Origin of the sequence: Carboxylicivirga caseinilyticus (genome assembly GCF_050589785.1) — a bacterium.
In the GTDB taxonomy this organism is placed as follows: domain Bacteria; phylum Bacteroidota; class Bacteroidia; order Bacteroidales; family Marinilabiliaceae; genus Carboxylicivirga; species Carboxylicivirga caseinilyticus.
On record NZ_JBNGOX010000009.1, the window covers coordinates 57672 to 115342 of the forward strand.

A 57671-nucleotide genomic window follows, 5' to 3' on the forward strand; every position below is an offset into this window, starting at 1 on the left:
TCTGCTGAAAGTGAGGCATGGGTTTCATCTGCCGGTGTATTGATCGGATACGGCAACTTCTCCGGTTCTTGCCATTCTCCGTTAACCATACGACTGACGTAAATACTCTTTCCTTCATCATCGTTACGATAGATAAATAATTCATTGCCATCAGCCGATAAAGACAGGGCTGATTCATGTTCAGGATTCTTGAAGAAATGTTTTAACGATGAAGCAGTGTCCCATTCTCCATCAAATTGAGCCGTATAAATTTTTTCAGGGTATTGTCCATCCTCATGTTTGGATAGCTTTAAATCTTCTCTTCTCGATGTAAAAATGACTAAATCTTCAAATACTGATACCAATGGACTATGATCATCGTATTTACTATTTATTTTCTTCCCAAGGTTAGTAATGGTTATATCGATTGGATTCTGCAAAAATATCTTAGCATTTTCACACATATTCATTTCCTTCTCGATCATTTCGAATAAATCAGTATTTGAACTATCAACATTCTTCCGGATATATTCATATACATCCAAAGCCTTATCGGTTTGCATAATAACCTGATAACTCTTGGCGAGTGTTAGTTGCAAATCTATTCCTAAATCTGAGAAAGAATCTTCAGGCCCTAATTGTGCAAAACCTTTTTCGAGATATACAACGGCTGTATCCGCACTGTTATTTAAGTTCAGATAGCAAATTCCAAGATGAAGATAACCCTCAACAAAACCAGGAGATTCATTGATTATTTCTTTAAAAGCATCGATTGCCTTGTGATAATCACCCGCATCTTCGTATTGAATTGCTTTATTTACATCCCTGGTTTTAACATTGTTAACAGGGTCGATTTGTCCGGAGGCAAAAATCTGTATTGCCCCCAATAAGATGATACTTATAGAATATCTTAACCCCTTATACATAAAGAACTCCACTCTTTATCATACATACAAATAAAGTCAATTTTTTGTAATCATCTCTATCTCAGACCAAAATTAACCAATAAAGTATCTAACAAGTTTTTAACAATTTTTCATTAACATTTGTTTGTATCTGATTTACTGTACCTTACGTACGTCTAAATATTTTCGACTCATTTTTTAGATATGCTACACAGGAACTACAAAGGATTGTCGTCTAACTTTTAAACCATTAAATTAAAAAAACATGAAAAAATTAATATTAGGTGCATTTCTAACAATTTTTATAGCCAGTGCAAGCCAGGCTCAAAATCGCCCTAGTCCTGAGGAGCGTGTAAAGCAACAAACTGAGCAAATGGCTAAAGACCTGAATCTAACTGAAAAACAAAAAGAACAGGTAACTGAACTTAATAAAAAGTTTGGTGAGAAAATGAAAAAAATGCGTGACGAGAATCAGGGGAACAGAGAGAAGATGCGTGAAGCCATGGGTGAGTTGCGAACAGAACGTAATACAGAACTTAAAAAGATATTAACTGACGAACAATATAAAAAGTACCTTGAGCTGGAAGAAAAAAGAATGAAAGAAAGAGGTAACAGAGGTCCGGGAGGAGATCGTCCAAACCGTTAAAATCAGAATTCTATTATAAGATTTGGGTTTAAATACATTCAACCTGCAGCTAAAGATGTTGCAGGTTTTTTTTTATACAATGCATAATCCATCTAAAAAGCTTAATTTCGCAGCTGAAAATACATTATAATGGATTCAACAAGACAAAAGAAAATATCACGTTTATTACAAAAAGAAATTAGCGAGCTATTTCAGAAAGAAATGCGTGAACTGGCGATGGGAGTTATGGTTACTGTAACAGTTGTTCGAATCTCACCCGATTTAGGTCAGGCTAAAGTTTATTTAAGCATATTCCCGGCCAATAATATTGATGAAGTGTTTAACCATATAGTTGAAAACGGTCACCTGGTTCGATTTGCCCTTGGCAAAAGAGTGGGTAAACAAATGCGTATCATTCCCGAACTAAAATTCTTTAAGGATGATAGCCTCGATTATCTTGATAACATTGATCGCCTGTTAAAACAATAAAGCCCATGCAGTACGATCCAATAAAACGCTCTTTAGGAAAGGTATTCAATCAGACTCCTGCTCTCCGCATCCTGTTTTATCGACTTCTTGACCTACTATTGCTACGGTCGTGGTACATTCGTCGGGAATTAAAGAAGAAAGCTTCACAATCAAATACTGATTTAACGGTATTAGATGCAGGAAGTGGATTTGGGCAATACGATTATTTTATGTCATCACTGGGTAAGAAATGGAAAATTACCGGAGTTGATGTTAAAGAAGAACAGATTGCTGACTGTAATCAATTCTTTAATAAGATTGGCAGAGGCAACAGAGTTCAATTTGAGATTGGAGATCTTACAAAATATGTAAAGCCCGACACTTACGATCTAATACTTTCGGTTGATGTAATGGAACACATCCTTGAAGACGAACTTGTATTTGAAAATTTTCATAAATCAATGAAAAAAGGTGGAACATTACTTATTTCAACTCCTTCTGACCAGGGTGGGTCTGACACCCATCATCATCACGAAGAAGATGGCATTCATGGATTTATCGATGAACACGTGCGTGACGGTTACAACGCCAATGATATCAGACAAAAGTTGGGAAAAGCCGGTTTTTCAGAAATTGAAACACATTATACCTACGGAAAATCCGGCAGTTTATCCTGGAAATTATCAATGAAGTTTCCAATTCTGATGCTCAATGCCAGTAAGTTGTTTTTTATCATTTTACCGTTTTATTATATACTTACATATCCAATTGCTTTTATTCTGAATATTGCAGACACTGCATCAGAACAAAAAACAGGTACCGGCTTAATGGTGGTTGCCCATAAAAATAATAAATGAATATTGCCTATAACATAGCCCGCCGATATTTATTTGCTAAGAAATCACAAAATGTCATTAATATCATTTCTCTGATATCAATGGTTGGAGTTCTTACTGCAAGCATGGCATTATTGGTTGTGTTATCGGTATTTAATGGTTTACACGATTTTGTAGGTAATCTTTATGGAAACTTTGATCCGGATTTAAAGGTGGTACCTGTTGAAGGTAAAGTCTTATCACTGGATTCAATAGATCTGGATGCCATAAAACAAATTGAGGGAGTTGAGTTTATATCTCAGACAATAGAAAATCAAGCCTTACTAAAATTTGATAAACGAAGGGCTCCTGCTGTTGTGATTGGTGTTGACAGTATCTTTAATAAAATCAGTCGAATTGACTCCATTATAGTAGATGGAGAATTCAAACTACAGCATAATCAAAATAATCTGGGGGTTATTGGTGGAATTCTTGCCGATCAATTGGCCTTGCGATTAAATTTTGTCACTCCATTGGTAATATATGTTCCTAAACGTACTGGCAATGTAAACATGATGGCGCCACAGAATGCGTTTCTACAGGAATACATTAATCCGAGTGGAATTTTTATGGTTCAGCAGGTCGAATACGACAGCCAGTACTTAATTATTGGAATTGATCAGGCCCGTCGTTTATTTGAATATAATTCAGATATTGTTTCCGCCTTATACATTAAAGTAAAAGATCCGGACAAAGCAAATTTGGTTAAACTACAGATTGAAAAGATCTCAGGAAACCATTTGAAAGCTCTTAACCGCGAAGAGCAACACCAGTCATTTTACAAAGTAATGAAGGTTGAAAAGCTGATGGCTTACCTGATATTATCCTTCATACTGGCCATTGCTGCATTTAATGTAATTGGCACCATGTCGATGCTGATATTTGAAAAGAAAGAGAGCATATTCACTCTGAAAAGCATGGGAGGCGACAGGAAACTTATCACCCGCATCTTCCTTACTGAAGGATTACTTATTTCTCTTTTAGGTGTAATTATCGGACTACTGCTGGGAATTGTTCTTGTACTTGCACAGCAATATTTTGGAATAATTAAGTTCTCTGGTTCCGGTTCATTTATAGTTGATGCATACCCGGTTCAACTTGTTTGGAGTGATGTACTACTGGTGCTTGTTACGGTTTGTATAATAGCGTATCTGGCAGCATGGTACCCAGTAAAAGTAATCGTTAAAAGGTATTATTCCGAAACAGGAATGCCCTAACTTGAATAACGATCAGCTATTAGGTCCAATGTATCTAATACTCCCTGAATGCTTTTTTCAGTTAAGAGCTTAATTCTTAATTCACGAATATCTGGTAATTCGGTAAAGACTTTGGCCAGATGACGTCGGGCATGCAATATACCAGCCTTCTCATCAATATAATTAACAGATCGTCCGACCAGATCCTTTAGTATTTCAACCTCTTGCCGAATTGTCATTGGAGGTAACAATTCTCCGGTCTTCATATAATGCTTTATTTCTTTAAAAATCCATGGCCTTCCAATAGATGGTCGTCCAACCATTAAGGCATCCACACCATAACGGTCAATTAGCATTCGTGCCTTTTCAGGACCAGTAATATCACCGTTGCCAATAATAGGGATATTCATTCGTGGGTTGTTTTTAACCTTACCTATCAGGGTCCAGTCAGCCTTACCTGAATACATTTGTTCGCGTGTTCGTCCATGAATGGAAAGAGCCGCTATACCTAGATCCTGTAACTGCTCAGCCAGAGTCTCAATCACCAGACTATTCTCATCCCAACCTAATCTTGTTTTCACAGTAACCGGCACTTTAACAGCTTCAACAACTGTTTTAGTAATCTCAAGCAATGTTGGAATATCGCGTAACAAACCAGAACCGCTTCCTTTAGTAGCAATTTTTTTTACCGGACAACCAAAGTTTAAATCTATAACCTCAGGATTTGCTTCTTCAGCCAATATTGCAGCTTCTTTCATCAGGTCTACATCACCACCATACAACTGTATACCTACAGGTCGCTCATTCTCTGTAATTTCCAATTTACGAACCGTTCTGTTTACACTGCGCACCAGTGCCCTTGCCGAAACAAACTCGGTGAACATCATATCCGCTCCCATATCCTTACACAACGATCTGAAAGAGGGATCCGTTACACTCTCCATAGGTGCCAACAACAACGGATGCTCTCCTAAATCAAGACTTCCAATTTTCACTCTACACAAATTTTGGGCAAATATACAATATTCTCACAAGGGTAAATCGCTGTTAATTACTCGCATAAAAATGTGAATAACTTATTTTTTTTTAACTTTCCTTCAGTCAGTTTTTTATTTACCTTGTTTACCCGATATGCAGTGTGTAAAAATAACCATCGCCCTCTCATTTTTCATTTTTGTGCTATACTCTTGTTCGATAGATAACATGAACGAAGAGACTGCCATAAATGAAACAATTGTTGCTGCTCCTGATTCTATGGTTGTTGCACAGCTTATTCAAAAATCACTCGAGACCTACAACTCAAAACAAAATACCGATGAGGCATACGACAGTTTCTTAAAAGAAGCTGAAGAACTTGCTATCAACAATCACCTCAAATATCAGCTGTTCGATATTTATAACCTGGTTGGCAAACGACTGAGAAACAAATCGTATTATGCCAAGGCAATGAGTTTTCATCAAAATGCACTTGAAATTGCTGAAGAACTGGAAGATCCCTCTCTACTTGCTGAGATATACAACCAGATGGGAACTGTTTACAGACGTGTTGATGAAAACAGTAAGGCGCTGGATATGCATATGAAATCGCTAACCATCGCTGAAAACAATAAAGATTCATTTCATATAAGCACTGCCATTAATGGAATTGGTAATGTGAGTTTCAATCTAAACCGTAACCTGGCAGCTATTGAATACTTCCAGCGATCACTTGATCTTTCAAGAAAAATGAATAATGTTTTAGGTATGGCTATTAACACCAATAATATTGGCGATGCTTACCAAAGATTAAATAATCAGGACTCTGCACTTTTTTATCACTTCGAGTCATTGGATTACAACTCTAAGATAAATAGTAAAGTTGGTCAGGCAATTTGTTACAACAGTATCGGCAGGGTTTATACTGCGAAGAAACAATACCGACTGGCATTGGAATATTTATTTAAAGCCTTAGAAGCTAACACCGAGTCGGGCGATGTTATGAATGTAGCGATTAGTTACTCTAATATAGGTAGAACCTACCTTGATGACAACTACCCCGATGCAGCCATTTTATATTTGAATAAAGCCTTAAAAAATGCCCAGGCAATCGGATCGAAATATACTGCCGAAGAGGCTTCCAATTACCTTTCTCAGGCCTACGAGAAAAAAGGTATGATCAACAAAGCTTTGGAATATCACAAAATCAGTTCAGCATACCGCGATAGTACAATCAATGAAAAAAATATTTTTCACATGGCTATGGCGGAAGATAATTACCTGGAAAACACTCGTAAGCTTAAGGTGGAAGAATTAAGCAAACAGACTTTGTTGCAAAAAAATAAAATCGACAGGCAAAAATTCCACATCATAACAGTGATAATTGTTGCTGTAGTTATCTTTATTATCACTCTGTTATTTGCTTTTCAAATTCGTTTACGTAATCGATATAAAACACTAAAATTTCAGCAGCGCTTATTGAGAAGTCAAATGAATCCTCATTTTATATTTAACGCTTTAAGTGCTATACAAGTGTTTATCCTGGAGAATGACATGAATAAATCAAGTCATTTCCTTTCTGATTTCTCTAAACTGATGAGACAGGTTTTGCGAAGCAGTAACTTCGAATACATTTCTATTAATGAAGAAATTGAAATACTACAATACTATTTAAACCTTCAACAATTACGTTTTTCGCCACCTTTTGAATACGACTTATTTGTAGATGAAGAGCTCAAAAAATCAAATGCCATGGTTCCTCCTATGCTAATTCAGCCATTTATTGAAAATGCTATCGAACATGGAATCAGACCCATTGGCAATGGAGGTGAGATCAAAATCCGTTTTAAACGAGGTGGCTATGGCATTATTATTGAAGTAGAAGATAACGGTATTGGTATCGATTACGCTAAAAACATCAATAAAACAGGTAAGAACCATGATTCCATGGCGATTAAAATTACCCAGGAACGTCTGGATATTATGAGGAAAGATACAAGGAAAAAAACTGTTTTAGTGATTTATGATAAACGTAGCAAAGGTATAGAATCACAAGGAACCGTTGCTCATATAGAAATACCTGTAATAACCAATAAATCATAAAAGTGGGGAAGGATATGTCACAGATAAAATTGTTAATAGTTGAAGATGATTTATACAACCAAAGGGCTGTCGAAAAAACTATTGAAAACCATTTTCAGGAAATTGAAATAGTGGCAAAAGCAACAAGCGTGAAAGAAGGCCTGGAAGCGATTGAACAACATCATCCCGACTTATTAATTCTTGACATTCACTTAACCGACGGAACCTCATTTGATATATTACGCCAAAGCGATTACAATTCATACAAAGTAGTTTTCATGTCTGCCTATCACGAATATGCATTGGAAGCACTTAAATTTTCATCTGTCGATTTTGTATTTAAACCATTTGATATCAATGAACTTATCATCGCAATTGACAAGGCAATTGATGAAATAATGGATGAATCATATGACATTAAGATAAAAGCATTGTTCGATAATATCGATTTCCAGAATAAAAACAAAAAAGTAGTTCTTCAGGGAAAACACAATGTAAAAGTTTGCCAGGTAGAAGAAATTGTATGGGCCAAAGCAATTGTTGGCGGCGCTAATTTTTATTTTGAAGATGGAAGCTACTTTTTCACAAGTAAACCTTTAAGACGATACGAATCCATTTTGTCAACACACGCTTTTTTCAGATGTCACCCCCATTATTTAATTAATCTTCTGAAAGTAAAAGAAGTAAAATACGACATGAAGCGAATTCATATGACAAACGATGATGAAGTTGCTTTTGAAACACGACGCTACAACCAACTAATCAACGCCTTGCATCCAAATATTCATAATTAATCCTTTTTAACATTTGGATCTTCAATAAAAAGAAATATTTTTAAAACCTTTTTAATCAACATACAGTACTATAATCTGATGTTGAATTTTTCTTTGGGGACAAAAATTATTAGGGTTAAATGTTAAGGTGGAGCTTTCTTTTGGGGATTATTTTTTCTTGTTTATTATCATCTGTAGCACAGGTTGACCAAATCTGGAGATACAGCTACCCTGAGTTTGGGGCAGGAATGAATAACAATCTTTATTTCAGAATTGAAAATAACAACTTTGTTAAGAACAATGAGTATTTCGGTGATTTCACTGAAGGTTATACTTTAATGGGCTATGCTTTACAACCCTCATTGATGTACTATGCCGGGTCTCAATTGAGGATAAAGGCTGGTTTGCATCTTGTGAAGTATAGTGGCATGGAAGAATTTACAGAAGTTGTACCAACTTTTTCAATTCATACTAAGTTAAGCGATAACCTTGACCTTATAATGGGAGGTTTACGAGGTGATGTACACCACCGTCTTTTGGAACCATTATTTAATCCGGAGAATCAATACACAAGACCCATTGAGAATGGCTTTCAGTTTATATATGACAACGACCGTTTATGGCTGGATTGGTGGATTGACTGGGAGCAGTTTATTGTTATTGGTGACACGAAACCAGAAAAATTTACAGCCGGTATCAGTACAGAATATAACATCAGAAAAGATGCCACCGATTGGCAGGTTAGTATACCCGGGCAGTTAATTGCCACTCATTTGGGAGGACAAATAAGCAATTTTGAAGAACCAATGCAATCACTGGCAAATATGGCCACTGGTGTAAAAATTCGTAAAGAAATTGGCACTGGCTTTATTCAACGGATTAGTCTATCTACCTATGGCGCATGGTACATGGATTTAACTGAAAAATCTGGCTTGCCTTTCTCCAAAGGACAGGCGTTGTACCCGGTGGCTGAAATAGGTTATAAATATGGATTATTAATGTTAGGATATTGGCATGCTAATAACTTTGTTGCCCCTAAAGGAAGCCATTTATTTCAATCTGTTTCAGACTATAAAGTGGTTAATGAAACAAGTTATTTTTATGAGCCAAAAAGAGATTTATTAAATGCTAAACTTTCTTTTTCAAAAGACTTTCTTCAGAAAATTAAATTTAGCGTGATGGTTGAAACTTATTATGATATTCCAAATGCACAGTTTGAGTATGCTTACGGAATGAATCTGGTTTTTAACCCCAACTTCTTTTTAAAGAAAGTACACTTCGATTAATACAGGTTAAAATTTCACATCCATTCCAATGTGAGGAATCCCATCTTCTAGATAGGTATCAGTAACTGTCTCATATCCTAAGCTGGCATAAAAAGCCTTCAGATATTTCTGGGCACTAATATGTATTTCATCCACTCCCCATCGTAATCTCATCCATTGCGATGCCTCTATCATAATGCGACGTGCCAAACCATTAAAACGTACTTCTTTTTTCACAACCAACCTACCTATTGATGCCTGGCTGAATCTTGTACCTTTATCCAACATACGAACATAGGCAACGATCTCATCTTCATCATCTTTTACCATCAAATGAAAAGCAACCTGATCATTATCATCCAGATCATTATAAACGCAATCCTGCTCAACTACAAAAATCTCCGCCCGCAGTTTTAACAATTCATACAATTCCTCAACACTTAATTCTTTGAATGATTTTATTACAGTCCTCATGAATAAATAGATTTCTGATTGTAAAACTAATCAAAACCTTAAACTCATACCACCATAAACATTAAAAGGTAGCCCGGGATAATAATAACGTGGGTTATTGTTACCAAAAGAAGGAGCATTTATCAGTACCATTGAGGCATAATTCGTATCGAATAGATTGTCGGCACCCAAATAAAGGTTTGTTTTAACATTACGTATGATTATATCTATGGCCAATTTAGCCCCGGTTTTGTTATAACCATGATATGATTTCGTATTGGCATCATTGAGATACTGCTGTCCAAACGATTTAAAGTTAGCATACAAATGAAAGGGCTTAAGATAGAAATGCCCGTCCATCGACAAAGAATAATCAGGTATACCCGGTAATTTATTACCGCGAAAATCTGTACCATCATCATTAAACTCCCTAAACTCATTTAACGAAGTAAAATAACCAACAGAAATATCAAATTGTCTGTAATTCTCAATCTCGAAGAGTATCTGATTAAAAGAAAACTCCAGACCCTTGTGATCTGTTGAACCTGCATTGAAACCATAAAAAACAGCATCACTCTCCCGTTTAGTAACAAGAAGATTTTTTAAGCTCATCCAATAAAGTGTCAGATCCAGTCGGGTTTGATTATCTGATGATACAAAACGATACCCAAAATCAATATTCATTCCTTCTTCCGCCTTGATATCAGCATTAAAAGATGCATCCGGCATTTGTGCTTCTTCCACCGAAGGAGCTGAAAAACCATGACCAATGGAACCATACAGATACATTTGCCTGTAGAAGTTATAATTTATCCCTAAGCGTGGAGACACTAACCATTTATATCGGTGAACATACTTCTCTCCTGAATTATTTTCTATGGTTGAATAAAATGTACGGTTTATATTTCCTGACCCTTGAAATGTCCACTTGTCATTTAACTGATATTCTACTAAAGCAAAAACATTTATATACGATCGGTTAATATTATTGGTGTTAAGCAATTCATCTTTACTTTCAGCATCCACACTGTAATATGCCAAATCGTTTTGTTCCCACATCAATTCAGTACCAATATCGGTTCTGAAACCTTTATTTTTATAGGTAAATTTATTTCTCAGACCTAATCCTGACCGTGTTTCATCCAATCTGTTAAAAGGCCTTAGTTCATTTAGGTCGGAGTAATTTAAAAAAAGGTTTAGTACATTGTTTGCCTTAGAAGATATTGGAGAACTGAATCCAAGATTAGCTAAATGCCTGTTTGATTCTTCGTACCCTTTTATCGATTTCCATGTATAAGCGGCTTTTTTAGGATCTTCAAAAAAATCAGTACTGTCGATTGAACTAGGGATTTGTCCATTCAGATACCTGAAATTATATAAGAAATGAAGATAACTTTTTCCTATTAATTGCCTCCCTTTAACGGTGAAATTGTAGCGATCATACTCACTGTTTTCACGCCAGCCATCAGTATGTAGCTGTCCTATAGAAACAGAATAAAATCCCGATTGATTTAATTTCAACTTTAAACTAAGTTGGTTTGATAGCGTTGAAAAACTTCCATATTCACTCTTGAACTGCACAGTATTATCCTTCAAGAGTGAACTCCACGGATCAATAAAAATAACACCGCCTAATCCTGCTCCATACAAAGCCGAAGAGGGTCCTTTCAAAACTTGTAGAGCACTAATATCACTTAATGATAAGTCTTCGATAGAAGTTACGCCATCTCCATTCGTTAATGGCATTTCGCCCCAATATGCTTTGATTCGGTTACTTTCGTAAGGAGTGCGCGATCCAACTCCACGGATGGTTATCCGGTTGGTACTCATGGTTCCCTGCTGCATAACAACACCCGGAACAGTATTGATCTGCTCTGACAGTTGGTATCTGTTCCCTGATAAAATCCGAAGAGAATCAATCATAGATACAGCTCCAGGCCAACGCTCCAGCTTTTGAATATAAACAGGAGCATTTATCTCTATTTCGTTAATATATTTTATTCGTAAGCTTGATAAAGTATCATTCTGACCAGTTGCTAAAATTGAACAAAACAATACCCATCCAAAAATAATTAATAACCGGCGGGTAATCATATTTATTGTGGAATCAGTTTTAATATTTTACCTGGTTTTTCAACTGCAACATAAATATAACCATCCGGACTCATCTCAACATTCCTTACTCTTCCGATACCTTCAAGCAAACGCTCCTGATTGACCACTTTTTCACCCTCTAATTCAACACGATGCAAATAATGAAAACTTAATGAACCGGTTAAAATATTGTTTTTCCAGTTTGGATATCGGTCTCCTTTCACAAAAGTCATTCCGCAAGGTGCGATCGATGGAATCCAATAAGTAATAGGCTGCTCCATACCAGCTTTGGCAGTATCATTGGTAAAAGTTGTGCCGTTATAATTGATTCCAAACGATATAACAGGCCATCCATAATTCTTTCCTTTCTCAATCAGATTGAGTTCATCACCTCCTTTGGGACCATGTTCATCCGTCCAGATGCGACCTGTGAATGGATGCATGCAAACACCCTGAGGATTACGATGACCATACGAGTAAATAGTTGAACGTGCGTTTTTATCATTCACAAACGGATTATCATAAGGTATACTACCATCATCATTAATACGATGAATTTTTCCACAATCATTATCTAAATACTGAGGATGCCGGTCGCGATTTCCCCTGTCGCCTACAGAAAAGTACAAATATCCATCTTTATCAAATTCAAGTTTTGAACCATAATGATGACGAGTCTCTGTTTGTGGCATTGCCAAAAATATTCTTTCCTGATCGACTAGCTTATTACCTTTTAAGCGGGCACGCATCACTGCAGTACTTGCCAGTTTTGGATCCTCTTCATTAGGAGAAGAATACGTAAAATAAAGCCATCCGTTTTTTTCATATTGAGGATGCAACTCAATATCCAGCAAACCTCCCTGTCCTCTGGCCACAATTTCTGGCAATCCAGTAATCTCCTGTTTGTCACCATTTGTTGTATATCGAATCATTCTGCCATCCCGTTCATTGATTAATAAATCTCCATTGGGAAGAAATTCCAACCCCCAGGGAACATCCAGACCATCAACAACAGTTTCAACAGTAAAATCCTGTACCTCGCTATGATGAACACCTGACTCACTAATGGTATACTCTTCCTCTTTTTCATCAGTCTGAGATGAAAGCTGCTTGATATAATCGGCTAATCCGTATATCTGTTCATCTGATAATCCATTTTGAAATGGTGGCATACCATAAGATTGGCGACCATTTTTGATACTATTAAATATTTCATCACGACCATTACCAAAAAACCATTTCCGATTGACAAAAGAAGATTTTTGAGCGTTATGACAGCCCATGCAATAGTTTTTAAACAGTTCTTCTGACTCCTGAATTGGAATTGCTTTGGGTTCAGTTGGCTTCAACCAGATAAAACCAACGGCTATTAATGCAATTAAGATAAAAGCAGTTAAAACAATCTTTTTCATGATGATAAGGTGTATTATTAACGTTCTAATACATACAACAAATCATCAGTTAGAATGTTAAGCACAAGCACATTTATCTTTGCTTTAATCTAGAATAGTTAACAACATATATTCCGGCAAAAACAACAATGCCCCCAGAAATTTGCCAGACCGAAAGTGATTCGCCCAAAATAAGCCAGGCAAAAAAGGCAGTCAACACAGGCTGTCCAAGAAGAGTTGGTGACACAGTTGTTGCTCTTAAATAACCCTGTGCATAATTAATAAGTGTCCAGCCGATTACATGAATACCTATACCATAAACTAAATAGATGATCCATGTTTTATCGCTGTAACCAGTAAAATTATAGTCTGAGAAACCAACTATCACACCCAATATTAAAGCTGCTGAAAAAGATGTGATTGACAAATATTGCAGGGTATTCATCAATTGACGACCTTTTTGAGTAATCAGGTAGTAAGTCCCATAAAACATACCTGCAATCAGGCTTAAAACTATACTCACCAATAATCCGTCCTTACTAATATAACTATGAGAAACCATTAATAATATACCTGCTAAGGTTATAGTCAGTCCAATCCAGAAGCCCTTCTTTTGTTTCTCTTTAAAGAATAACATTGCTCCAAAACCAACCCATAAAGGGGCAAGATTGGCCATTAATGTGGGAATAGTAGCATTACTTATTTCTATTGCCGTTGACCACAAAGCCGTATCAAAACCAAATGCAACACCTCCTAAAATTGCCATCACTATGCCTTTGGTTGGTATAGCAACAACTTTTCTCCATTTTAAAAGAAAGGGCATGATAAGCACCAACGAAGCGATAAAAACTCTGTAGAAGGCAGTTATCAAACCAGGAGCCTCAGCAGATTTAATAAGAATAGCTGAAAATCCAATAATTATAAGGCCTGCAAGCATAGCAGCATATGCCTTAAAAGTATTTTTATGGTGCATTATTTTGCTATGCGAGATTTAAAAATAATAGTGTAGCTATAAAAAGCCAATGCCAACCAAATAAAACTAAATGCAATCTTTTGTTCCAACGGAAAGCCTTCCTTGTAAATAAAGATTCCCAGCAACAACATAATTGTCGGACCAATATACTGCATAAAACCAACTGAAGTTAATGTAATACGCTTTGCCCCCTGAGCAAACCAATAAAGTGGCAAGGTTGTGACCACACCTGCTAAAATCAACAATGTGTCTGTTAATAAATCTCCCGCAAATAAATGACCTGTTCCATCAACCATCTTCCAAACAACATACGTTAATGCAAAAGGAGTCAATACCAGGGTTTCTATTGCAAGTGCAGGTAATGAATCCACACCACTTTTCTTTTTTAATAAGCCATATAAACCAAACGAAAATGCAAGGTAAATAGCTACCCAAGGAAATTGACCATAGTCAATTGTCAGATATAAAACAGAAGTAGCAGCTAACAATAAAGCAATGAGCTGTAGTTTACTCAATCTTTCTTGTAAAAAAATTATACCCAAGACCACATTCACTAAAGGAGTAATGTAATAACCCAAACTTGCCTCCACAATTTGGCCTGAATTAACAGCATAAATATATACACCCCAATTGCTGCCAACTAACAAACCGGTGATTATTAGGGTTAGTAAGGATTTTTTATTTTTAAAAATAACCCCCAGATGAAGCTTACCTCTTATATATAAGAAAATCACAACAAATATTAGTGACCAGAGAATCCTATGGGCGAGTATCTCCATTGCAGGCAGATGCGACAGTAATTTCCAGTATATGGGCAACAAGCCCCAACTTACAAAAGCTTGTGCTGTATAAAGATAGCCTTTAGCCTGTCCTTGATTATCATTTGTCATGACCCGAAATTATTAAGGCAGCTAAGGTAGAAATAAAAGCAATTTAATTTCCGTAGAACAAAAAATCGTTTAAGTCGAGATATCCTCTCATCAATAAAAACAAAACAGTTACAATTGATACAGCCAGAAAGAAGGCCACAATTTTTTTAGCCAAATCAACACGATTCTCACGAATCAACTTTCTCCGAAGAATAGTTCTCTGCTCGGGTGATAGTTCTTTTTGATGCGCGGGATGATGTCGGTAATTATGGGCAATCTTTTTACTCAAACCTGTGAATAATCGATCCCGCTTCTTTAACAATTCGCGGTTATTACGCATTCGTTGGATCATATCCAACACATGGCCAGCATATGACATCATATTTGGGTTTATTGTTTAGTCAAACACAACCGGCAAAGTATCATTCTTTGCCAATAGAAATAATTCTTCCATCTGCGATTGAACAATCCGATCTTCTGATAACTCGGGTAAACTGTCAAGTTTAAACCAGCCTGAATCTTCAATGTCGAAAGCTCCTCTCAACTCCCCACCCATCATACGACACAGAAAGACAATTTTATAAACATAAAAAGGTGACGCCGGATGATTGTGACAACGTTTATCATAAACAGCTAATAAACGTACAACTTCAGATTTAATCCCTGTCTCCTCCTCCACTTCCTTGACAGCAATTTCGGCAGGTGTAAAACCTATATCTGCCCAACCACCCGGAATGGTCCATTTACCATCCATAACTTCTTTCGCCATCAGTATTTCATCCTTCTCGTTGAGAATAAAACCTCGAACATCCACTTTAGGAGTTGGGTATTCCTTGGGAGGTAAGTAAAACCGATCAATAGTTTCAATAGGTTGATTAACAATTGCAGCCATTAATTCCTTACTCAGATCAATCAACTCCTGGTTACGTTCTATCTCATAGCCATTTTGAGCATAAACCAAGCCTGTTTCGGCTAATGCCTTGATCCGTTTTATTGTATTTAAATAATCCATAGCTAAATTTACTCAAACTTATGTAGCTGCAAAACATAACAAAGGAGAAATATATCAATCGAAGAAGTAATTTAGTATATCCAGAAGTATCACCAGCAACGCATATGAAAAAAGTACCATCATAACAATTCGTAACACTTTCATTTTCTTACTGTTCTTAAGTAAAAAATAGGCTCCCGAGGAAGCAATCATCAATAATATTGAATTGAGAACTGTCATACTTTTGCATATAGCTTAATATACTACATTTCAGACATTTTTCAATATTTTTTCACTTGTAAAAATGATTTTTCAATTTTAACACTCTTTAATCTTTAAGAAGTTAGCTAATTCACTTATTTATTTACCTTTGTAAAGTATTTAAAAATGGATAGTTTGATTTTTGGCTGCTAGTTTGAATTACCTTCCTTCAGATAAGGTGCTTACCTTCCACATTTCAATTCTTCCCTTGTTTAAATCATTATTGTTTAATTAAGTGCTTCTGTAGCACAACGTTTTATTTTATGATGAATATTTTTATTTCGAACCTGACTTACGCTATCACTGATGGTGATTTACAGGAACTTTTCGAGGAGTATGGACAAGTAAGTTCAGCCAAAATTATCACTGACCGCGAAACTCGCAAATCAAGAGGCTTTGGCTTCGTTGAAATGCCTGATGCAGAAGCTGGTCGCAAAGCTATTGAAGAACTTGACCGTGCTGAGTACGATGGTCGCGTTATCAATGTAAAAGAAGCAGAAGCTCGTCCACAACGTAGCAACAACAACCGTGGTGGAAACGGTGGCGGTAACCGTCGTCGTTACTAGTATCTTGCTTAAAGAAATTAAAAAGGCTGTTCGCACTGCGGACAGCCTTTTCTTTTTATATAGATATCATCTAAAAAGAGTATTTTAAACCAAACACTACCTTTTTTAATTAGCTACTTTCCAAAAATTAACTAATTTTAAGTGTGAACCTCTTCAAACAATCAAAACCAACCTGTGTTTTCTTATAAACAGATAAACCTAAACACTTAAAATGAAAGAATTTTTTACACAAAATTTCAAAAGCGAAGATTTACTGTTACCAATTATTTTTTCCGTACTGCTAATCGTTGCTGCATGGTTTGCCGGAGTTCTTCTTATCCGATTACTTCGAAAAGCAATACATCGGGAACACAACAGGGTTATTGAAAAGGTGGTAAAACTGGTTAAAACTCCTATTAAACTTTTAACTGTTGTAATTGCCATTAGTTTAATCAATTATTATTTTAAAGACTCAATTGATATAAACGGAGGCAAGATTGTTTTCTTAATACTTGTCTTTACCATTACATGGCTGGCAATAGCCATCATACGAAGTATCAAACACTTCATTTTATCGAGCTATAACATACTGGATGCTGATAATTTAAAAGCCCGCAAGATTCACACCCAAATGCGTGTATTTGAACGCTTGCTTATTTTTCTTGTCACATTTATTGGCTTGTCGGTAGCATTGCTAAGCTTTGAAAAAGTTCGTGAAATAGGATTAAGTCTTTTAGCTTCCGCAGGTATTGCAGGTATTATCATTGGTTTTGCAGCACAAAAAAGTCTATCTCTTTTGTTAGCGGGTTTTCAAATTGCCATAACTCAACCCATCCGACTTGACGATGTAGTAATTGTTGAAGGAGAATGGGGCTGGATAGAAGAAATTACCCTTACTTATGTGGTGGTTCGAATTTGGGATAAAAGGAGATTAATTGTACCCATCAATTTCTTTATTGAAAAGCCATTTCAAAACTGGACGCGTCAGTCTGCTGATATACTTGGAACCGTATTTATCTATGTTGATTATGGTTTCCCGGTTGAAAAAATGCGTGAGGAGATGAGCCGCATATTACCGGATATTCCGGAATGGGATGGTGAAGTTAATGTATTGCAGGTAACAGATGCTACCGAAAAAACAATGGAACTAAGGGCACTGGTGAGTGCTAAAGACTCTCCTAAAGCCTGGGATTTAAGAGTAAGGCTTCGTGAAGAGCTGATACAGTTCATGCAGCGTGAATATCCTGAATACCTGCCCAAAGCAAGGATTGAATTTGAGAAAGAAAATAATTTAAACAGTAAAGAGAAGGTATTGGAATAATGATAAATTTGTATGTGTAACTACTAAACTCATTTCACATATGAATCTCAAAAGATCTAACCTATTTCTATTTTGTGCCTTGATAGCAACACCACTATTTGCTCAAAATCAAGCAGAACGTTTAAAAAAGCATGTATATACACTTGCCTCCGACAGCCTGGAAGGAAGAGGCCTGGGAACCGAAGGTAAGATTAAAGCAATCAACTACATTGCCGAACAGTTTAAAGAAATTGGACTAACTCCCCTTTGTGACGATTACAAGCACCAATTTATATTCATGGAAAATCTCGTGAGGGTTCCAGCCACAAATGTTGTCGGTATGCTCAAAGGTAACGATCCTGAATTAAGTTCAGAATATATAGTTATTGGAGCGCATTACGACCATCTGGGTTATCGTGAAAAGGATGGTGAAAAAATAATTTACAATGGAGCCGACGATAACGCATCCGGGGTTGCAACTGTAATCGAAACAGCAAGGTATCTTAAACAAAATCAATCAAAACTCAAATACAGTGTAATATTTGTTGCTTTCGATGCTGAAGAAAGCGGTTTAATTGGGTCAAGATATTTTCTTTCAGACAAAGTGATTGATCCTGCCAAAGTAAAATTCATGTTCAGTATTGACATGGTTGGTATGTATTCAAGCATTGGCAGTTTGCGATTACAAGGTATGGCTTTATTGAAAGATGGTGATGAGATGGCTCAATCAATAGCTGTTAAAAACAACCTGGTAATAGCAAAAGCAAACACCACCAAGGTAGAGCTAACCGATACGAAATCTTTTGCCGACTATGGAATACCCGCTACACATTTATTTACAGGTTTAAAATCACCTTATCACAAACCTGAAGACACAGCGGATAAACTTGATTATGAAGGAATGAATACAATTTGCACCTTTTTGTGCGAATTATCTGAAGAAATAGCAACTCAGGATATGCTGATAGCCCACCGCAAAGCAACTCAGGAAATACCACCGGTGACGATTGGAGGGAAAATAGGGATGGGGTCAAGCAGACTTGTTTATAACGACGTGCAACTACAAACAATTCCTCGTTTTGCGATTGAACCAGGATTATTTGCTCAGATAAAAATAACCCGTTCGCTATTTTTACAACCCGAAGTAGTCTATGATATTCATAGTTACAAAGTAAACGACAGTAAAATAAACATGCAATCGATCACAACTCCTGTGTCACTCATGCTTAAAACATATAACAATGATATGTTCACGCCAAAGTTCTTTGTATTAGCCGGAGGTTATTATAGTTATCATCTAAATGGCAAGGTCGATGGCGAAAAGATGGATTTCAATGCAACTTATAACAAAGATGATTATGGATTAATTTGGGGATTTGGCTTTGAATTTTATAAGGTTCAGCTAAGTTCAACCTACCGCAACAGCTTACAAGATTTCATGCAGGATTCTTCTGCAGGCGACACTAACAGATCAGCTGTATATTTTAATATGGGTTGGAGATTTTAATATTGATAGCCTGATTTCAAATTTATTATGCAATCAGGCCATTTTTTCTAATAAAAACCGGCCTCCTATTTTTATGACAGCAGCTATTCTCCTAACTTTGTTTTTATGACCGATAACTCTGGTAAAATATTACGAAGCATCCGACCAGGGAAAATTACCCTTCCGATTTTTATTGGATTGGCAGTTACCGGATATTTCCTTTACCATGAGTTTGATCCATCTGTAATGGATGCTTTTACATTTTCGCTCCAATCGATTTTCTGGTTTTTTGTATCTTTTTTAATGATAGCAGCCAGAGACTTAGGTTATATTTATCGAATTCGTCTTTTGAGTGGAACGCAAATAACCTGGCGAAAGGCTTTTAATATAATAATGTTGTGGGAGTTTACATCGGCTATTACTCCCTCTGCAATTGGAGGAACAAGTGTTGCAATTTTCTTTATCAACAAAGAAGGAATTAAAATTGGCCGAAGTACAGCCATTGTTATGGTAACCTCCTTTCTGGATGAATTGTATTTTATTATAACATTTCCTCTCATCCTGCTTTTCATCGGACGAACTGATATTTTTGCTTTTGGCAATTCAATCGAGAACAGTTTGCCCTTTTACAAAAACCAATTTTTAATGTTTGCTCTTGCCGGTTATATTGTAAAACTTGCATATACCATCGTTATAAGCTATGGTCTTTTTGTTAATCCACGTGGATTGAAATGGTTATTACTTTGGATTTTTAAATTACCCATAATTAAGCGTTGGAGACCACAGGCAAACGAGTCCGGTTCTGATTTAATTGCCGCTTCGAAGGAATTTAAGACCTGGCCCTTTAAAAATTGGCTCAAAGCTTTTATGGCAACTGCATTCAGCTGGACCTCCCGTTACTGGATTGTCAACTCGCTCATTTTGGCATTTTTCGGATTCCATTTCCTCGGATGGAATGATCATATTCTAATATTTGGCAAGCAATTGGTTATGTGGATTATGATGCTGGTTAGTCCGACACCTGGTGGTAGTGGATTTGCAGAATGGGTATTTAAAGAGTTTCTTTCAACAATGATCCCTGCTGGCACGGGTGTCGCAATGGCTTTTATGTGGCGGGTAGTAAGCTACTATCCTTACTTGTTAATCGGTGCTTTTATTGTACCACGCTGGATCAAGAAGCACTTTGTGAAAGGTTAGTTGTATTTGACAAACGCCCCGTATTATGTGACAAACAAACTGTTATTCAATTATATAAATCCATAACTTGGGCGTGTATAATTATATGTGTATTTAATGGCCCTACACAAGTATCAGATCCTCTTCGTCCTGAGCCTTATTTTATTAGCTACAGGATGTAAGCATAGAAAAAAAAATAGTATTTCAGAATCTCAGCAAACTCAAAAAGAGTTGGTCGTTTATTGCGAAAACTCAATGCTGGGGCTGATTTTGAATCTTAAAGAGCAATTTGAGATACAGTACAATTGCAAAGTAAGAGTTCAAAATGATTGTGCTCAAAATTTAATGGACCTGATCAGTTACACAGGCAAAGGCGATCTTTACATCCCTTCTTCAACAGCAACTTTTGAGAAATTTTATCAGGAAACAGGCCAGGCTTTGATGGATTCTGTTTTTATTGGATATAATTCTTTGACTTTTATGGTAAAGAAGGGGAACCCTAAAAAATTCGATGGGAGATTCTCATCCCTTCTTAAAGATAAATACTCTTTAATCATTGCTAATCCCGAAACAAGCTCTATTGGTTCTGAAACCAGGAAATTATTACAATCTCAAAATGTTTATGACAGGCTCTTACCTAAAATAGTTGCCCTGACATCCGACTCAAAAGGACTGATAAAAGAGCTGAAGAATGATAAGGTTGATATCGTTATCGATTGGGAAAGTAACTATTTTGTTAATGGAAATCGCAATTATGTTGATGTTATCAAACCTGATTTGCAAAATAATTTACATATACCCATTTTCGCAACAAGTCTCTCATGTAGTTCAGAACCAGTGCTTACCAAAGCTTTTCTAAAATTTACAAGCACCCAATTAAATGAAAACAGATTAAGTAAATACGGTTTTACTAAAAGGAAGACGATAATTTTTTAAATTTATACGTTCGTAAAACACAGTTAGTTTAATTTACATCTTGTGGGTAAGAATCAAAAAACATCCAAAATATTCTACTTTAAAGAGCCAATAGTAAACAAGCTCTACCTCTTGTTAGCTATCTATTTAATTACAATAGGTGCCATCATTAGCATAGAAAATTATTTCGACAGTTCATATGCTACTAAATACAGAAAGGCCATTCAAAATCAGGAACAATTGGCCAAACTGGAGCATTTACTCCACAAAAACCTTCTGGAATTAAACATTGCTTTTAAAAGTTATCCATCTGTTAATGTCAATCAACAGCTAACTAATATTGAAAATGAAATAGCAGATCTTACTGAACGTAGCATAGAGATTATTAATGTAATTGATCAGGGTGGTAATATAGAGGATAAAAGAGCTGTTAACCTTCACACACAGGATGTAATTACAAACGTCATAACTTACAATGAAGATAGTTATACAGGTTCGATTAGAGAAGTAAGAGAGTTAGCTCCTTTGATCAACACCATGCACAGTCTTTCTGAAAGAGTAGCCCGAAAAATTGAAGCAACCTTAAAAGAGCCTGATGGATATAACAATGTAGCCAAAGCGACTGATCTATATATTAAGCAAGCTGAGTCTAAACTGGAAAGACTGCATGAAATTGAAAACAAAATCTCGTACGATATCAATAAGAGGTTAGTAACCTTAAATAACGAAAGCATAAATGTGCTAAAACGTTATAATAACCTTAAGTACCTTTCATTAATAGTATTTACGCTATTTGTAGTTTTTCTGACTTATTTCCTTTTATCGCAAATACGTAATCTGATTTTAAATCAAAGAAAGGCGGAACAAAATAACCGTAAACTTATACAGGCTGTTGAACAGAGTCCGATCTCAATTATGATTACCGACACACAAGGTAACGTTGAGTATGTAAACAAAGGATTTAAATCGCTGGCCGGATTCTCTAAGTCTGAATTAAATAGTGGTAACACCAACTTTTTTCAGCTACAGGAAGATACCAATGAATTTGCTGAAGTATTGTGGCAAACCATTCAGGAAGGACAGGTTTGGACTGGTGAAATTTCCAGTAAGAAAGAGAATGGTGCTGTTTTCTGGGAAAAAGTTTTGATATCACCCGTATTAAGTGAAGACAAAACCATCTCGAATTACATTGCAATTAAGGAAGACACAACTGAAAAGAAACTTCTTACTGAGTCACTTAAGGAGTCAAACAAAACTCTTTCAACCATAACAGAAAATCTTCCTGTGGGTATTTTAATTGTTGACAGCGAAAAGAAAGTAATTCAGCTCAATCAGACCGCTGCTAAAATCATGGGCTTCAAAACCATTTCTCAGGCAATGGCTCATTTCAGAACCCATTCATATCAGGAGCTATTTGTCACCAATAAAAAGGACGAATACAAAGATGAGCAGTCCGGCATAATGGTAGAATCGCTGGATGAACGATTAGAGGTTAAAGAAAATAATATTTCACGTGAAATATTAAAGAATATCATTCCGGTTACACTAGATAATCACGAAGTGTTTCTGGAGGCTTTTATGGATATCAGTGCCCAGAAAGAGATTCAAAAGAAAGAAGCTGAATCAAATAAAGCCAAATCTGAATTTTTGGCTAATATGAGTCATGAGATTCGTACTCCTATGAACGGTATCATTGGAGCAACAGAACTCTTATCCAAAACCAGGTTGTCAAAAGAACAGAAGAATGTTGTTTCTATCATTGGCCGTTCTTGTGACAATCTGCTTAATATCATTAATGATATACTTGATTTCTCTAAGATCGAAGCCGGTAAAATGAAAATTGAATCCTATGCATTTAATCTTCGCTCTACCGTTGAATATCTAATGGATCAAATGTCGTTCAAAGGTCGTGAAAAAGGCATTGAGCTTTTGAGCGATGTTGAAGACACTATTCCAGCCATTGTTATTGGTGATGAGAGTCGATTGATTCAGGTTTTGGTTAATTTAATGGGTAATGCTGTTAAATTCACTTCTGAAGGAGAAGTTGTTCTAAAAGTAGAAATAGAACAACAACAAGGATCCAATATGACACTTCACTTTTCGGTTGAAGATTCTGGAATTGGTATACCTAAAAGTAAATTGGAAAAGATATTCGAATCCTTTACTCAGGCAGATGGTTCAACAACCCGTAAGTTTGGTGGAACAGGACTGGGAACCAGTATATCAAAGATGTTGATTGAACTGATGGGTGGTAAAATATGGGTTGAAAGTCCCAACCCTAATTTTATGTGGTCAAAAGAGAATCCTGGATCAGTATTTCATTTTACACTGCCATTGGTAATTGATAAAAACCAAAAGGCATATGAGATAAACACTGAGTTATTCAGCACCATCAATACCCTGATTGTTGACAATCATAAAACCAACCTTCTTCTACTTAAAAAGACCCTGAATAACTGGTCGATTAATTCAGAAACGGTGAATGATGAAAAGTCAGCTTTAATGACATTATCACATCGTAAGGATTTCAATCTAATCATCATCGATAGTCATGTTTTTAGCAAGGCTGATGATAATCTGCTGGAAAGTATTAAAGAACTGCAAAAAAATATCAAAATCATTTTGTTTACCTCTGATAACAGATGGAAACCAATTGATCAGCTAAAAGGTGTGGATTTTATAATGCAAAAACCAATTAAACACACCGAATTACTAAACACAATTGAGAGACTTTTTGGTGATAAAAACAACCAGGGAGCTGAACAGGATGAAGCACCAAGTCTTCAGGAACGCATAAAAGACAAACGTGTTTTACTGGTTGAAGACAATATCATCAATCAAAAGATTGCAGAGAAAATGCTTGATCGGATTGGTTTACAAATTGATATTGCAAAAAACGGTGAAGAGGCTGTAAATATGATTACCGAGGGTGATCAGGATAATTACGACCTTGTATTCATGGATGTTCAGATGCCTGTAATGAATGGGTTGGATGCAACCACCAAGTTAAGGGAGATGAAGATTGATGTTCCCATTATTGCAATGACTGCCAATGCACTCAAAGGTGACCGAGAAGTGTGTCTGGAAGCCGGAATGAATGATTATATTGGAAAACCGGTTAAAATGGACGATCTGGAAACGATCCTTGTTAAATGGTTATAGTTGCTGATAGTGTCCATTAAGTACAACTCCATCTAAATTCATGTTTTGTGCTGATTTAAGGGCTCCCTCCTTTGTATGTACAATGGGTTCACCTTTTACATTGAAAGATGTATTAATCAAAGCTTTCACCTGATATTTTCTATCCAGCAATTGAAGTAAATCAAACACAAAAGGATTATCTTCCTTTTTTCGAACTACCTGAATACGTGCTGTCCCATCAACATGCACTACACCTTCGATCTCCTTTTGCTTCTCAGGCAGGATGCTAAAATCGAGCAACATATAATCGGCCAGAGGATGTATATTCTTTTTCCCGGTAAAGTATTGTGCATTTTTAACAAGCATGATGGGTGCCACAGGTCGGTACCACTCACGTTTTTTATGAGTCATACTTACTTTTTGAGCCAGGGATTTATTATTCGCCAATGCCAGAATACTTCGGTTACCTAAGGCTCGTGGACCAATCTCTCCGGTATTATTACAAACAGCTATCACTTTGCCCTTGAGAAGTTCCAAAGCACATTTTTCCAGCTCATCCAACTTTACTTCAGTTGAATAATCCTGAATACCCCAATTATTGAGGTAAGGTGAATGGGAATTGATATTTCCATGTTTTAACCACTCCACAAAGGCCCCAGCACCTAAAGAAAGGCCACTATCTTCAGGACAAGGAGGTATAAATACATGTTTAAACAATTCGGATTCCACAATTTGAGTGTTAGCCACTATATTCAGAGCCGAACCACCAGAATAATATAAATAATCGTATTGTCCATTATGCTGCAGCAATTCGAGCTTAGTTAGCAACTCCCGCTGAAAAATACCCTGCATGGTTGCAACAATATCATGTAAAAAAGAATCCTGTGTATTCAGATGTTGTTTATCCCAGCCAAAATCAATTTTAGCAGCATCGAAAAACACTTTTTTACTTCCCCATAGATCTTTGAAATAGTCATTTTTAATAAGCCAATCTTCAATATCTGGTTTATAACTTCCAAAAGATGCAAGTCCCATCATTTTACCCGGAACACTGTTTTGCTCAATGTATTTTGAACCAATTATACCAAACACCAGGGCATTGGCATTAAATAACCCTGATAGATATTTATAGTCCCAGTGAAATTCTTTCGATTGAACACTGCCCTTTTTAAATTCCCAAACAGATAGATTACTCAGACTCCCTCCTCCATCGAAATGAACCAATAAACTATTCTCATTAAAAGATCCGTAAAAAGGTAAACATGCTCCCAGATGAGCCAGCTCATGATTTAGTGCGTATGCTTCTCTTTCTCTATCCAGCCACCAGCATCTTCCTAATTCAGGCATGGTACTTAAATGACTATTTAAAGGAGCTTCAAAGCGGAATCGGCCACAAGATGAAAGGAAAGTACGACCAACAACATTATCAACAAAAACGAGGTCATAATCGGTATTCTTCAGTAAGCCTTCCTGCTTTAAAATATCATACAGCTGTTCGTGCAATTTATTATCATGCTTTCTTCTTGAGAGGCGCTCAAGTGTCAGATGCTTTAACACCTTACCATTCTCCATTAGAGTAAGGGCGTGATCGTGCACATAAAAAGGTGTATCTGTATTAATACGGTCCTGAATACCATATATGGCCAATGTAGGCTTTAAAACATCCATAAATCAGATCAGAAATTGAGCCGCCAGTGTCATTATAAAAAGCAATACAAACACTACCTCCTGAATAACTGACTTACGAATTGCATTCAAAAAGCGACTTAGTATAATGGAAGCACCAATGGCAAGTATTGGAACCACCTCCAAAGAATAATATGGCGTTAAAGCTGCAACAATGCCTAGTACGATTAACCAAATGAAAATACGGAAATATTTACGTGTAATAATCTTAACCATCGGCATGATTCTCACAACAGCCAGGATGGCCAGAAAAACCAGGAAGATAATAATACCATTATAAAGTTGTGAGAAAATGGTATGTGAGAAAAAGGCTATTGGTGATATAAAATTCTCTATTGCAACATCAGCAAACCAGGTAAATCTGCCAACAAGGAAGAAATAACTAAAGGCAAAAATATATGGCAATACAAATCCAATTAGAGAAGCCAGGATGGAACGAAACGTAAACATTCTGAGGATGAACATGATCATCCAGATCAATATGATAAAATAAATTCCCTTGGCATAAAACAAGCTACCTACTGACAACCAGAAAGCTGATTCGAAGCACCAGGCCATTGGTTTACGCTGTGGCCCTCCTGAAAACAAACGCTCAATTGAAAGCAGCAGCAATGGCGTAAAAAACCATACCGGATGTAACTGTTGGGCCATCAGATAGCCACTCACCAAAAACAAGTATAAATACCCTGGCATTGCAGTTTGATTATTTGATAATCCAAAGCGATTGACCATCCGGTTGACACCTAACATCATCACCAGGGCAATTAACATACTTATCAGAGTTGACAGAAAATGATTTCCTTTCAGTGCACCCAATAACAATCCAAACAATGGCATAGGAGTCTCGCTAAACGGGAAACTCACCGATTGAACTCCGACAAATGAATTGAGCCAGAAGCCAAGTAAGAATAGTGGCAGCAGCACAAAAGCCGTAATGCTGTTTCTATTGAGTGACTGAAAAATCATATTACAAATCGAATCCTATATCTGAACGGAAATATTTTCCTTCATAATCTAATTTCTGAGCATTCTTGAATGATTGTGCCAATGCTTCGTCTTTATCTTTACCATAAGCTGTTAAAGCAATAACACGTCCTCCCGCTGTAACAACCTTACCATCCTTTTCTGTGGTGCCTGCATGAAAAACCATACCTTCAGTTATATTTTCCAATCCGGTGATCTCTTTCCCTTTTTCATAATCTCCAGGATAACCACCCGAAACACACATCACTGTAGTTGCACTTCGTTCGTCCACTTCAATTTGCTTTGTTCGCAGATTTCCTGCTGCAACAGCCTGGAAGAGATCAACCAGGTCAGACTTCAAGCGTGGGATCACCACTTCTGTTTCAGGATCGCCCATTCTCACATTGTATTCAATAACAAATGGTTCCCCTTCAACACTCATCAAACCAATAAAAATAAATCCTTTATAAGGTATATCGTCTTTAATCAACCCTTCAACAGTTGGAAGAACAATACGGTCGTGTACCTTCTTCATAAATACCTCATCGGCAAACGGAACCGGAGACACAGCTCCCATTCCACCTGTATTTAATCCTGTATCACCTTCTCCAATTCTCTTGTAATCCTTTGCTTCAGGCAAAACCACATAGCCATGTCCATCAGTCAATACAAAGACAGAAAGCTCAATACCACTTAAATATTCTTCAATCACAACCGTGCTACTGGCATCACCGAATTTACCACCAAGCATTTCTTTAAGTTCGTTCTGTGCTTCAGCCAGATCGTCTAATATCAACACTCCCTTACCGGCGGCCAAACCATCAGCTTTCAGTACATAAGGTGCTTTCATCGTTTTCAGAAACGCCAATCCTTCCTCAAGATTTGCGGAAGTAACTGATAAATAAGCTGCTGTAGGAACATTATGACGTTGCATAAAAGCCTTTGCAAACTCTTTACTTCCTTCTAATTGAGCACCCTTTTGACCAGGACCAATAACAGGTACTTGCGCTATTTCCGGATCGTTTAAAACAAAATCTTTAATTCCTCTTACCAAGGGTTCTTCAGGTCCTACTACAATCATTTCAATGGCATTTTCCAATACCACTTTTTTAACTGCTTCAAAATCGTTTGGATTGACATCCACATTGGTCCCCACTGCTGATGTCCCGGCATTACCCGGAGCAATAAACAGTTTAGTCAGCTTCTCACTCTGTGTCATTTTCCATGCCAGGGCATGCTCACGTCCTCCTGATCCTAAAAGAAGAATATTCATTTGTTTGTTCTTTATTATATAGCTTGTTAGTTTATAGGCAGCAGGCAGTAGTTAAATAACAGAACAAATAACCCACAACACTTTTCGTGAACTTCCCAAACTAATCAAACCACTGTTTAATTATTTTGCTATAAAATTTTAATCCATTTTCAACACTTCAAAACGATAACCTTTTTCCAACAGGAAATCAAGGCTTTTAGGCAATGCATAGTTCAAACGTTCCCAGGCTTTTGCCGAATCGTGAAAAACCACAACCGAGCCGTTTCGAACATTATCTGTAACGTTTGATAACACCTGTTCTTTACTAAGGCGTTTATCGTAGTCCATCGAAAGGACATCCCACATCACCACTTTACTAAATTTGCTTTTTAACTCCTTCATATACCACGGATAGAGTTGCCCATGCGGTGGTCTGAATAAGTTACCGGGAATGTACGGTCTTGCCTTATCAATATTGTTGAAATATTCGCTACGTGAACATTTCCACGCAGGTAAATGATTGTACGCATGATTGCCTACACTATGTCCATTATTTAAAAGTTCCTGAATCAGATGCTGATTATTATCGGCATTTTCTCCTACACAGAAAAAGGTTGCCTTAATCTGATACTGATTCAAAAGGTTCATCACCCAAGGCGTTTCTTTTTCAACGGGTCCATCGTCAAAGGTAAAGTAGATCACCTTTTCCTGTTCCGGCATGCGCCAGGTAGTTCCCGGGAAAAGGTTTCTGATAACCTGCGGTGGACGAACCTTCCAACTCATATTTTAGTTTTCGTAAAAACCCATTTGGTTCATACGTTGCTCATAGTCGCCTTGCAACTGTTTCATGAAATCTGTACGGTTGTATTTTTGAGCCATTCTCACTACTTCCATATAAATAGCCATGGCAGTATCAGGTTCACGTCCAACCGTTTTTTGTTTATCAGGTGTAAGTGAGCTGTAATAATCAAAATCTTTCATCTTATCTGTTGAAAGATCTTTCAATATTTCCTCACCTTTTTCAAACTCACCCAAACGGAAGTAACCTTCTGCAAGGAAAATACTGAAATAATTATGCGGAACTCTGTCTTCGCTTAACACTTCCATGGTTTTGTCAAGTACCTTTTGAGCCTTTTCATTTTTACCCTCATCTAATAATGCCAGAGCCAAACGAGCCAGGTTATTTCTGATGTTATTGGCCATTCGCATATGGTTTTCATCCAGATAAACCTTTGGATTTTCAAAACCACCCCAACGGAATTTCTCCATCATATTGGTGTACATCCTTTCAGTATCAACCCGACCATACTGACCATTATCGCTTTCAGTTTTGATTGGTACAACCTGATAGGCAAATCCTTCCAACTGGAAATAATCCTGCAGGCTCACATAATTATCAGCACCTACTGTTACTGCAAAATATACAGGGCGATCCCAGTTGTTTGTTGCAAACAAATCAAGTATCATCAACTCATTTTTCAGAATCACATCCTTCTTAATGTTAATATCAACCTGCGGAGCCAATAAATGAGCAGCTTCTTCAGATACAATACCATTCTGAAGCACTTTCAGACTATCATACTTTAAGGTAAATTGCTTTGAAGGCAGATAATCCAGGGTACCTGAATATTCAGGAACAGTCTTGGTTTTCTTATTATCACTTGCTACAAAATCAATGGCATCTTTCAGATCAATGGCTCCTTTGATTCGATCCAACATATAAACAACATCACGCGATCCGGTTACATACTGATCGTGATTCATTGAGAAAGGCATTGGATCAGAATCATAAGCCTTACGCTTCATCTGATCGATGTACCAATCAGTTTGCAGATAACTTAAATTACAAACCCTGACATCGGTACGTACACCTTCAACCTCCTGAGCATACCATAATGGAAAAGTATCATTATCACCATTTGTAAATATGATTGCATTATCGGCACAAGTATTGAGGTAATTATAGGCAAGATCACGAGCAACATATCTTTCTGAACGATCGTGATCATCCCAGTTTTCCGTGGCCATGATGCCCGGAACAAAAATTAAACTGAGAATTGTTGCAATACCTGCTCCAACTGATCCAGGCACAAAGCGTTTTAGCCCATCAACAATTGCCAGCACTCCTAACCCAATCCAAATGGCAAATGCATAGAATGAACCAGCATAAGCATAATCACGTTCACGAGGCTGATATGGAGTTTGGTTCAGGTAAATCACAATGGCTAAACCAGTAAGGAAAAACAGAAGCAATACAATCCAGAAACTCTGTTTCCCGTTTTTACCAGCATTGAATTGGAAGAACATACCCACCAATCCTAGAATAAGCGGTAACATATAATATTTATTTCTTCCGCGATTTTTGGTATATAAATCAGAAAGCTTCGATTCGTCGCCCAATCGCATCTGATCGATGAATTTGATGCCGGTTATCCAGTTTCCTTTATTCACCTCACCATGTCCCTGAATATCATTCTGTCGACCAGAGAAGTTCCACATGAAATAGCGGAAATACATATAATTTACCTGGTAATTCATGAAGAACTTAATATTCTCCCACAAGGTTGGAACCTGAATCTGCTTAGGCACTCCACGTTCATCACCTACGGTTACCCTTTTGCCTTTAAAATCTGTCCAGGCTTTGTATTGTTCAATATGATGCGCCTCACGACTGTACATACGAGGAAAAATAGTGGTGGTTTTATCGTCGAAAGCATACTCTGTGCGATGCATTACTGTAACGTACTTACCATCTTTCTTAATGCGGACAGGTGCACCATCTTCCTCATTCATCGATTTACGATCAAGAGGAGAATTAAAATTCTGCCCAAAGAATAAAGGTCGATCACCATATTGCTCACGATTCAAATACGACATTAATGAAAATACATCTTCCGGTGAGTTTTGATCCATTGGAGGATTTGCATAGGAACGGATTACGATCATTGCAAATGAAGAGTACCCGATTAGTATCACAGTCACTCCTAGCAAAATTGTATTAGCAATGGCCATCCTCTTTTTGTAAGTAATCCATATGCCTGCAACCAAAGCCGCAATAAGAAGAACTGCATAGAATAAAGCTCCTGTATTAAACGGTAAACCGAGACCATTTACAAAAATCAGTTCAAACCAACTGGCAACCGTAACTACACCAGGAATAATTCCATATAATACTCCGGCCAGGATCACACCTGAAATTACCAAAGCTTTAATTGTATTGTTTCGGTTAACTTCATATAATTTAAAATAATACACAAAAACAATGGCAGGAATAGCCAACAGGTTTAACAGGTGAACACCAATGGAAAGTCCCATTAGGTATGCAATTAATACCAACCAACGATTGGCATATGGTTTACCTGCTACATTCTCCCATTTAAGAATGGCCCAGAAAACAACCGCTGTAAAAAGTGATGACATTGCGTAAACCTCCCCTTCAACAGCCGAAAACCAAAATGTATCGGAAAAAGTATATGCTAAAGCTCCAACCAGACCGGCACCCATAACTGCCATGGTTCTCCAGATTGGAGGCTCTTCTTCGGAAATAAATATTTTTTTTGCCAGATGCGTTATTGTCCAGAATAAGAACAATATTGTAAATGCACTGGCTAATGCCGACATAATATTAATCATTGCAGCTACTGCACCCTGATCCGGTGCAAAAAGCGAAAAGAATCGACCCATGATCATAAAGAACGGTGCCCCGGGAGGGTGACCAACCAATAATTTGTATGATGTAGAGATAAATTCACCACAGTCCCAGAAACTGGCTGTTGGTTCGATAGTCATGATGTACACTGTGGCGGAGATAAAAAAGGTTAACCAGCCAAGCAGCAAATTCAATCGGGTGTATAGCCTCATAATAACTTAATTTCAATCAGATAGAACTCCATTTAAAGAAATTCTTTTCCAGCTTTCGTCAGATAATTGCCAAAAATACAATTTTTATTAGAACAGGTCATTATTTATTATGTATTAAGCAACGATGAGTCCGAACATTAACTAATCATTAACGTATCGAACTCATCAAATATTTTTTCAAGGCAGGCTATTCTCCTAATAATCTTGACAAGCCCAGATCCTGATAGGTATTATCAAACTGTTCCAATAATTTTTTATTACCCATCAGCTTTAAAACATTATTTAATAATCTGCCGTTATCCAACTCTTCGGAGAAAAGCTGAGCTGAAGCATTTTTCAAACGGTTCGACTGTGCATTAAACCAATACAAATTATTAATGTGTCGTTGCAAAAGAAAATCAATCTTCTCAGTTGCTTCATTTATTAATCCTGTTTCGTAGGCCAACTGCAAAAATGGAATATTTCCAGACGCCTCAGGAGCAACTTCAATTGGTAACTCCTTTAATCCTTTTCGGATTACTTCGGCAGCCTCCTGCTTTCTTCCTTCTTCGAGCAAACCAAGAACCAATAAATTGATCATCTGACGATAGCGCATCACATCAAAGGTTCTTCTGCAATAATGATCGTAATATGAAGAAGTTCCATCTCCAATAGATACCTTGTTCATAAATGAATTGAACAATACATCAGTATCAATATAAACCTGTTCATCCGGCGATTTGGATTTAGGCACCAGTTGATAAACCATCCCTTCGTAGCGCAGGTAATCTTCTAAACCAAGAAATATCTCTGGATCAGCACCCGTTGTAAAATAAATTGGTCGCTCCCAATTGTTGGTTGCCAGAATATCGAGTAAGGCAATATCATTTTTATATAACACCCGCTTAGGACAAGTCCACTTAACGGTATCCTTATCATTATATGGCAAAGCGAAATTGCCAATTGGCGAATAATCAATCTTCTGCCCACTTTGCAAAGGCAGTTTACTTTGCTCATTATCGCTGCCAATGAAACGAACCACACTCATTAATGGAGCATAATCTTCATCACGATCCATTACCAAAGCATGATCCAGATCGCCGTTTTTATATCGATCAATATTTATCGTAAATGGCATCTGACCGGCATCGTTAACAGCCTCAGCCAACTGACGAACACACCAGTCAGCACCCATCAAACCATAATTTATTACTCTGACATCCGTTCTGAAGCCTTCTACTTCCTGCACATACCAAACCGGGTAAGTATCGTTATCACCATATGTAAAAAGAATAGCATTGGGCTCACAGGAAGCCAGATAACTCCGAGCCATGTTCAAAGCAAAATAACGGTTATCCCTATTGTGATCATCAAAATTCTGAGACAACATCAAAACAGGAACAGCCGTCACTATAAGCACCATGGCCAGATATCCTGTAAGCGAACTTTTAGAGAGTGTTTTTAACCAATGAGCAAGGGCAAAAGCTCCAAAAGAAATAAACATGGCAAAAGCATAAAACGAACCTGCAAAAGCATAATCACGCTCGCGGGGTTCAAACGGTGTTTGATTTAAATAAAGAATAATAACAGGACCTGTCATCAGAAATAGCAACCCGGTTACAGCCAGGTATTTTTTACCATTTTTACCCGCCCCTATTAAAAAGATAATACCCAACAAGCCAATTAATAAAGGCAATAAAAAATACCGGTTACGAGATGGGTTGTTTTGAGCAATACTAGGGTAAATACCTCCTTGTATATCTTTATCCAGAAAGGGTATGCCGGTTATCCAGTTTCCTTTCAGCACATCACCATGCCCCTGTTCATCATTTTGCCTGCCGGAAAAGTTCCACATAAAATAGCGGAAATACATATGGTTAATCTGGTAGTTAAAGAAGAATTTAAGGTTGCTTGCAAAAGATGGCTTTTCTTTACTTTTGGGATTGACCCCTGCCCACATCTGGTATCCGTAGATATGTGTCGGGCTGCTACTATGCATTCTTGGGAAGAATCCCGTTCCTTTAGGATCGTATTCGTATTCGTCAGCCTTTTGATAACTCTCGTATTCGGTACCATTAAATCGATAGGCTGTTTTGTATTTTAATTCACCTGCTTCGGCATTGTAATACTGTCCATATAGTAATGGACTTTGTGCATATTGTTCGCGATTAAGAAAACTATCGAGTGTAAATACGTTTGATGGATCGTTGAGATTAATGGGTGTATTCGCATCTGCCCGTATGATTATCATAGCATATGATGAATAACCAATCAGGAAAACCAGACTGATTACAGCCAAAAGGTGTTGCCAGTTGTTTTTCTTTCGGGTTTTGAATACAGCAAAGAATAGCAAACCAAAGATTACTATAGTGAAAAACAATAAGCCTGAATTTTTAGGTAATCCGAAACTGTTCACACTCATCAATTCAAACTTCTCGGCTAACCAAAGACCATTTTGAATCACACCAAATAGCAATATTCCCAGAATTACCCCGCCATACACTATTGCTTTAAAAAACAACATCCAAGAAAAGGGTGCCCTGCGAAGTAATATCAATAAAATAAGAACAGGAATGATCAAAAGGTTTAATAAATGCACCCCAACCGATAAACCAGTCAGATAGGCAATTAAAATGAGCCATTTTACACCTGACCCTGTTTTTTCATGCGCTTCCTCCCACTTTAAAAACATCCAGAAACACAGAGCTGTAAACAGCATCGACAAGGCATAAACTTCGGCCTCTACAGCCGAAAACCAGAAAGTATCGGAAACAGCAAAAGCTAAGGCTCCGATCGCAGAAGGAACAACAATATAAAGATATGAAGCAATATCCTGAGTATATTTACTAAAGATGCGACGTAACATATGCTCTGCCGAGAAATACATCAACATAATAGTAGCCGATGATGAAAACACCGACAACAGGTTTGCTGTATAGGCAATCTGAGAGGCATCGGAGGCAAAAAGATTCAGAAACCGTCCGAGTAACAGATAAAAGGGTGCTCCGGGCGGGTGTCCTACCTCCATCTTGGCCATACAAGAAATAAACTCACCACAGTCCCACAAACTGGCTGTTGGGGCCATGGTAATCCAATAAAGAATGGTGGTTAGAATAAAGATTGTCCAACCTATAATCAGGTTCAAGCGTTTTAGTGGATTCATGAGGTATTATTAAATTCCCTTAAAGATAGTTTTTCAGCGTATATTTTTACAATAAATTATTCATCAAACTATGATAAGTCAACTAAACGGTTGAATTTCTATATAAAAATTCATTTTCAAGGTCAAATAATCTAAATAGAGGGACTAACTTAAAATACCCTATAAAAATTGATAAAATGACTCCCCTATTTTTATTGATATTTCAGAGTTTAACATTAACATTGTACCTCCGTTTTATGAAGAAGAAAGATACCCTTAGTTCAACTTAGAAGTCAAACAAAAACAAATAATATATCACATGAATAAACTTTCTAAAATAGGGGTTTTAACTTCAGGAGGAGATGCACCCGGAATGAATGCAGCTGTGCGTGCTGTGGTGCGTAAATGTATTTACGAGAATATTGAAGTTGTTGGTATTATCAAAGGTTATCAGGGATTGGTAAATGGCGATTTTCTTCCTTTGAATGCTGGTTCTGTCAGTGGAATTCTTAAGCTTGGAGGAACCATGCTAAAATCAGCCAGATGTCCTGAGTTTCGCACACCGGAAGGAAGAGCAACAGCCTATGAAAATTTCAAGAAAGAAAAACTAGATGGGCTGGTTGTTATTGGTGGAGACGGTACCTTTACTGGAGCTAACATTTTTGGCCGCGAATATAACATCCCAATCATTGGGGTTCCGGGCACCATCGACAATGACCTATATGGAACCGATTTAACCATTGGTTACGATACCGCCTTAAATACTGTTGTTGAGGCTGTGGATAAAATACGTGATACAGCAACGGCTCACAGTCGTTTGTTTTTTATTGAAGTAATGGGGCGTGATGCAGGTTTTATTGCTTTAAATGCTGGTGTGGCTTCAGGTGCTGAAGTGGTACTTCTACCTGAGAAGAAAACCAACTACAACGATTTAAAACGTTTCCTTGAGAAACAATATTCATATCAGAAAGACAGTAGCATTGTTTTGGTGGCCGAAGGAGAAAAAATGGGTAATACGTTTGACATTGCCAAACGTGTGAATGAAGAACATCCTGAATATGATGCACGAGTAACTATTTTAGGTCACCTTCAACGTGGAGGTTCACCAACTGTTGCTGACCGTGTACTGGCCAGTGAGCTGGGTGTTGCTGCTGTTGAGGCATTGATGGATGACCAGAAAAGCATAATGGTAGGTATGGTTGATGGTGAAATTGTACATGTACCATTTAACCAAGCCTTGAAAAATAAGAAAGGAATTAATGAGCGCTTGTTTAGCCTTATCAACGTTCTTTCAGGTGGTAAACGATAAGTAAAAAGATATAAATGAAGATAGCCCGGTAAATATCGGGCTTTTTTTAATGCTTTATCTTTTGACTGAAAAAAATGCACCTTTTTCACACAATCTTTTCTTGCTGAAAACAAGGCTACAACAAGGATTACGTGTTATTTTTTCTAAAAAGTTCTTGCATTGCAAAAAAAACTATCTATATTTGCATCGCTTTTGACAAAAAAGCATGGCGATTGTCCCATGGTGTAATGGTAACACACCTGGTTTTGGTCCAGGCATTTAAGGTTCGAGTCCTTATGGGACAACTAAAAACCCTTTCTAATTTGAGAGGGTTTTTAATTAAAAAACTCGATTGTCCCATGGTGTAATGGTAACACACCTGGTTTTGGTCCAGGCATTTAAGGTTCGAGTCCTTATGGGACAACGCAAGAAAGCGATCGTAAAACGATCGCTTTTTCTGCTTTTATAAAGTTTGCTATTCGTCTATTCGTAAACACAAACGTAACTTACAGCTTCTTGTACCAACACTTTAAATGAGCTGTCTTTTGCTACTTTAAAGGTCTCATGGCGCTGATAAGTCTTCCATTCCTTTTCTCCAGGTAATAACACGTCCATTTTTCCGTGAGTAATGGTCATGTATTCAATGGTACTTGTACCAAATTCAAACTCTCCCGGAGCAATAACACCTGCAGTTGCTTTTCCTTCACTGTTACTGGTATCAATCGACTTTACCTGTCCATCGAAATACTCGTTCACTTTTAACATCTTTATGATTTTTATAGGTTAATGTGTATGGAAGCAAATTTACATTTTACTCAGAATAATGGCACAAAAAAAGATTCCGACCAGGCCGAAATCTTTTTATAAACTTTTACTCTTGTTATTTTTTTATGATTGTATATGTCTTAGGTCCATTAGTGGTATATATTTTAATCAGATAGGCTCCTGAAGCAATATGACTCATATCAAATCCATTTTCATATAATTCTTTTGCTTGTAAAAGAACACCCTGCAAGGTATATACTTCAATCTTAGAACACTTTTCATTTGCAATAATGTTAAGATAATCCGAAACAGGATTCGGATATAACCTAACCTTCTGATCTTCTCTTCTTTCGATTCCTGTTGATGTATCATAAACCAGACTCATGAAGTAAAGATTAGCTACTTCGCCTTTGGTAAGCAGATAATCGCCAGCTGTAACATCAACAACTAAAACACCATTGGTTGGATTATAAACGGTTCCGTTGATTTTAAAACTGCCTTCAAAGCCTGTATTAAAAACAAGAGTCAGTTTCCCTACCATGGTTGAATTAAATGAGATTGTAGTTGCCGATTCTATTTTTAAGCATTGAGTTAATGTAAGTCCGTTATATTCGACCGTTCCTTTCGAATCGGAAAGATTACCAGAGATAGTATAAAAAGTACTATTCAGACCTGACAAAGTAAAGTTATGAACCATATCGCCTTCCGTTACTTCACCATCTCCATTGTCATCTCCATTTCCCGTATCATCCGATTCCCCATCCCCTTGAATAGACACCAATGTTGTTTGATAAGATGTTAATGCATTTTTCAAGGCTTGATTTACAGCGTAAGAGGCATCATCAACCGAATTATTAAAAGTCCAAACAAAATCACCACCTTGCATTCTACCGCTATATTCCATCGCATTCGCTTTTGCGGCTTCAGGAGTATCAGGGTTATAATCATACATAAGGGCTGAATTTGTATCAAAATTGTTGTAGCTGTGAGCTCCTTGAGCAGTTACTACCTCAACAGGTACTTCCTCTTCTCTCGCAGATACCACATAGGCATCAAATTGCGTTGCAGAATTACTGAAAGCTTCATCACCCCAGGCAACAAATCTGTTTTGGCCTTCTATATAATTATTAAAAGCTTTAATGATACCGCCATCTTCACCTGAAAATGTACCATCAGGATCGTAAAAAATATCTGTTCCTTGCTGAGATATCATCATTGGGTATTTACAATTTCTGAAATAGTTTGCTTCAACAAAAACTGAAGAACCATTGGTTGCTCCCACTCCATACTTGGCATTTCCATCGAAATAATTATTGTAAACATGTGCAGAGAAAAAACGCACCCGAGGATGTCGTGAATCGGAATGATCAAACCAGTTATGATGATAAGTTACAAAAAGACCTTCTGTTGTATCTTCACCCAAACCCAGTAAACACGATTTCCCTGTGTCCCAGAAGTGATTATATGAAAATGTGACATAGGTTGACTTTTTACAATCAAGGGCACCATCACCCTTTGCCTGGTCTGAATCACTTCCGGCATCGCCATAAAATAAATCGCAGTGATGAACCCAGATATAATCATTGTCTTGTTGCAAACCAATATTATCGCCTTCATCGCTGTTACAATTCATAAATGCCAGATTTCGCAATTCAATATTGGATCCGTTTTTTATTCTGATGCCCCAGCCATCAACCACAGCATCATCACCTATTCCTTCTATGGTTATGTAGCTTGAAGCATTATTACTATTTTCCACTACAATATCTCCTTTATAATTAAAGGAAGGATCAGTGATTTGCCCAACCAGCCTTACAATCAACGGACGGTTATCATTGCCTTTTTTAAAGCCATCCAGAATTGCCTGTAGCCCAACACAAGGGTTTTCATTAGCCCCTGTTACATCCATCGAAATGGTATTTTTTGTGTTTTCAGTAATATAAATAATCACAGCATTATCCTTAGGTGTTCCATCATGGTTGTAGGCACCCGGGACACGATTGTTGGAAAAGGCAAAGCCTGCACGATCATGTGCATAAACTGTAATTGTACCTGATACTGTTACTCCCGTTTCAACTCCATTACTAACCGGTGCCACCTTAATGGTATAATCACCTGCTTTTAGTCCAGGAATATCAGCCCTGAAATAATCACCATAATTGCGAATCAGCTGATCATCTATTTTAACTTCTGTATTGCCTTCGCCACTATAATAAACATTAAAACTTTCAGCCCCTTCGACAGGCTGCCATTTTACCATAGCCGTTTCGAACCATCCAACTGATTCGATAAGTGTTACTGACTGAGCAAAAATCATATTGCCAGAAAGGGCAAGCAATGAGATTACAAGGAATAAATATTTCATAATTTGGATTTAATAAGTCTGATTAGTTTTCTTAATCAAAAGTAAACCCAATAATTATTTTGAAGGGTAGACAAATAGATTTGAAAAGGATGAGTAATCGCTTATAAAAAAGCGACCGGAGTATTTTCCGGTCGCTGTCCACGTTCACTTACCACTCCATAACTTTATTTTTAAATAGAGCTTATTATTCCCTGTTATTTCAATTAAATAGATTCCTTTAACAAACTGACTTCTTAACAATGTTAAAGTCTTTCCTTCGATCTTTGTTTTGAAGACCTGTTCACCGGTTATGCTATACAACGATAACCAACGACTATCTTCCGGAATATTCTCAAGTTTAACAAAGGTTGGTGAATAAATTACCCGGATTTCATCTTTGAAATTATCATCAATAGCTGTTGGCTCTCCTATTTCCACAGAACCAGCTTCAACCAATAACCTTGGGTAACCTTCGTTAACGATTAAATCGGAAAAATTTAATGGTATAACCAATCCAACATTTAAACCTTGTTTAATGAATACCTCCAACCCCATCATTGTGATATCTCCACTCACACCACTAACTCCGGCTCCGGCAAATTGAAAATGATTATCCACCTGATTTGCTGAATAAGACCAGGATTGAGTGGATGTACCAGCATTATTTATATCAATACTTTCAATATTATTGGCATTAAAAGTGATGCCTCCCGACAAACTGATCACCGGAAGCATGCTAATATCTGAACTCAGATAAACAGGCAACTGTACTGATGTTCCATCAGCCGGAATGATAACATCACCCAATTGAATGGTTCCATCATAAATATTAATAATGCCCGATTGACCTTTAGATCCCCTGGGATCCGTAACCATAACAACAACCTGACCACCTTTTTCGGCCAGCAACAATCCATTCTCATCTATCGATGCTATAACCGGATTGGAAACACTCCATTGATACGGCTCAATACCTCCACTAGCATTAAAGTCCAATGTCTCACCTACCAACAACTGTCCGTTTGTTGGACGAACTGTAAGATTAGGCAAGCCCAGAATATTAAAGTATCCACGGTATGACTTGGCTTTTAAAGCTTCGTTGAACATAGCATGTTGAATATCAACCCAGGTACCACCCGAGGATCGATCATCGACTTTAAAACGAATAAAAAACAATGGACCACTTCCACGTACTTTCATCGATGAGGCAAACGAAACAGTAACTGCCCCATTTAGACTGAGATTAGCTGTTTTATTACCGATTATCTCCAGTAAACTGCCTGCATAAATCACTTCTTCGGCCTTAAGAATACTTTCGTTAAAGCCTACTCTGACTTCACCTCCCATAACATCAAAATCATCAAGACGAGAGATATTAACCGGGATGGTTACATAGTTATTCTGATAATAACTAGTATCCCTTATTCGCAGGGTAAAAGGTACGACCTCAACCCAATAATCAGCAGTATCCTTAATACCCGTGTTATCTGTAGCAATCACTTTTACTTTGCCGGGAGATACCCCTGTAACTAATCCGGTTGAACTGATGCTGGCTACCGATAAATCAGTAGTGCTCCAGGTATAGGGAGCCGTTCCTCTCGATACGTAATACTGCAGTGTTTCACCTATTGCTATTAACCCTCCGTTAGGACTAAATGAAAGATAGGGTTGCGGACTGATTGTTACACGCCCATTTGTCAGATAAAGCGGAATACCACCCTCATTAAAAATGGTTTGATTACCTGTAACAAAGTTCAGATAAACTGTACCCTGGGCTTTCAGCCTGAATTGCAAATAGGCCAATACACCTGTTCCGGTTAATGGCAAAACCCCGGCATGACTTATGGTTATTCTGCCTGCATTGGCAATGTTGGAAACCGGATTACCCCAACTTGCAGAGACAGTGCCTTCGTAGGTTGGCTCCAGAGCTTCAAGTAAGCTGGCATTATAATCGATCGAAACCTGGTAGGATAAGATATTAAGTGAGGTTAGTGAAGTATCGACATACACAGGAACACTCACAATATCACCTACCATACCTGTTTCGGTGGCAATCCGCAAACCAATATCTGCCCTGGCTGGCATTAAAAAGGCCAACCAGAGTAGTATTGTGTATAGATAATATTTATGAACTTTCATGACTCGACAGTTTATCATTTTACAACCACTTTTTGAGTAAAGACTTCGTCACCAACAACCAATCGCAGAATTACCACACCATGATAATCGTTTAATTCATCTCCACTAAAATGATATCGTCCATTATTTAAAGTTCCGCTAAACAAACTACTGATCAAAGCTCCATCCGGACTGTAAACTGACAGAACAACTTTGCTATTATCATCAGCCACATCATAATCAAACTCTATGAAACCATCTGTTGGATTAGGATAAACACTGTACAAAGCTGAAGTTTCAACAACCAGCTCTGATACAGAAGTTGCAATTGGATTTTGAATAATGGCTCCTTTACTGTTACTAATCAAATCATGTTCGTTCACTAACAATTCACCAAAATCTATTCTTGTTTCTGCCTCAACACCAGAGATTAATTCAAACTGCAAATCGGCTAATACTCCTTGAGCTGAAATATCTTCAGATGAAGCAAATGCCAGATCAATAAAACCGTTAACATTATCGATGCTGTATGCCATCATAATATTCAAATCGCCTTGATCAATTTGTTTTACCTGAAGTACAGCAGGATTGAACTGCAGTTTAATATCAGTACTTAGCAGATTACCATTATTCTCAACCATTAACCTTGATGTAAATTCGGTATCAACAGGAGATGCATCAGTCAAACTGAAGAAGATTTCCTCATTGTCAATAGATGAACCGGTGCTCTTTAGTACTTCTGCAGGGAAACTGGTGATGATACCTGCTACGTATTGCAATACCAGTGAAGCATCATAAGCTGTAATACCAGCTGTACCAGACACATCTGCTACCGATTGTTGCAAATCATTTAAGGTGATAATGCTGGCTGCATGCTGAAGAATCAACGAAGCATCATACGCCTGAATATGACCATTGAGACTGACATCACCCATTAACGGATTGGTAAATCCATCTGTTGTGAAATCAGCATAATTAACCATATTAGTTACCGCGTCACCTGTACCACCTGGATTAGATGCATGGGTTGGACCAGTATTACTGCCCCAATAATTATATCGGGCATCAATATTGAATGCCATATCTACATTCTGAACCCCGTAATTGGTGTTTCCATAAATATCGCAGTAATTAATTACAGGGTTGGAAGCTCCGGTTGCCCGCACTCCATTGGAATTGTAGATCATGCTTGAACGCGTTATGGTAGGACTGGCTTTTTCTACTGTTATGGCAGCTTCGGTATTATAATATCCGGCATAACGTATCAAACAGTTATCCAAACGGCACGAATCATCAAAAGCCTCATCTGTAAAACGCAATCCTTTCCAGTTGTAATAATTACTGGTAATGGCTTGTGGTCCGTTTGAATTAGTGTCTCCACCAAAAAAGTCGTCTTTAATATCGGTGAATACAATTACACTGTCAGCAGTATATCCTCCCTCAGCAATCAATCCTCTCTTTATCGTCATGTAGGCCCCCTGATTGAATTTACAAATCACGCCCGGATCGATGGACAGATGCACACTGGTTCCGATGGAGTAATTGCCCGAGAAGTAATACGGAATATTTGGAACACCGGCAAAGGTATTCTTCTTCAAAGTAACATCCTGAACCAGTTCCTCATTAGCCAGCACTCCAATAGCTTTATAGGTTGTACCCGAAATAACATTGTTAACAGTATCTCTTGGGAATGAAACCAAAGAAATAACCATTGGGGCATAAGTAATATCATTAAATGTACTGTTGGTCAGTGCAGGTGTTGACACTCCCCTTAGTTCGACTCCCCAGGTACAGTTCTCGAACAGCGAAGCATTGATATCCGGTGCTGCCTGTTCCATATTAATTCCACTTCTTGAATACCTGAAAATACTATTATCAACCGAACAGGAATCATCATTGGATATGTCGTTAAAAGTTATGGCCGGATAGCCTTGAATAGAAGGCCCATTTTCTGCACCATTATCATTGGTATCCATCGGGTGACCATAAGCATCGTCGCGCAAATGGGTAAATACAACCGGTTTTTCAGCCGTACCTTTTAGTTGTAGGGCACCATTTACCGAAAAAGCAGCGGTATTATTGGTTTTAAAAACGGTTCCGGCCGGCACCACAATATTAGTACCTGAGTTAACTGTTAATGTGTTGTATAGAAAATAAGTGATGTTTTCATAGCCTGCAAAATCGCGCTGAGGAATGGTATCATCTAACGAATAGGTTTCCTGAGCAATACCCAAAGCAACAATTCCAAGGTTTGATACTCCATTGTTTTCAAAAACAGGGTTGGCAAACATACTGATGATGACAGGAGCTTCACCAAGATTATTAAATTGTGAATTGGTTACAACAGCATCAGAACTACCAAAAATACCTATACCTCCATAATGACAGTTCTCTATCTGGCAACTGTCAACCTCAACAAAAGCATCAAAAATATCAACCAGACTCCTGTTTTTTCCATTACTGTAATAGGTATAACCACCGTAATTAAGAATACAGTTGTTCAGCAGGTTATCGGCTTCCAATGAAGATGCATTAAAAACAATGCGGCTCCAGTTGTTCCTTTGAGGGATCGAAACGTTACCATCATCGTTTGTATCCCCTCCTTTTGAATCATCCTTGATGGATGTAAATACAATTTTTTCGTCAGTGGTACCATTGGCATTAAGAGCACCGTTGACGGTAATACTGCTGTAATAATCTCTGAATTTAATAACAACACCCGGCGAGATACTAAGTATTGCATTATTACCAATGGTTAATTGATCAACGATATAAGCAATGTTGTAGATTCCTCCAACATCACGTTTGATCAGACTGGCTGAATTAGCTAAATTTCCTTCAAGAATAAGGATTCCGTTACTACCGTTTCCGTTTGATGCGATATCGGGAGACGTAAACGACATCAGTGGATCAGACATCAGTGACATGGCTAACGGATCGAGTCGACAGTTTTGGATGATTACACTCTCGGAACAATCAGGAGCTGAAGAACCGTCAAATCTTAAGCCATAATAGTATGAATCGCTGATTAACGAATTTGCTATATCTCCTCCTGCATCAACCCAGGTAACTACACCATAATTACTGTTACCCCCAAACAATAATCGGGTATAATCAATTGAATTAAAAGCATCATTGGATGTTCCCATATATCTGATACTGGTCCAGTTTCCGGCAGCCGGTGCTTCAGCATCTCCATCATTTTTGGTATCCTGAGGAATTCCGTAGTTATCGTCTTTGATGGATGTAAAAACAACTGAATCCGTTTCCAGCCCGGATGATTTAAATCCACCATTTACAATGATGCTTCTGTTTTGATTAAATTTCAAAACCACCCCTGATTTAACTTCTACATTAGTTCCTGAATTAATAGTCAGATCATCCAGAAGGACATATGAGATATTGTTATATCCGGCAATTGTATCCTTATCAAGCGTGGCATTAAATCCAAGTTTTTCACCAATAATACCAATGGCAGTCCAACCCGGATTTACAAAACTGTTTCCAGTAAATTCAGGGTAAGCATTGATTGATTTGGCTATCGGAGTATAGGTTGTGTTTACAAATTCATTATTCTCAACAATAGGATGCGAAGCCTGAAAAGCATAAATACCATAATGACAGTCCTTAATAATGCTGTTGGTAATTTCAGGACTAGCATTCTCCATGGTAATCTGTCCACTACTAATATATTGGGTATTGTAATATCTGCCAGGCATAGAGCCATATTGCAAACGAGTATAGTTTAACACACAATTCTCATCATCAATTGTATTTTCAAACACAATACCTCCCCAGTTCCCTATTGCAGGTACGGTTTGTGTTCCATCTTTATTGGTATCCTGAGGGTTACCAAAATTATCATCACGTACCGAAGTAAAAGTTATATAATGATCGGCGTCGCCACCGTCAGCAATCAAAGCTCCTTTTACAATAATCAGATGCGATTGACTGTATCCCTTAATTACCACGCCCGGATCAATGGTTAGTGTAATACCTTCGGGTATGGTTACCGAACCTAACAATAAATAGGTCACGTTTGGAATACCTGTAACATCACGCTGGGGCAAACTGGCACTGGCTGTCATGGTGCTGCTGATAATTCCAATGGCATCATAAGTGTTATCTGAAAAAGAAAATGAATTATCTGTAAATGTTGGAGAGGCATCCAGCGTTAAAGCAAAAGGCACCAGCGATGATGAACCGATGGTATTAAACCTGAAAGTCGGACTGGAATTAAACTCTATATATGCACCAATATAGTTATTCTCGAAGTTACAATTTTCAATGCTGGGCGAAGCATTCTGAATCCAAACCGGAGCGCGGTTACTTCGTCCTCCAAAGGAAAAGTTGGCATAACTGATACTGCACATTCCATCGTTACTACTGTCTTCAAAACGTATTGATCCCCAGTTTCCTGCAGCCGGAGGTGTAGCTGCTCCATCGTTATTGGTATCGCCTCCCAAATTATCATTTTGATAGGATGTAAAATTGATTCTTTCAGTAACTGAACCATTGGCAATTAACGCCCCCCTAACTAATATACTACCATTGTTGAATTTGAGAGTATTTCCGGCTTTTATGGTTAAAGTTGCAGCGGACTGAACATACAAGTCGCGGTTTATAACATAAGGCACTGCAACGGTATCAAGCATCATATCTCCATTCAGATAACTAAAATCGACATAAACCCCATTGAATGTATTTCCGGATATATCAACGTTATTATGATCAAAGTTTAGATTAGCTGATCCTCTGTAAACCACTGGCCATCTGCATGCTGTAATCTGGGCACTTGTGACCTGAATGTTACCGTCATTATAAATTTCCAGTCCTGCATTATTTGAATCTTTAATAACACAGTTATCATTTATGTTAATGGTTCCTCCATTACTGCTCAATGCCCCATAATAGGCATTATACGATGAGCTATATCCACCGTATTCGATGGTGGTTGCATTAAAAATGGCTGATCCACCGGATCTAACTTCGATGGTATTCCAATCTCCTTTTTGACCAAGTCCGGCTCCGGCAGACGAAGTAAAAACGACCCGCTTACCTGCGGTTCCATTCACAATTAAATCTCCATCAACTGTGATACTGGTATTAGAATTAATCTTAACCTCAACTCCTTCATTGATGGTTAAAACACCCGATGAAGTAATTTGCAGATTTGAAGTTATCAAATAAGGTGAGCCTTCAACCGTCCAGGTTGAATCGGTTGTAATATAGCCTGAAACATTGGTTTGTGCGGTTAAAACCAAGCCCATACTAATTAAAAAAACGAAAAGGGTAAAAAGTTTTTTCATATTGAGAGTATTAATTAAACAAATTACATACGCTAGATTAAGTCCTTTAAAATGGAGAGAGCATTAAAGTAATTTACAGTAATTCAGAAGTATTGTCAATGTTATGAAAAGCCTTTTTATGGGCACTTTCAGAAGAATTGATGAACTTAATTTGTATGTAGATTAACCAATACTAAAAACATGTGATCGTAAGAATTGGGATGATTGACTAATAACACCGACAATTCAAATTAACATGTATAAATTTCTAGTACGGATAAAGATTAATTATAAATTGCAGTTGAATAAAATAACATTACGGTTAAAATTCGAATTGATATTACACTTAAATCACAACGTTTTAATAAAATGTATTTCAACAGTTTAAAACATAGTGTCGTGTGAATGTCGTGTGTAATTCAGTTCAATTATTTGGAAAAAATTTAGTTGAATATAACCTTGTCAAAAATTACAAACTAATATGAAGTGTGTTTCATTCAAAGATAAATTAATAGAAGTAAGGAAAGCTAAAGGCTTAACACAAGAAGAGGTAGCTAACCTTTGTAAAATAACAGCCCGAACCATTCAACGAATAGAAACTGGTGCTGTATCACCACGTCCTTACACCATAAAATTAATCTCTGAAGTGCTTGGATTTGAATACTATTATTCAGCTAATAAGAAAAAGCTAAAAGTATTAGAAAGTGTTAAATCTGACAAAATAAGTTTCTTTAAAAGAAATAAATCAAACTATAAAAATCTGATAAAAAGTATAATAATAGTATCAACACTCATAATAGTTACAGCTGTTTTACTAGCATTTCTTTATCCAGAAGATAAATCAAGTGTAACAATTGAAAATTCTTTAATTGGTAAATGGCGATTATGTATTACTGATGATACTCCATGGGAAGACCTTTTTGAAAGAAAGGGTTATTACAGATATAAAATTATATCGACAGAAACATTTATTGTAGTTGATACAGATAGTCTAAGCAAAAACTTCTATTCATACTTTATGGGTAACTACCAAGCTTATAATGGAATATACTCAGAAACCATTCAGCATACAGATTCATGTTTTTCAATGATGGCTGATGTTACGAATATTTTCAAGTATATATTGAAAGGAGATACACTATACTTGGAAGGAACTAATAATTGCTATAATGAAATTTGGAAAAAGGTTGAATAAATTGATTATTATGAAAATAAAAACTCTAACTCTGTTTGTTTGTCTTATGATTTTTAGCCAATTAACTAAAGCTCAATACTCTAAAGATAGTCTCATTCAAGAAAACACAGATACATCTAAGGTTATTGTATTTCTTGATGGAAAACGTATTCCGCAAAAAGTCATATTGCCAAAAATTCAAGAAGGAAGTGCAAAATTTATAGGTGGAGAATGGCGTAGCCGACAATCCATATTAGTCTATGGAGAAGCTTATCGTTATGGAGTAAACTTCTTTATTACCAAAACTCTGCCCAACACTGAAAACTAAAACATTTAAGAAAATTGTAAAGTATGAAAATCCTAAACCTGCTAATGATAGTATTGCTAAATACAATAGTGTCATGTCAGTTGACTTCTAACGAATATCAAATCAATGGAATTGTCAATGATAACTTAAATGGTAAGGCAATTATGCTATTTAAATTTAAAGCCGATACCATTTGGAAAGTGGACACTGCATATATTAAGGATGGTAAATTCTTTTTCGAAGGAGAAGAAGAATTAGACGATGTCTCTATATTATCTGTTGGCAATTACCCTGATAAAGTTTTTTCAGCAGAACTAGCACTAGAAAAAGGAATCATTCATGTAAAATTAGACTCTATATCTGAGGTGAGAGGGACACCAATTAATGACAATTACAGTTCTTATAAATCAACTATTCGCAAGTATAATGATTCCATAAAAACATGTGATAAAGAAATAATTCATGATATCATCGATGCAGAATATCAATATCAGAAAAATTGGATTGCAAATAACGTGAATGTACCAACCGCACGAATGGAACTTAGGAATTGGTATTATAATATTGCCAATGACAGCTTGTTTGTGGCATTATACGAACTTATTCCTGGGGAATTACAAACCAGCCCGGATCTGAAAGAAAAATATGAGCGAACATTTGAAAGTATTGCGGCTAATAAAAAACAAAATGAATTAGTAAATCAGGAATTTATTGACTTTGAATTAATAACCCTTAACAAAAAGAAGTCTAGACTATCAGATTATATTGGCAAATCAAAGTATGTATTTCTTGAGTTTACTGCTTCGTGGTGTGGTCCATGCAGGGCCGATATACCTAATTTAAAAACACTTTATGAACAATATAAGGATAATGGCTTTGAGATCATAAGTATTTCCGTTGATGATGACTATAATCAATGGAAAAGATTTATTGAAGAAGAAGATGCACCTTGGATACACTTATCTAATCTGGAAGGAGTTCCTTCCGATTTAACCAAAGCTTATGGAGTGGATGGTGTTCCACATGGCGTATTAATAGATAGAGAAGGAAAAATTATTTCAACCAAATTAAGCGGACTCTTTTTACTGCATTTTAACACTTTAGGAGAATTATTTGAAAAGGAAAATCTGTAAGAAAAACCCGGTATTAAAAAAGCATTAATACCGGGTTAATTTTCTATTTCACAAATTCAGCTTGATTTAAATAATCATAGCTCAACTTAACACTTTCCAATGGTTCAAAGTTGTAAGCTTCTACTTCTACCACAATCTTTTTCATACCTGCTTTTTCAGCTTCCGCAAAAACAGATTCGAAATTCATTTTTCCACTTGCTCCCAGCTCCTTCTCATCTTTCACATGCCAGAACAGAAAACGACCCGGGTAGTTATTAAAGTAATCAACGGCACTCTTTCCTCCCACTTTTATCCAATACAAATCCAACTCGAAGAATACTTTATCTGGATCGGTATTTTGTAGCATGAAATCGTATCGTATCTGACCATCTACTTCTTCAAACTCTTTGTCGTGGTTATGGTAACCAAAAAGTAAACCTTTGGCTTTACATTTTTCACCTACTGCATTAAAATAATCGCAGTAACGCTTCAGGTCTTCTAAAGAGCCGTATCCTTTGCCATCCATCGATGCCTGAATGATGTATTCGGCACCGGCAGCTTTATGAGCATCAATACATTGATCCCACCAAGCCATGGCTGCTTCCCAGTTTGTTGAATCAGGTAACGGATGACCAGCATGAGATGCCGTAAACTTTAATCCGTTTTTATCCAGCAAGGCTTTGAATTCTTCAGGACTCATACCATAGAATTTTCCATCACCATAACCGGCTGCTTCAATAAAGGTATATCCTATCTCGCCCAGCTTTTGAATCGTCACGGCTGCATCTTTGCCCATGTCATCTCTAACAGACCATAGCTGCAAGCCGATATCTTTCTTTGGTTTTGACTCCTGACAACAAGCATTCATTAGCAATGAAACCATAAAAAGTAAAACACTTACTTTGATTGCCGGGGATTTCATAACTCCTTAATTTTTATATTACGGAACCATACATCATCGCCATGATCCTGCAATCCAATGTATCCTTCAGTGGCAACATCTGCCCAGTTTGGATTCAATTCAGGGAATTTACTTCCGGCAACCAGTTCATTCCATTCAGGTGTCCATAAATGATATTCCACTACAGTTTCTCCATTTTGGATATGCCAAACAGAACCTTTGTAAACTTTTATCTCAACAGAATTCCATTCGCCAGCTGGTTTTGCATTTTGTGGAACAGCAGGATATAAATCATATAATGATCCTGACATTCTGTTTCCGTCTTTACCTGCTTTAGCATCTGGATGACGTTCGTTATCCAGAACCTGCATTTCTGGCGCTGTTTTCCAGATATAATCAATACTATCACTTTCCTGACCCAGATAGAAAATACCTGAATTACCACCTTCCGATATTTTCCATTCAAGCTTCAAATGAAAATTTCCGAACTTTTTATCACCGAATAAAATATCACCACGATCTTTACCACCGGCTTCACCGCGTCCGGAACCCGGACAATGCAATGTTCCGTCTTCTGTTATATCCCATCCATTTGGGAAAGTAGTTTTATTATAGCTTCTCCAGCCATCTGATGTTTTACCATCAAACAACAGTTGCCAGCCATCAGCTTTTTCTTCTTTAGTCAATGTATTGTTTTCTTTAGGTTGTTGGCTGCAAGCCGACGAAATTATCAGAGCTAATGCAGCTAATAATAAGATTTGTTTCATTATTATATAGATTTAAGTTAGTACTGTAAATTAAGATTCATTTATATTTCGTTTCATTGTCTTTAATTTGATCAAAGTTTTAATCGCTCTAGCCGCTAAGGCTTTTCATTTCTTGTCTTGATACAAGAAACGAAACAAAGAAAATCAAGGCTACATTGTCTATGATTCCCATTAATTCATTCAACTTAAGTGCGGCCGGGTGATCTTCGAACAAGTTCTCAGCTTCCCGGTCTTACTAAAGTTCAATTTCTTAACACTCATCATTTCCAATGAGGCCACCTTTTAAGATCTATTTAGGCATTTCTGGTAATGTCCAACCATCACGATAAGTATGCTTGATTAATTCCTGTGCAAAAGCGTTGGCATTAACCGGATCCGTCCAGTCTTTATTGAATGTTGGATGTCCATCATGAATTTTAAAGCCATCGCGAATAACGGTACGTATTGTTTCATCATCACCAATATTGGTAAATCGCATGTTTTCGCCATCCCATTCCAACTCTTTATTAAGCGTTTGCAAACGAACAGCCAAAACTCCCATTACAACCATTTCGTTGAAAGGACCTGCCTCGCTAAATGGAGATAAAGTCTCAACACGATTTTCTGGTGATTCTTTACAGGCTCGTACCCAATCCATCTCGTGCGAGGTTTTAATACGAGGTTGTGTTTTAGGTACATCAGGCACTCTTCCTGACAATAACCAAGGATCCTTTCCATAACATCCGCATATCAAAGTATCTTTTGTTCCATGGAATATAACACCTCCTCCGGCATCATTCATATCTCTTCCGGCTGGCCATCCTTCCGGTTTCAAAGGTTGTAAACCTCCATCATACCAGTGTACCTCCACTTCTGGCATGTTAACTTTTGGCAGACTCTTTCTTTCTGGGAAAGTCAATCTAACACGTTGAGCTGTTGGAGCCGCATCAGTTAATAATAAAGTAGAGCTTCCTTGCGCTTTTGTAGGATATCCCAGGTTCAGACTTTTAAATACAGGGTGAAGAATATGACAAGCCATATCTCCCAATGCACCTGTTCCAAAATCCCACCATCCCCGGAAATTCCAAGGTGTATAAATAGGATTGTAAGGTCTCATCTTTGCAGGACCAATAAACAGATCCCAGTTAAACGTTTCAGGTACCGGCATCACCTCTTCTGGTCGGTTTAATCCCTGAGGCCAGATAGGACGATCGGTAAATGCTTCCACTTTGGTTACATCCCCTATTTCCCCGTTATGTATCCACTCTGTTGTTAAAGCAACTCCTTCACCCGAAGCTCCCTGGTTACCCATTTGGGTAGCTACCTTATATTTTGCGGCCAGTTTAGTCAGTAAACGTGACTCATAAACAGTGTGAGTCAGAGGCTTTTCAACATAAACATGTTTACCCATTGTAATGGCATGAGCCGCAATAATGGCGTGAGCATGATCGGCTGTAGCTACAACAACAGCATCAATTTCATCGGCCATTTCATCAAACATTACTCGCCAGTCCCAGTAACGCTTAGCTTTAGGGAAGTGCTCGAAACAGCCGCTGGCATATTTCCAGTCTACATCACACAAAGCAACAATATTTTCACTTTCCATGGCTTTCAGTACACCAAAACCACGACCGCCAATTCCAACACCGGCGATATTCAGTTTATCATTAGGTGATAGTTTGCGACGTTTAGCAAATACAGCTGAAGGCATCATAGCTAATCCTGCCGCCATCAGGCTTGTATTGGTGATAAAGCTCCTACGGCTTAATTGTGATTTTTTTGAATGTTCCATAAAATTAGATGTTAGAAGATTTATTGGATTAATTTTTAGGTCTATATGACTTGTTCTTTTTCGGCATCCCAGAAAACTTTTCTGTCTTCACGATAAGCAATGGTAGCCATATGAGCTGTTATGGCTTCTTCAAAGGCCTGATCAATATTACAGCTGGGTTGTCTGTTCATTCTGATGCACTCCAGCCATTCTTTAATATGTAGATGTGCTGTATTAACACGTTTACCTTTTACATGAGTATAGAGCAATCCACGGCTGGCAAAATATTTTTCTGTGGCCGAAGTATAAGCATCAACAGTATTTCTGCCAGGCTCATAGGTTATCATGGCTTCTTCCGGCCTGATCAAACCTGCTTCCAATTGCTTTCTGTATTGTGTTGAACCTCTGTCGGGAAATATTTCAAGGCGATTTTCCATACGCATGGTTGCATCATGGCCCATTATCACTTTGCCTCTGTAATTATCGTTGGCCAGTGAGGCACTGTACATAAATGTCAGATCACGTTCAGGATATTCAAATACAGCATGGTAAACATCCGGCACCTCTCTGCCGTCTTTAAAGAAATAGACTCCACCGGAGGCAACAGCCGAATGAGGGATACCCAAGCCGAGAACCTGGTTAATCGCATCGTACTCATGCGTTAATAAGTCACCTCCCAAACCGGTTCCATAATCCCACCAACAGCGCCAGCGGAAGAATCTTTCGAGACTAAACGGATGAGCATTGGTTGGCTCAATAAACTGCTTCCAATCAACAGTTTGCGGATTGGCATCGGGATGGATCGGATACACCCAGGCTCCGTTCGGATCATTTCGGTTGGTACAAACCTCAATCAAAGATATTTTGCCCAATATATTTTTATCAATCAACTGTTTGGCTTTTCGGAAAGAAGCTGTCTGACGCCCCTGATGACCTAACTGTAAAACTACGTTTGATTGTTTGATTACGTTACGTAAAGCATATGCTTCTTCTACCGTTCGGGTCAATCCTTTTTCAACATAAATATGTTTGCCGGCTTTGGCAGCATCCATTGCCATTTGAGCATGCCAGTGATCAGGTGTTGCAATGATTACGGCATCAACATCCGATGCATTTATTAAGTCACGATAGTTTTGGTAACGTTTAGCTTTAATATTCAGGCTATCTTTAGCAATACCTTTTTTTGCATTTGCTGATGCCAGTAAAGCATAGTCTGCATGAATATCAAATATATCGCAAACAGCTGTAATCTCAATTTGCAAATCATCCTGACTCAGATAATCCTGAAAACGGGTATCATCAGAATTTCTTTCTGCACTCGAAGCCCAATCCTTCAATACATCAGGATGTGCAAATCCGGCTGCTTCCAATAACTGTCGGCCTCTAATACCTGAACCTATTATTCCAATCCGGATAACACGATCACTTCCAGAAGAAACAGGATCAGGATCGTCATATAAATTTAAACCTAAATCATCAGCTATACGATATGTCTGTTCCTCGCGATATTGAAGTTTTTCTGAAAGACCATAGGCGAAAGCTCCTAAAACAGGAACAGTCGCCAATGTTTTAATGATATCCCGACGGTTGTATTTTTTTTGATTATTATCCATTGATTGAATTCTTATGCTTAAACAATAACCTGTCAAAACCAATAAATTGACTGGTTGGAACGAAATATAAAACCATTAACACGACTGCGAATATGAGGTTTTTATCTACCCACAATACATGGTCGCTGGTTAAGTGGAAATTCTGGGAAGCTACTGTTGGCGGGTATGACACGTAATACAATAGTACCAATATCACCCCTGATAAGGATGCCACTTTAGACAAACAGCCAAGTATCAAGCCAAGTCCAATGGCAATCAGCCCCCAGGTGTTTAAAAAATCAACTGCTTTAAGTAATGATGCATTTTCGGCAAGAGCCAGCCATACATTTTTAAGCAGTCCATGCGAATTCATTAAATAAGCATAAGAACTCCAATTCGGATCAAGAAATTTTACAATGCCTTCGTACAAAAAGTACCAACCCATCAGCACCCGTAAAACAGCAAGAAAAGAGAGTTGTTTTGGATTAAAATTAGATTTAGTTGCCATAAAGACACATTCTTTTAAAGTTAGATGTCATTTAAAATTAAGTATTTATAACAAAACAAAAAATTACATTGTCAACGAATTTTAAGAATCGTTGATTAGTGTACTCTTTTGTCAGGTATTTTCAATTAATCTTTCTAATACACTTCCAATTCACTTATTGATGTGGCATATTCAATCCCCAGATGTGCATTGGCAGCATCTTTCTCTATTCCCCCTGCGTGCCCTATAATTCTGATTCCTCTTGTTTGAATAGTATCAAATTGGATGGTAAAATCCTGATAAGCTGGTTTCATCCATTGATTATTATCCGTATTTAATTCAGGATATATTTTTTTCTCATCAACCTCTTTCCATTCCTTATCCTCAAGATATTCAATTCTAAAATCTGTAAACCAACCATAAAATTCCCCGGGTTTACCATTATTATAAATTAATGTTGAGATTGACTGAGGCTCATCCCATAAATATCCATAGTAATCGGTAGCCTGTTCATGATTGTTCTTGAGACTCATATAGCCAGTTCTATCATTTCCGTCTCTGATTACCTCTATATCTTTATTTGTAGAAGTTGTATTAAATAATATCTCAGACGCTGTCAGAGCTTTGTTATTATCGAAAACATTCAGGTGAACCTTCCTTTCAATCTTATTGTCGAGATTTGAAGCTATCATCGTAAATGAATAATCACCTTCTTGCTCAGGAGTGCCAGACAGGCAACCATCCTGATAAATGATACCAGCAGGTAAATTGCCAATTATTTCAATTTGTTTTTCTAATGAGCCTGCATAAACAGGATATTCCCAATATTGTCCAACCCGAAGGGATTGCAGTGGTATCGGGTTAAATTCAAACGGAGCAACGAATCTGGATTTAGAAGCAATTTTATAATACTTCTTTCCATCCTTTTCGAATATTTCTCCACCATTCGCTAAAATGATCTTTTCTGCCTGTAATATGGTTCGTTCTGCCAACTCTGTTATTTTAGCATCCGAAAGACCTTCGCGGGTAATCATCCGATAAGAATCATTGAATGGGAGCTCCCATTTCATATCCTTTATCGGAAACATTAATTCCTCAGGAATACTTTTAAATCCATTTACGATACCCAGCAAACCACACATGGTTGCAGCCTGATTATCAGCATCCATACCAAAAGCACAGGCATAATCAAGTGTCATCTGAAAATCTCCCTGCCCGTAAAGTAATGCCATTACACCCAATGCCCCATTTAGTGTAGCATCAACCGCTGCCCAAGAGTGACGGTTATAATCCTCAATTCTATAGTACTTCTCAACTACATTAGCCCTCGCCTTTTGCCATTCTTCAGGGTATAGTTGATATTGTTCCTTTACAAACTCAACTGCCTTTGCAAAACGACTGTTAACAGGCAACGCGCAGATTCCAATCTCTATTAATTCGTTGATGTCTTTTTCGAAAAAAGCTGCACTATACATGGCAGCATAATGTAAAGTGGGTTCTAATCCAAAATCATCACTTGTGATACGGGCAGCATATTCCGATTTAGCTACGGCATAATTAATCATCCCAGGAGCTGTAACTGCCCATATTTCGTTTACCAATTGCGGATCAATCTGAAACCATTCACAGTTAAACTGTTTATTACCTGTAACGGGTGGATAATGACCCGCATTCATTAACGTCACTGCCATTCGATTGGCAAACCAGATACGTTCTTTAACATGAGTTTTCCAGGCTTCTGCCAGGTCAAAGTAAGTCGGTTCAATACCTTTCTTCTCCATAATAGACAGATACATGTATTCAATATCAGTATCATCATCAGAAAAGGCACCATCATATTTTTTCAGATCAGCCAATGTAAAGGAGTACCCATAAGGAAATTGATCAGGACCAGGTTCATCTATGTATTTAAATTCATATCCCAATCCGTATGTATTACCAATAATCTGCCCAATCCATGATGCATAAACGGCATCTTTGTATTCATCAGCCGATATAATTTTGGATGGTTCCTCCGCAACATTACATGCAACCAAAAACAAAATGAATAGATTGGATAAGGTGTTTTTCATAGATTCTTCAGAACTTTCGATAATATTAACTGATATATCACAGTTTCCCCAAAAATCAACCTCACTTTAAACTCATATTACAATA

42 protein-coding genes and 2 tRNA genes (1 of these 44 only partly in view) are annotated in these 57671 nt (G+C 37.4%); 19 read left to right on the forward strand and 25 right to left on the reverse strand.

What is annotated here, in order from left to right:
- Positions 1-905: the start of a tetratricopeptide repeat protein gene (locus ACRD62_RS06770; protein ID WP_430819377.1), read on the reverse strand. It extends 1051 nt beyond the left edge of the window; the window shows 905 of its 1956 coding nt (coding positions 1-905); its start codon is at positions 903-905; its stop codon lies off the left edge, out of view.
- A 244-nt stretch (positions 906-1149) separates the two neighbouring features.
- Between ACRD62_RS06770 and ACRD62_RS06775 the strand changes: the two genes are divergently transcribed.
- From ACRD62_RS06775 to ACRD62_RS06790, 4 genes are all read left to right on the forward strand, one after another.
- Positions 1150-1530: a Spy/CpxP family protein refolding chaperone gene (locus tag ACRD62_RS06775; protein WP_430819378.1), complete on the forward strand. Its 381-nt coding sequence runs from the start codon at positions 1150-1152 to the stop codon at positions 1528-1530.
- 129 nt (positions 1531-1659) lie between these two features.
- Entirely contained in the window at positions 1660-1998 is a 339-nt protein-coding gene (gene rbfA, locus ACRD62_RS06780) for a 30S ribosome-binding factor RbfA (protein ID WP_430819379.1), read from the forward strand.
- Positions 1999-2003: 5 nt separating this feature from the next.
- Positions 2004-2834, forward strand: a complete 831-nt coding sequence (locus tag ACRD62_RS06785; RefSeq protein WP_430819380.1) for a class I SAM-dependent methyltransferase — start codon at positions 2004-2006, stop codon at positions 2832-2834.
- Positions 2831-4069 carry an FtsX-like permease family protein gene (locus tag ACRD62_RS06790; RefSeq protein WP_430819381.1) on the forward strand — a complete coding sequence of 413 codons (1239 nt, stop codon included), beginning with the start codon at positions 2831-2833 and terminating at the stop codon, positions 4067-4069. The genes ACRD62_RS06785 and ACRD62_RS06790 overlap by 4 nt, the downstream gene beginning before the upstream one ends.
- Here ACRD62_RS06790 and dusB read toward each other — a convergent pair.
- Positions 4066-5043 carry a tRNA dihydrouridine synthase DusB gene (dusB, locus tag ACRD62_RS06795; RefSeq protein WP_430819382.1) on the reverse strand — a complete coding sequence of 326 codons (978 nt, stop codon included), beginning with the start codon at positions 5041-5043 and terminating at the stop codon, positions 4066-4068. The two genes, ACRD62_RS06790 and dusB, sit on opposite strands and share 4 nt — an antisense overlap.
- Positions 5044-5251: 208 nt before the next feature.
- On the opposite strand from dusB, the gene ACRD62_RS06800 reads away from it, so the two are divergent.
- From ACRD62_RS06800 to ACRD62_RS06810, 3 genes are all read left to right on the forward strand, one after another.
- Complete coding sequence (locus ACRD62_RS06800; RefSeq protein WP_430819383.1) at positions 5252-7126, forward strand: tetratricopeptide repeat protein; 1875 nt, start codon at positions 5252-5254, stop codon at positions 7124-7126.
- Between the two features lie 14 nt (positions 7127-7140).
- Positions 7141-7899, forward strand: a complete 759-nt coding sequence (locus ACRD62_RS06805; RefSeq protein ID WP_430819384.1) for a LytR/AlgR family response regulator transcription factor — start codon at positions 7141-7143, stop codon at positions 7897-7899.
- Between the two features lie 119 nt (positions 7900-8018).
- A complete protein-coding gene (locus ACRD62_RS06810; RefSeq protein WP_430819385.1) occupies positions 8019-9164 on the forward strand; it encodes a hypothetical protein in 1146 nt (381 codons plus the stop codon).
- A gap of 6 nt (positions 9165-9170) precedes the next feature.
- Here the strand turns inward: ACRD62_RS06810 and ACRD62_RS06815 are convergent, their stop codons facing one another.
- From ACRD62_RS06815 to ACRD62_RS06845, 7 genes are all read right to left on the reverse strand, one after another.
- Positions 9171-9617, reverse strand: coding sequence for a GNAT family N-acetyltransferase (locus ACRD62_RS06815; protein WP_430819386.1), 447 nt, complete (start codon positions 9615-9617; stop codon positions 9171-9173).
- Positions 9618-9647: 30 nt separating this feature from the next.
- Positions 9648-11690, reverse strand: a complete 2043-nt coding sequence (locus ACRD62_RS06820; RefSeq protein WP_430819387.1) for a TonB-dependent receptor — start codon at positions 11688-11690, stop codon at positions 9648-9650.
- 2 nt (positions 11691-11692) lie between these two features.
- The gene (locus tag ACRD62_RS06825) at positions 11693-13102 is read right to left on the reverse strand and encodes a PQQ-dependent sugar dehydrogenase (protein WP_430819388.1); all 1410 of its coding nucleotides are present in this window, start codon (positions 13100-13102) and stop codon (positions 11693-11695) included.
- 73 nt (positions 13103-13175) lie between these two features.
- Positions 13176-14054 carry a DMT family transporter gene (locus ACRD62_RS06830; protein WP_430819389.1) on the reverse strand — a complete coding sequence of 293 codons (879 nt, stop codon included), beginning with the start codon at positions 14052-14054 and terminating at the stop codon, positions 13176-13178.
- On the reverse strand, positions 14054-14944 hold the full coding sequence (gene rarD, locus ACRD62_RS06835; protein WP_430819390.1) for an EamA family transporter RarD: 891 nt from the start codon (positions 14942-14944) through the stop codon (positions 14054-14056). Before rarD ends, ACRD62_RS06830 begins: the two co-directional genes overlap by 1 nt.
- Positions 14945-14987: 43 nt before the next feature.
- Positions 14988-15305, reverse strand: coding sequence for a hypothetical protein (locus ACRD62_RS06840; RefSeq protein ID WP_430819391.1), 318 nt, complete (start codon positions 15303-15305; stop codon positions 14988-14990).
- A 15-nt stretch (positions 15306-15320) separates the two neighbouring features.
- A complete protein-coding gene (locus tag ACRD62_RS06845) occupies positions 15321-15935 on the reverse strand; it encodes an NUDIX hydrolase N-terminal domain-containing protein (protein ID WP_430819392.1) in 615 nt (204 codons plus the stop codon).
- A 503-nt stretch (positions 15936-16438) separates the two neighbouring features.
- Here ACRD62_RS06845 and rbp point away from each other — a divergent pair.
- The 6 genes from rbp (at position 16439) to ACRD62_RS06875 (ending at position 24759) form a co-directional block, all read left to right on the forward strand.
- Positions 16439-16741, forward strand: a complete 303-nt coding sequence (rbp, locus tag ACRD62_RS06850; RefSeq protein WP_321406329.1) for an RNA-binding regulator — start codon at positions 16439-16441, stop codon at positions 16739-16741.
- A 211-nt stretch (positions 16742-16952) separates the two neighbouring features.
- A complete protein-coding gene (locus ACRD62_RS06855) occupies positions 16953-18041 on the forward strand; it encodes a mechanosensitive ion channel family protein (RefSeq protein ID WP_430819393.1) in 1089 nt (362 codons plus the stop codon).
- 40 nt (positions 18042-18081) lie between these two features.
- The gene (locus ACRD62_RS06860) at positions 18082-19527 is read left to right on the forward strand and encodes a M20/M25/M40 family metallo-hydrolase (RefSeq protein WP_430819394.1); all 1446 of its coding nucleotides are present in this window, start codon (positions 18082-18084) and stop codon (positions 19525-19527) included.
- 105 nt (positions 19528-19632) lie between these two features.
- Positions 19633-20703, forward strand: coding sequence for a lysylphosphatidylglycerol synthase transmembrane domain-containing protein (locus ACRD62_RS06865; protein WP_430819395.1), 1071 nt, complete (start codon positions 19633-19635; stop codon positions 20701-20703).
- 96 nt (positions 20704-20799) lie between these two features.
- Positions 20800-21618: a substrate-binding domain-containing protein gene (locus ACRD62_RS06870; RefSeq protein WP_430819396.1), complete on the forward strand. Its 819-nt coding sequence runs from the start codon at positions 20800-20802 to the stop codon at positions 21616-21618.
- A 42-nt stretch (positions 21619-21660) separates the two neighbouring features.
- Positions 21661-24759 (forward strand): PAS domain-containing hybrid sensor histidine kinase/response regulator, encoded by a 3099-nt coding sequence (locus ACRD62_RS06875; protein ID WP_430819397.1) that lies wholly within the window; start codon positions 21661-21663, stop codon positions 24757-24759.
- Here ACRD62_RS06875 and ACRD62_RS06880 read toward each other — a convergent pair.
- The 6 genes from ACRD62_RS06880 to ACRD62_RS06905 form a co-directional block, all read right to left on the reverse strand.
- Complete coding sequence (locus ACRD62_RS06880; protein ID WP_430819398.1) at positions 24754-26406, reverse strand: carbamoyltransferase C-terminal domain-containing protein; 1653 nt, start codon at positions 26404-26406, stop codon at positions 24754-24756. The genes ACRD62_RS06875 and ACRD62_RS06880 overlap by 6 nt on opposite strands.
- 3 nt (positions 26407-26409) lie before the next feature.
- Positions 26410-27390: a hypothetical protein gene (locus ACRD62_RS06885; protein WP_430819399.1), complete on the reverse strand. Its 981-nt coding sequence runs from the start codon at positions 27388-27390 to the stop codon at positions 26410-26412.
- A 1-nt stretch (position 27391) separates the two neighbouring features.
- Positions 27392-28660: a phosphoribosylamine--glycine ligase gene (gene purD / locus ACRD62_RS06890; protein ID WP_430819400.1), complete on the reverse strand. Its 1269-nt coding sequence runs from the start codon at positions 28658-28660 to the stop codon at positions 27392-27394.
- Between the two features lie 138 nt (positions 28661-28798).
- On the reverse strand, positions 28799-29422 hold the full coding sequence (locus ACRD62_RS06895; protein WP_430819401.1) for a polysaccharide deacetylase family protein: 624 nt from the start codon (positions 29420-29422) through the stop codon (positions 28799-28801).
- Between the two features lie 3 nt (positions 29423-29425).
- Positions 29426-32428: a protein O-mannosyl-transferase family gene (locus tag ACRD62_RS06900; protein WP_430819402.1), complete on the reverse strand. Its 3003-nt coding sequence runs from the start codon at positions 32426-32428 to the stop codon at positions 29426-29428.
- Positions 32429-32687: 259 nt separating this feature from the next.
- Positions 32688-35642: a glycosyltransferase family 117 protein gene (locus tag ACRD62_RS06905; RefSeq protein WP_430819403.1), complete on the reverse strand. Its 2955-nt coding sequence runs from the start codon at positions 35640-35642 to the stop codon at positions 32688-32690.
- A 298-nt stretch (positions 35643-35940) separates the two neighbouring features.
- Here ACRD62_RS06905 and pfkA point away from each other — a divergent pair, with 298 nt between their 5' ends.
- The 3 genes from pfkA to ACRD62_RS06920 all read left to right on the forward strand — a co-directional run bounded on the left by pfkA (position 35941) and on the right by ACRD62_RS06920 (position 37333).
- Positions 35941-36930: a 6-phosphofructokinase gene (gene pfkA, locus ACRD62_RS06910; protein ID WP_430819404.1), complete on the forward strand. Its 990-nt coding sequence runs from the start codon at positions 35941-35943 to the stop codon at positions 36928-36930.
- Positions 36931-37143: 213 nt separating this feature from the next.
- Positions 37144-37214: transfer RNA gene (locus tag ACRD62_RS06915), tRNA-Gln, on the forward strand.
- A 48-nt stretch (positions 37215-37262) separates the two neighbouring features.
- Positions 37263-37333: transfer RNA gene (locus ACRD62_RS06920), tRNA-Gln, on the forward strand.
- A gap of 59 nt (positions 37334-37392) precedes the next feature.
- On the opposite strand, the gene ppnP is transcribed toward ACRD62_RS06920, so the two are convergent.
- The 4 genes from ppnP to ACRD62_RS06940 form a co-directional block, all read right to left on the reverse strand.
- On the reverse strand, positions 37393-37674 hold the full coding sequence (ppnP, locus tag ACRD62_RS06925) for a pyrimidine/purine nucleoside phosphorylase (RefSeq protein WP_430819405.1): 282 nt from the start codon (positions 37672-37674) through the stop codon (positions 37393-37395).
- Between the two features lie 115 nt (positions 37675-37789).
- Positions 37790-40039: a pectate lyase family protein gene (locus tag ACRD62_RS06930; RefSeq protein WP_430819406.1), complete on the reverse strand. Its 2250-nt coding sequence runs from the start codon at positions 40037-40039 to the stop codon at positions 37790-37792.
- Positions 40040-40183: 144 nt separating this feature from the next.
- Positions 40184-42157 carry an Ig-like domain-containing protein gene (locus tag ACRD62_RS06935; protein WP_430819407.1) on the reverse strand — a complete coding sequence of 658 codons (1974 nt, stop codon included), beginning with the start codon at positions 42155-42157 and terminating at the stop codon, positions 40184-40186.
- A gap of 14 nt (positions 42158-42171) precedes the next feature.
- Positions 42172-47445 carry a right-handed parallel beta-helix repeat-containing protein gene (locus tag ACRD62_RS06940; RefSeq protein WP_430819408.1) on the reverse strand — a complete coding sequence of 1758 codons (5274 nt, stop codon included), beginning with the start codon at positions 47443-47445 and terminating at the stop codon, positions 42172-42174.
- Between the two features lie 460 nt (positions 47446-47905).
- Between ACRD62_RS06940 and ACRD62_RS06945 the strand changes: the two genes are divergently transcribed.
- The 3 genes from ACRD62_RS06945 to ACRD62_RS06955 are packed head-to-tail and all read left to right on the forward strand — an operon-like array spanning position 47906 to position 50038.
- Positions 47906-48619, forward strand: coding sequence for a helix-turn-helix domain-containing protein (locus ACRD62_RS06945; RefSeq protein WP_430819409.1), 714 nt, complete (start codon positions 47906-47908; stop codon positions 48617-48619).
- Positions 48594-48926 carry a hypothetical protein gene (locus tag ACRD62_RS06950; protein WP_430819410.1) on the forward strand — a complete coding sequence of 111 codons (333 nt, stop codon included), beginning with the start codon at positions 48594-48596 and terminating at the stop codon, positions 48924-48926. The genes ACRD62_RS06945 and ACRD62_RS06950 overlap by 26 nt, the downstream gene beginning before the upstream one ends.
- Positions 48927-48949: 23 nt before the next feature.
- Positions 48950-50038 carry a redoxin domain-containing protein gene (locus ACRD62_RS06955; protein WP_430819411.1) on the forward strand — a complete coding sequence of 363 codons (1089 nt, stop codon included), beginning with the start codon at positions 48950-48952 and terminating at the stop codon, positions 50036-50038.
- A 43-nt stretch (positions 50039-50081) separates the two neighbouring features.
- On the opposite strand, the gene ACRD62_RS06960 is transcribed toward ACRD62_RS06955, so the two are convergent.
- The 6 genes from ACRD62_RS06960 to ACRD62_RS06985 form a co-directional block, all read right to left on the reverse strand.
- Positions 50082-50939: a sugar phosphate isomerase/epimerase family protein gene (locus ACRD62_RS06960; protein ID WP_430819412.1), complete on the reverse strand. Its 858-nt coding sequence runs from the start codon at positions 50937-50939 to the stop codon at positions 50082-50084.
- Complete coding sequence (locus ACRD62_RS06965; protein WP_430819413.1) at positions 50936-51685, reverse strand: 3-keto-disaccharide hydrolase; 750 nt, start codon at positions 51683-51685, stop codon at positions 50936-50938. Before ACRD62_RS06965 ends, ACRD62_RS06960 begins: the two co-directional genes overlap by 4 nt.
- A gap of 289 nt (positions 51686-51974) precedes the next feature.
- Positions 51975-53456, reverse strand: a complete 1482-nt coding sequence (locus tag ACRD62_RS06970) for a glycoside 3-dehydrogenase (RefSeq protein ID WP_430819414.1) — start codon at positions 53454-53456, stop codon at positions 51975-51977.
- A 41-nt stretch (positions 53457-53497) separates the two neighbouring features.
- Positions 53498-55048 (reverse strand): Gfo/Idh/MocA family protein, encoded by a 1551-nt coding sequence (locus ACRD62_RS06975; protein ID WP_430819415.1) that lies wholly within the window; start codon positions 55046-55048, stop codon positions 53498-53500.
- Entirely contained in the window at positions 55041-55535 is a 495-nt protein-coding gene (locus ACRD62_RS06980; RefSeq protein ID WP_430819416.1) for a DoxX family protein, read from the reverse strand. The genes ACRD62_RS06975 and ACRD62_RS06980 overlap by 8 nt, the downstream gene beginning before the upstream one ends.
- A 134-nt stretch (positions 55536-55669) precedes the next feature.
- A complete protein-coding gene (locus ACRD62_RS06985) occupies positions 55670-57586 on the reverse strand; it encodes an ADP-ribosylglycohydrolase family protein (RefSeq protein WP_430819417.1) in 1917 nt (638 codons plus the stop codon).
- Positions 57587-57671 lie beyond the last annotated feature (85 nt).

Bases quoted from the DNA above. Each gene is read 5' to 3' on its own strand.
- ACRD62_RS06825 (WP_430819388.1), bottom strand. From the start codon at position 13,102: ATGAAAAAGATTGTTTTAACTGCTTTTATCTTAATTGCATTAATAGCC.
- ACRD62_RS06950 (WP_430819410.1), top strand. From the start codon at position 48,594: ATGAAATTTGGAAAAAGGTTGAATAAATTGATTATTATGAAAATAAAA.
- ACRD62_RS06930 (WP_430819406.1), bottom strand. From the start codon at position 40,039: ATGAAATATTTATTCCTTGTAATCTCATTGCTTGCCCTTTCTGGCAAT.
- ACRD62_RS06935 (WP_430819407.1), bottom strand. From the start codon at position 42,157: ATGAAAGTTCATAAATATTATCTATACACAATACTACTCTGGTTGGCC.
- ACRD62_RS06785 (WP_430819380.1), top strand. From the start codon at position 2,004: ATGCAGTACGATCCAATAAAACGCTCTTTAGGAAAGGTATTCAATCAG.
- rbp (WP_321406329.1), top strand. From the start codon at position 16,439: ATGATGAATATTTTTATTTCGAACCTGACTTACGCTATCACTGATGGT.
- ppnP (WP_430819405.1), bottom strand. From the start codon at position 37,674: ATGTTAAAAGTGAACGAGTATTTCGATGGACAGGTAAAGTCGATTGAT.
- ACRD62_RS06940 (WP_430819408.1), bottom strand. From the start codon at position 47,445: ATGAAAAAACTTTTTACCCTTTTCGTTTTTTTAATTAGTATGGGCTTG.
- ACRD62_RS06985 (WP_430819417.1), bottom strand. From the start codon at position 57,586: ATGAAAAACACCTTATCCAATCTATTCATTTTGTTTTTGGTTGCATGT.
- ACRD62_RS06965 (WP_430819413.1), bottom strand. From the start codon at position 51,685: ATGAAACAAATCTTATTATTAGCTGCATTAGCTCTGATAATTTCGTCG.
- ACRD62_RS06805 (WP_430819384.1), top strand. From the start codon at position 7,141: ATGTCACAGATAAAATTGTTAATAGTTGAAGATGATTTATACAACCAA.
- rbfA (WP_430819379.1), top strand. From the start codon at position 1,660: ATGGATTCAACAAGACAAAAGAAAATATCACGTTTATTACAAAAAGAA.
- ACRD62_RS06885 (WP_430819399.1), bottom strand. From the start codon at position 27,390: ATGATTTTTCAGTCACTCAATAGAAACAGCATTACGGCTTTTGTGCTG.
- ACRD62_RS06830 (WP_430819389.1), bottom strand. From the start codon at position 14,054: ATGCACCATAAAAATACTTTTAAGGCATATGCTGCTATGCTTGCAGGC.
- ACRD62_RS06860 (WP_430819394.1), top strand. From the start codon at position 18,082: ATGAATCTCAAAAGATCTAACCTATTTCTATTTTGTGCCTTGATAGCA.
- ACRD62_RS06945 (WP_430819409.1), top strand. From the start codon at position 47,906: ATGAAGTGTGTTTCATTCAAAGATAAATTAATAGAAGTAAGGAAAGCT.
- ACRD62_RS06975 (WP_430819415.1), bottom strand. From the start codon at position 55,048: ATGGATAATAATCAAAAAAAATACAACCGTCGGGATATCATTAAAACA.
- ACRD62_RS06865 (WP_430819395.1), top strand. From the start codon at position 19,633: ATGACCGATAACTCTGGTAAAATATTACGAAGCATCCGACCAGGGAAA.
- ACRD62_RS06810 (WP_430819385.1), top strand. From the start codon at position 8,019: ATGTTAAGGTGGAGCTTTCTTTTGGGGATTATTTTTTCTTGTTTATTA.
- ACRD62_RS06870 (WP_430819396.1), top strand. From the start codon at position 20,800: ATGGCCCTACACAAGTATCAGATCCTCTTCGTCCTGAGCCTTATTTTA.
- ACRD62_RS06970 (WP_430819414.1), bottom strand. From the start codon at position 53,456: ATGGAACATTCAAAAAAATCACAATTAAGCCGTAGGAGCTTTATCACC.
- ACRD62_RS06790 (WP_430819381.1), top strand. From the start codon at position 2,831: ATGAATATTGCCTATAACATAGCCCGCCGATATTTATTTGCTAAGAAA.
- ACRD62_RS06775 (WP_430819378.1), top strand. From the start codon at position 1,150: ATGAAAAAATTAATATTAGGTGCATTTCTAACAATTTTTATAGCCAGT.
- ACRD62_RS06895 (WP_430819401.1), bottom strand. From the start codon at position 29,422: ATGAGTTGGAAGGTTCGTCCACCGCAGGTTATCAGAAACCTTTTCCCG.
- ACRD62_RS06955 (WP_430819411.1), top strand. From the start codon at position 48,950: ATGAAAATCCTAAACCTGCTAATGATAGTATTGCTAAATACAATAGTG.
- ACRD62_RS06815 (WP_430819386.1), bottom strand. From the start codon at position 9,617: ATGAGGACTGTAATAAAATCATTCAAAGAATTAAGTGTTGAGGAATTG.
- ACRD62_RS06820 (WP_430819387.1), bottom strand. From the start codon at position 11,690: ATGATTACCCGCCGGTTATTAATTATTTTTGGATGGGTATTGTTTTGT.
- ACRD62_RS06855 (WP_430819393.1), top strand. From the start codon at position 16,953: ATGAAAGAATTTTTTACACAAAATTTCAAAAGCGAAGATTTACTGTTA.
- ACRD62_RS06900 (WP_430819402.1), bottom strand. From the start codon at position 32,428: ATGACTATCGAACCAACAGCCAGTTTCTGGGACTGTGGTGAATTTATC.
- ACRD62_RS06980 (WP_430819416.1), bottom strand. From the start codon at position 55,535: ATGGCAACTAAATCTAATTTTAATCCAAAACAACTCTCTTTTCTTGCT.
- ACRD62_RS06960 (WP_430819412.1), bottom strand. From the start codon at position 50,939: ATGAAATCCCCGGCAATCAAAGTAAGTGTTTTACTTTTTATGGTTTCA.
- ACRD62_RS06840 (WP_430819391.1), bottom strand. From the start codon at position 15,305: ATGATGTCATATGCTGGCCATGTGTTGGATATGATCCAACGAATGCGT.
- pfkA (WP_430819404.1), top strand. From the start codon at position 35,941: ATGAATAAACTTTCTAAAATAGGGGTTTTAACTTCAGGAGGAGATGCA.
- ACRD62_RS06880 (WP_430819398.1), bottom strand. From the start codon at position 26,406: ATGGATGTTTTAAAGCCTACATTGGCCATATATGGTATTCAGGACCGT.
- purD (WP_430819400.1), bottom strand. From the start codon at position 28,660: ATGAATATTCTTCTTTTAGGATCAGGAGGACGTGAGCATGCCCTGGCA.
- rarD (WP_430819390.1), bottom strand. From the start codon at position 14,944: ATGACAAATGATAATCAAGGACAGGCTAAAGGCTATCTTTATACAGCA.
- ACRD62_RS06845 (WP_430819392.1), bottom strand. From the start codon at position 15,935: ATGGATTATTTAAATACAATAAAACGGATCAAGGCATTAGCCGAAACA.
- ACRD62_RS06905 (WP_430819403.1), bottom strand. From the start codon at position 35,642: ATGAATCCACTAAAACGCTTGAACCTGATTATAGGTTGGACAATCTTT.
- ACRD62_RS06800 (WP_430819383.1), top strand. From the start codon at position 5,252: ATGAACGAAGAGACTGCCATAAATGAAACAATTGTTGCTGCTCCTGAT.